45 protein-coding genes (2 of these 45 running past the window's edge) are annotated in these 57,671 nt (G+C 51.0%); 11 read left to right on the forward strand and 34 right to left on the reverse strand.

Features of this window, described 5'->3' with window-relative positions:
* The 3 genes from ahpC to KI362_RS05400 form a co-directional block, all read right to left on the reverse strand.
* Positions 1–268 carry the start of an alkyl hydroperoxide reductase subunit C gene (gene ahpC / locus KI362_RS05390; protein WP_044480542.1) on the reverse strand. 296 nt of this gene lie to the left of the window's left edge, so 268 of the gene's 564 nt are visible here — the first part of the coding sequence; it begins with the start codon at positions 266–268; the stop codon falls past the left edge of the window.
* A gap of 208 nt (positions 269–476) precedes the next feature.
* On the reverse strand, positions 477–1,244 hold the full coding sequence (locus KI362_RS05395) for an SDR family NAD(P)-dependent oxidoreductase (RefSeq protein WP_374705622.1): 768 nt from the start codon (positions 1,242–1,244) through the stop codon (positions 477–479).
* A gap of 136 nt (positions 1,245–1,380) precedes the next feature.
* Positions 1,381–1,809 carry a VOC family protein gene (locus KI362_RS05400; protein ID WP_301625466.1) on the reverse strand — a complete coding sequence of 143 codons (429 nt, stop codon included), beginning with the start codon at positions 1,807–1,809 and terminating at the stop codon, positions 1,381–1,383.
* A gap of 222 nt (positions 1,810–2,031) precedes the next feature.
* Here KI362_RS05400 and KI362_RS05405 point away from each other — a divergent pair, with 222 nt between their 5' ends.
* The 3 genes from KI362_RS05405 to KI362_RS05415 all read left to right on the forward strand — a co-directional run bounded on the left by KI362_RS05405 (position 2,032) and on the right by KI362_RS05415 (position 4,896).
* Positions 2,032–2,913, forward strand: a complete 882-nt coding sequence (locus KI362_RS05405; protein ID WP_301625467.1) for an ROK family protein — start codon at positions 2,032–2,034, stop codon at positions 2,911–2,913.
* Between the two features lie 648 nt (positions 2,914–3,561).
* Positions 3,562–4,419, forward strand: a complete 858-nt coding sequence (locus tag KI362_RS05410; protein WP_301625468.1) for an alpha/beta fold hydrolase — start codon at positions 3,562–3,564, stop codon at positions 4,417–4,419.
* 273 nt (positions 4,420–4,692) lie between these two features.
* Positions 4,693–4,896 carry a hypothetical protein gene (locus tag KI362_RS05415; protein WP_301625470.1) on the forward strand — a complete coding sequence of 68 codons (204 nt, stop codon included), beginning with the start codon at positions 4,693–4,695 and terminating at the stop codon, positions 4,894–4,896.
* Between the two features lie 71 nt (positions 4,897–4,967).
* On the opposite strand, the gene KI362_RS05420 is transcribed toward KI362_RS05415, so the two are convergent.
* The 7 genes from KI362_RS05420 to KI362_RS05450 are packed head-to-tail and all read right to left on the reverse strand — an operon-like array spanning position 4,968 to position 10,768.
* Entirely contained in the window at positions 4,968–5,387 is a 420-nt protein-coding gene (locus tag KI362_RS05420) for a Na+/H+ antiporter subunit G (RefSeq protein ID WP_301625471.1), read from the reverse strand.
* On the reverse strand, positions 5,371–5,652 hold the full coding sequence (locus tag KI362_RS05425) for a Na(+)/H(+) antiporter subunit F1 (protein ID WP_044480551.1): 282 nt from the start codon (positions 5,650–5,652) through the stop codon (positions 5,371–5,373). The genes KI362_RS05420 and KI362_RS05425 overlap by 17 nt, the downstream gene beginning before the upstream one ends.
* The gene (locus KI362_RS05430; protein WP_044480552.1) at positions 5,649–6,128 is read right to left on the reverse strand and encodes a Na+/H+ antiporter subunit E; all 480 of its coding nucleotides are present in this window, start codon (positions 6,126–6,128) and stop codon (positions 5,649–5,651) included. The genes KI362_RS05425 and KI362_RS05430 overlap by 4 nt, the downstream gene beginning before the upstream one ends.
* A 14-nt stretch (positions 6,129–6,142) precedes the next feature.
* Positions 6,143–7,618, reverse strand: coding sequence for a Na+/H+ antiporter subunit D (locus tag KI362_RS05435; protein ID WP_301625473.1), 1,476 nt, complete (start codon positions 7,616–7,618; stop codon positions 6,143–6,145).
* Positions 7,611–7,949 carry a Na(+)/H(+) antiporter subunit C gene (locus KI362_RS05440; RefSeq protein ID WP_044480556.1) on the reverse strand — a complete coding sequence of 113 codons (339 nt, stop codon included), beginning with the start codon at positions 7,947–7,949 and terminating at the stop codon, positions 7,611–7,613. Before KI362_RS05440 ends, KI362_RS05435 begins: the two co-directional genes overlap by 8 nt.
* A 1-nt stretch (position 7,950) precedes the next feature.
* Entirely contained in the window at positions 7,951–8,373 is a 423-nt protein-coding gene (locus tag KI362_RS05445) for a Na(+)/H(+) antiporter subunit B (protein WP_044480557.1), read from the reverse strand.
* The gene (locus KI362_RS05450) at positions 8,360–10,768 is read right to left on the reverse strand and encodes a Na+/H+ antiporter subunit A (RefSeq protein WP_301625475.1); all 2,409 of its coding nucleotides are present in this window, start codon (positions 10,766–10,768) and stop codon (positions 8,360–8,362) included. The genes KI362_RS05445 and KI362_RS05450 overlap by 14 nt, the downstream gene beginning before the upstream one ends.
* 128 nt (positions 10,769–10,896) lie before the next feature.
* Between KI362_RS05450 and KI362_RS05455 the strand changes: the two genes are divergently transcribed.
* Positions 10,897–11,580, forward strand: a complete 684-nt coding sequence (locus KI362_RS05455; RefSeq protein ID WP_301625477.1) for a universal stress protein — start codon at positions 10,897–10,899, stop codon at positions 11,578–11,580.
* Between the two features lie 105 nt (positions 11,581–11,685).
* On the opposite strand, the gene KI362_RS05460 is transcribed toward KI362_RS05455, so the two are convergent.
* Positions 11,686–12,249 carry a tyrosine-type recombinase/integrase gene (locus KI362_RS05460; RefSeq protein ID WP_301625479.1) on the reverse strand — a complete coding sequence of 188 codons (564 nt, stop codon included), beginning with the start codon at positions 12,247–12,249 and terminating at the stop codon, positions 11,686–11,688.
* 952 nt (positions 12,250–13,201) lie between these two features.
* Between KI362_RS05460 and KI362_RS05465 the strand changes: the two genes are divergently transcribed.
* On the forward strand, positions 13,202–13,813 hold the full coding sequence (locus tag KI362_RS05465; protein ID WP_301625480.1) for a DUF6444 domain-containing protein: 612 nt from the start codon (positions 13,202–13,204) through the stop codon (positions 13,811–13,813).
* Between the two features lie 38 nt (positions 13,814–13,851).
* Entirely contained in the window at positions 13,852–14,673 is an 822-nt protein-coding gene (tnpC, locus tag KI362_RS05470) for an IS66 family transposase (RefSeq protein ID WP_301625482.1), read from the forward strand.
* Between the two features lie 696 nt (positions 14,674–15,369).
* On the opposite strand, the gene KI362_RS05475 is transcribed toward tnpC, so the two are convergent.
* Positions 15,370–18,987, reverse strand: coding sequence for an S-layer homology domain-containing protein (locus KI362_RS05475; RefSeq protein WP_301625484.1), 3,618 nt, complete (start codon positions 18,985–18,987; stop codon positions 15,370–15,372).
* A gap of 224 nt (positions 18,988–19,211) precedes the next feature.
* Here KI362_RS05475 and KI362_RS05480 point away from each other — a divergent pair, with 224 nt between their 5' ends.
* Together KI362_RS05480 and KI362_RS05485 are read left to right on the forward strand one after the other, a co-directional pair.
* Positions 19,212–22,172 carry a histidine kinase gene (locus KI362_RS05480; RefSeq protein ID WP_301625485.1) on the forward strand — a complete coding sequence of 987 codons (2,961 nt, stop codon included), beginning with the start codon at positions 19,212–19,214 and terminating at the stop codon, positions 22,170–22,172.
* On the forward strand, positions 22,144–22,908 hold the full coding sequence (locus KI362_RS05485) for a response regulator (protein WP_301625486.1): 765 nt from the start codon (positions 22,144–22,146) through the stop codon (positions 22,906–22,908). Before KI362_RS05480 ends, KI362_RS05485 begins: the two co-directional genes overlap by 29 nt.
* Positions 22,909–23,083: 175 nt before the next feature.
* Here the strand turns inward: KI362_RS05485 and KI362_RS05490 are convergent, their stop codons facing one another.
* Genes KI362_RS05490 through KI362_RS05505 form a run of 4 tightly spaced genes read right to left on the reverse strand, consistent with a single transcriptional unit; the run spans position 23,084 to position 28,092 of the window.
* The gene (locus KI362_RS05490) at positions 23,084–23,842 is read right to left on the reverse strand and encodes an ABC transporter ATP-binding protein (protein ID WP_301625488.1); all 759 of its coding nucleotides are present in this window, start codon (positions 23,840–23,842) and stop codon (positions 23,084–23,086) included.
* Between the two features lie 4 nt (positions 23,843–23,846).
* Positions 23,847–26,165, reverse strand: a complete 2,319-nt coding sequence (locus KI362_RS05495) for an ABC transporter permease (RefSeq protein ID WP_301625490.1) — start codon at positions 26,163–26,165, stop codon at positions 23,847–23,849.
* Positions 26,166–26,168: 3 nt separating this feature from the next.
* Complete coding sequence (locus KI362_RS05500; RefSeq protein ID WP_301625492.1) at positions 26,169–27,449, reverse strand: MFS transporter; 1,281 nt, start codon at positions 27,447–27,449, stop codon at positions 26,169–26,171.
* Entirely contained in the window at positions 27,442–28,092 is a 651-nt protein-coding gene (locus tag KI362_RS05505) for a TetR/AcrR family transcriptional regulator (RefSeq protein WP_212941582.1), read from the reverse strand. Before KI362_RS05505 ends, KI362_RS05500 begins: the two co-directional genes overlap by 8 nt.
* Before the next feature lie 203 nt (positions 28,093–28,295).
* Between KI362_RS05505 and KI362_RS05510 the strand changes: the two genes are divergently transcribed.
* A complete protein-coding gene (locus KI362_RS05510) occupies positions 28,296–28,442 on the forward strand; it encodes a hypothetical protein (RefSeq protein ID WP_301625495.1) in 147 nt (48 codons plus the stop codon).
* A gap of 131 nt (positions 28,443–28,573) precedes the next feature.
* Here KI362_RS05510 and KI362_RS05515 read toward each other — a convergent pair whose 3' ends face one another.
* From KI362_RS05515 to KI362_RS05530, 4 genes are all read right to left on the reverse strand, one after another.
* Complete coding sequence (locus KI362_RS05515) at positions 28,574–29,917, reverse strand: enhanced serine sensitivity protein SseB (protein WP_301625497.1); 1,344 nt, start codon at positions 29,915–29,917, stop codon at positions 28,574–28,576.
* A gap of 193 nt (positions 29,918–30,110) precedes the next feature.
* Complete coding sequence (locus KI362_RS05520) at positions 30,111–30,329, reverse strand: hypothetical protein (RefSeq protein WP_301625499.1); 219 nt, start codon at positions 30,327–30,329, stop codon at positions 30,111–30,113.
* Positions 30,305–31,372 carry a LacI family DNA-binding transcriptional regulator gene (locus KI362_RS05525; protein ID WP_306432821.1) on the reverse strand — a complete coding sequence of 356 codons (1,068 nt, stop codon included), beginning with the start codon at positions 31,370–31,372 and terminating at the stop codon, positions 30,305–30,307. Before KI362_RS05525 ends, KI362_RS05520 begins: the two co-directional genes overlap by 25 nt.
* Position 31,373: 1 nt before the next feature.
* Positions 31,374–32,123, reverse strand: a complete 750-nt coding sequence (locus tag KI362_RS05530) for a glycerophosphodiester phosphodiesterase (RefSeq protein ID WP_301625504.1) — start codon at positions 32,121–32,123, stop codon at positions 31,374–31,376.
* Positions 32,124–32,336: 213 nt separating this feature from the next.
* Between KI362_RS05530 and KI362_RS05535 the strand changes: the two genes are divergently transcribed.
* Positions 32,337–33,521: a hypothetical protein gene (locus KI362_RS05535; protein WP_301625506.1), complete on the forward strand. Its 1,185-nt coding sequence runs from the start codon at positions 32,337–32,339 to the stop codon at positions 33,519–33,521.
* A gap of 123 nt (positions 33,522–33,644) precedes the next feature.
* On the opposite strand, the gene KI362_RS05540 is transcribed toward KI362_RS05535, so the two are convergent.
* From KI362_RS05540 to KI362_RS05575, 8 genes are all read right to left on the reverse strand, one after another.
* A complete protein-coding gene (locus KI362_RS05540) occupies positions 33,645–34,256 on the reverse strand; it encodes an SGNH/GDSL hydrolase family protein (protein WP_301625507.1) in 612 nt (203 codons plus the stop codon).
* Positions 34,253–35,647, reverse strand: a complete 1,395-nt coding sequence (locus tag KI362_RS05545) for an FAD-dependent oxidoreductase (protein ID WP_301625509.1) — start codon at positions 35,645–35,647, stop codon at positions 34,253–34,255. Before KI362_RS05545 ends, KI362_RS05540 begins: the two co-directional genes overlap by 4 nt.
* 16 nt (positions 35,648–35,663) lie before the next feature.
* Positions 35,664–36,674 carry a glycoside hydrolase family 130 protein gene (locus KI362_RS05550; protein ID WP_301625510.1) on the reverse strand — a complete coding sequence of 337 codons (1,011 nt, stop codon included), beginning with the start codon at positions 36,672–36,674 and terminating at the stop codon, positions 35,664–35,666.
* 88 nt (positions 36,675–36,762) lie between these two features.
* Positions 36,763–37,656: a carbohydrate ABC transporter permease gene (locus KI362_RS05555; protein WP_374705623.1), complete on the reverse strand. Its 894-nt coding sequence runs from the start codon at positions 37,654–37,656 to the stop codon at positions 36,763–36,765.
* A 13-nt stretch (positions 37,657–37,669) separates the two neighbouring features.
* Positions 37,670–38,569 carry a carbohydrate ABC transporter permease gene (locus KI362_RS05560; protein WP_044480575.1) on the reverse strand — a complete coding sequence of 300 codons (900 nt, stop codon included), beginning with the start codon at positions 38,567–38,569 and terminating at the stop codon, positions 37,670–37,672.
* Between the two features lie 71 nt (positions 38,570–38,640).
* Positions 38,641–40,059, reverse strand: coding sequence for an ABC transporter substrate-binding protein (locus KI362_RS05565; protein ID WP_301625513.1), 1,419 nt, complete (start codon positions 40,057–40,059; stop codon positions 38,641–38,643).
* 105 nt (positions 40,060–40,164) lie between these two features.
* Positions 40,165–41,805, reverse strand: a complete 1,641-nt coding sequence (locus KI362_RS05570) for a response regulator (RefSeq protein ID WP_301625515.1) — start codon at positions 41,803–41,805, stop codon at positions 40,165–40,167.
* Positions 41,795–43,489, reverse strand: a complete 1,695-nt coding sequence (locus tag KI362_RS05575) for a sensor histidine kinase (protein WP_301625517.1) — start codon at positions 43,487–43,489, stop codon at positions 41,795–41,797. Before KI362_RS05575 ends, KI362_RS05570 begins: the two co-directional genes overlap by 11 nt.
* A gap of 504 nt (positions 43,490–43,993) precedes the next feature.
* Between KI362_RS05575 and KI362_RS05580 the strand changes: the two genes are divergently transcribed.
* Positions 43,994–50,413, forward strand: coding sequence for a polysaccharide lyase family 8 super-sandwich domain-containing protein (locus KI362_RS05580; RefSeq protein WP_301625518.1), 6,420 nt, complete (start codon positions 43,994–43,996; stop codon positions 50,411–50,413).
* 71 nt (positions 50,414–50,484) lie between these two features.
* On the opposite strand, the gene KI362_RS05585 is transcribed toward KI362_RS05580, so the two are convergent.
* From KI362_RS05585 to KI362_RS05610, 6 genes are all read right to left on the reverse strand, one after another.
* Positions 50,485–51,321 (reverse strand): YitT family protein, encoded by an 837-nt coding sequence (locus KI362_RS05585; RefSeq protein WP_301625520.1) that lies wholly within the window; start codon positions 51,319–51,321, stop codon positions 50,485–50,487.
* A gap of 240 nt (positions 51,322–51,561) precedes the next feature.
* Positions 51,562–52,452, reverse strand: a complete 891-nt coding sequence (locus KI362_RS05590; RefSeq protein ID WP_233500769.1) for a glycoside hydrolase family 43 protein — start codon at positions 52,450–52,452, stop codon at positions 51,562–51,564.
* A gap of 272 nt (positions 52,453–52,724) precedes the next feature.
* Positions 52,725–54,569, reverse strand: coding sequence for a glycoside hydrolase family 127 protein (locus KI362_RS05595; RefSeq protein WP_301625522.1), 1,845 nt, complete (start codon positions 54,567–54,569; stop codon positions 52,725–52,727).
* Positions 54,570–54,590: 21 nt separating this feature from the next.
* On the reverse strand, positions 54,591–55,421 hold the full coding sequence (locus KI362_RS05600; protein WP_044480585.1) for a carbohydrate ABC transporter permease: 831 nt from the start codon (positions 55,419–55,421) through the stop codon (positions 54,591–54,593).
* Positions 55,418–56,305: a carbohydrate ABC transporter permease gene (locus tag KI362_RS05605; protein WP_301625524.1), complete on the reverse strand. Its 888-nt coding sequence runs from the start codon at positions 56,303–56,305 to the stop codon at positions 55,418–55,420. Before KI362_RS05605 ends, KI362_RS05600 begins: the two co-directional genes overlap by 4 nt.
* A gap of 100 nt (positions 56,306–56,405) precedes the next feature.
* Positions 56,406–57,671 carry the 3' portion of an ABC transporter substrate-binding protein gene (locus KI362_RS05610; protein ID WP_301625526.1) on the reverse strand. 141 nt of this gene lie beyond the right edge of the window, so the window shows 1,266 of its 1,407 coding nt (coding positions 142–1,407); its start codon lies beyond the right edge, outside the window; its stop codon occupies positions 56,406–56,408.

Raw genomic sequence — 57,671 nt, forward strand, 5'->3', positions numbered from 1 at the left:
CGATTGCTTCGGAGCTGTCATGCCAAGCTTTGTGTACGAAATGGGAGTCTGTCGATACCGAGTATACTTCAACCCCGAGATCCTTCAAGGTTGCGTACTGGTCTTGCAGGTCTTCCAACTCAGTTGGGCATACAAATGTAAAGTCTGCAGGATAGAAGCATACTACGCTCCATTTTCCTTTGAAGTCAGCGTCGCTAACCTCTATGAAATTTCCGTTGTGATATGCAGATGCCTTAAAAGGTAGAATTTCTTTTCCAATCAATGCCATATTATCTTCTCCTCCTGAAAGTGGTTTTCGCAACTGCCTGAACAGTTATTTATATTAATTATTATATGCGAACCATTCTCAACGTCAATGTTATTCACGAAGTCTTCATAATTTTAGTATATCCATTACCATTGAGCGCGAAACTCTCTGCATCCGCACAGAATGAAGCTATTATTATACATTTTCCCTGGAGCTATGCTCGGTAAGACTAAATGGCAGGCATCACATTCCCGCCGCATACCGGGATGAAGGCCCCCGTAGTGAAGGAAGCAAGATCACTTGCCAGGAAGACCACTGTATTGGCAATCTCTTGATCGGTTCCCCGGCGCTTTAAGGGGACGGACGATTCATACTGCGCCTGCAGCTCTGAGCCTTCCTCGCGATCCCTGTCACTAATCGTCCAGCCGGGAGCCACCTGATTCACGGTAATGCCATGCTCTCCTACCTCTTTCGCAAGCACCCGGTAGAGGCCATCCATTCCCCGTTTGCCAGCCGTATACGCGGATTGACCCGGAAAGTTCTGCATGGAACACTCCGTGTTGATCCCGATCAATCGGCCAGCCCCGCGCTCGATCATAGCCGGCAGAAAGGCTTTGGCCAGATACACATTTTGCAGGACACAAGACTCAAATTGGCTGATATAATCCTCAGGACTCTGCTCCAAGACGGAGGTCCATTCATACTGCACCACAGCATTTGCAACCACGATATGAGGCAATTCCCCATAGAAGCCGGAAATTTCATCACGCATCCGACCGATCTCGGCCTGTGAGGTAATATCCGCCTGCACCAGCAGAGCCCGCCGCCCGAGCTCTTCTACCTGCTGCTTCAATTCCTCAGCCTTGCCGCGGCTGCTGCGATAGTGAATGATCACATCGGCCCCCGCTTCAGCCAGCGTGCGGACCATTACCCTTCCAAGCTGTCCGCCTGCACCCGTAACGAGTGCAATTTTTCCGGTTAGATCAATAGGTATCATGTCGGGATCTCCTTTTCTAGAAAATAGGGATAGATTCAAATCTATCATACCTTATTCTGGAACAGATACGCGAAAATAATCCGGAAATAAATGCAGCCCCTTCCCTTGCCGGGAGGAGGCTGCTTGAGTATTTATGCTACGGTTTCTCTGGAACATTAATCTGAAAAGTAATGCCAAACTTGTCCCGTACAATTCCGTACAGAGGACTCCAATCTGTCTTTTGCAATGGCATAAGAACTTGTCCACCTTCTTCTAGTGCGCTGAATATTTCTTTAGCTCTGGATTCCTCCTGCGGATGAAGCGCGATCTGAACAGCGTCTCCTCCTGCCTGATACGGCATCCCGGGAAAGGTGTCGGAAAACATAATATCCGAGTCTCCTACCTTCAAATGAGCGTGCATGACCCGATCCTTGATATCATCCGTTACAGGATGCTCCGGATCCTCCGGCATATCGCCGAACAGCATAATACCAACAACTTGTCCGCCTAGAGCCTTCTCGTAAAAATAAACAGCTTCCTTGGTGGTGCCATCAAAATTCAGGTACGGATTTAAATGAATGGACATGTTTTGCACAGCTCCTTTACGGAAATTTTAGATCATCATCAGTATATAACATATCCGTACTGTTGTTATTCATCCATAGGCAGACTTTCTATTGCGGTAAGAGGAATCAGACGGCCACAATCACTGTGGAGGCTCCTCGGTCTATGGTATAATCCTTTTTAACAATCGATGTAAAGATTAGTTATCATATTGCGACTCTTCTCAATGGAGGTTTTGATTATTTTGAAAACTTTAGGAGCAATAGAAGCCGGGGGAACCAAATTCGTATGCGGGATTGGAACTGCAGACGGCCGCGTTCTGGACCGGGCAAGCTTTCCAACGACAACTCCTGATGAGACCATGCGAAAGGTATTTGACTACTTTGCAGATAAGCGCATTGATGCGATGGGGATTGGCTCCTTCGGTCCGATCGATCCGATTCCCGGCAGCCCAACCTATGGCTATATTACAACTACTCCCAAGCCGTATTGGACCAACTTCAATCTGGTAGGTGCCGTTAAGGATCAGTTGAATGTTCCAATCGGCTTCGATACGGACGTCAATGGCGCTGCGCTCGGCGAATCCCGCTGGGGTGCTGCGCAAGGGCTGGATAGCTGCCTCTATATTACGGTGGGCACAGGCATCGGTGCAGGCGCCGTTGTTGGCGGCAAGCTGATTCACGGACTGTCTCATCCGGAGATGGGACATATCCTAGTCCCCCGCCATCCAGGGGATCCGTACGAAGGAACATGCCCGTACCATAAAGACTGCTTGGAAGGACTAGCCGCAGGTCCTGCGATCGTGAAGCGCTGGAACGTGCAGCATGGCACGGACCTCCCGGCAGACCACCCCGCATGGGAGATGGAAGCCTACTATCTAGCACAGGCTCTAATGAATTATGTATTAATTCTCTCTCCGGAGAAAATAGTGATGGGCGGCGGCGTAATGAAGCAAACGCAGTTATTTCCATTAATCGCTGAGAAGCTTCAGCAGCTTCTCAGCGGCTATGTCCAGCATCCGAGTCTTAATCAGAATATCGGAAGCTACATCGTTCCCCCAGGACTGGGTGACAATGCAGGCCTTGCCGGTGCGTTGGCGCTTGCGGATGCTGCTGTCAATTCCTGACCAGTCTCTATATGACCGAGATTACAAGAAAAGGGGCTGGCCAAAAAGTCCCTGAACACAAAAAGCCGGAAGGAAAAGGTGATCTTTCCTATCCGGCTTTTTGGTGTTTGTAGGAAGCAGACGCGGCGAGAATACTTTTTGTACGAATTTTCATATATAACTGCTCCTTGATGCCATCGACTGGAAGAGTTTGAACGATATTTCATACAAATTGCTCTCGTCCCCTCGCTTCGCGGGCGCTTTTATATGATATTTCGTACAAAACTCCTGGATTCAGGCGGTGCGGAGGGATGTTATGTGACCTTTCGTACAAACTCCGACACGGAACCGTCCACCAAGCGGTGGTGGCTGATATTTCGTACAAAACTCCGGCAACGCTGGGCATTTGATTTGGCGAATTTCCGGGAGAACTCCTTTTCTATATTGAATATTCACCGTTACTTGATCCCCGATCCCCTTGCCGAGCTCCTTGGAAATTGCCCCCGGAGATTCGGATCTCATTCGCATACTTCGGATAGCGTCCTTTATAAAACGTATCATTATCCAATCGGCTAAAATCCTCAGTTTTCACTTTTTTAGTACAACTTTCATAGCAAATTCAATACAATAGAGCTATCCATGAAGAACTGAAATGAGGGATTCTCTTTCATGAACGCAGAGCATTCATTCGGAACAAGTCATTATGTGACACTTGAAAACGGCCGCAAGCTCCACTATATGTGCAAAGGAAGCGGGGATACGACCGTGGTATTTGAGTCCGGTATGGGCTCCTCCCGCTCTACCTGGGGCTTGGTCCAGCCTGCCGCCAGTCAGCATGCAAGGGCCGTCGTCTATGACCGGGCAGGCTATGGAAAGAGTGATCCTCCCCCCGCTCCAAGAACGCTGCACCAGATGGCGCTGGACCTGAACCGCCTGCTCGACGAACTGGGCGAAGGCCCGTTTCTCCTGGTCGGACATAGCTGGGGCGGCCCTATCGTTCGTACAGCAGCCGCGCTCAAACCGGACAGAATCAAAGGGCTTCTATTAATCGATCCGTCAGACGAGCACTGCGATCTGTATTTCTCCAGGCTGTCGCGAATAAACTTTGCAGTACAGCGCTCTCTTCTTCCTTTCATGGCGAGAACCGGGCTATACCGCAAACTCGGCAGCAAGACCGGAAATGTCCAGCCGAAGGATATCGCAGCAGACTATGCCCGTGAAGACTTCACGATTGAAGCGGCAAGAACAGTCAATGAGGAATCCAGGCAAATGTTGGCTGAGCTGACGAAGCTCAAGCAGGATCCGCCCAATTTGGGTGAACTCGCCGTCCGCATTCTATCCGGCACCCTGGCTGCAGGTGCTGAGCGCCATATCCGTCCAGCCATTGTGAAGGCTCATCAGCAGAGCGTTGCTTCCTTGTCCAACGGGCGCTGGGTAGAAGCCCCTAACTCGGGCCACATGATTATCTATAGCGAGCCGGAGCTCATTGTGCAGGAGATTGCAGACATGCTGGGAACGGATGCTTAGTCTGAAGTACCGGATCATTTTTTAGCTCCTACTCATCAAACTGTACCCATTCTCATTTGCAAAAGGAACCGGAGACGAAGGCCTCTGGTTCGAGGGTGAACGCAAGACGAAGGCCTCTGGTTCGAGGGTGAACGCAAGATTCGATCGCTTGCCCGAATTTTACGGACATTACGTCCTCTTAGAACTAATTTTTGATGTTGATCGAAATGTAACGGACATTTTGTACACTTAGCTAGTAGTTTTGAAGAGGAAAGGGTTGATCGAGCGTCCTAAGTGGCGAAAATGTCCGTTAGCGATCAAAATAGGCTGAAAAGGCTAGCTAACAATCCAAAATGTCCGTTAGAGAACACGAAAGTCGATGTAAGCTGTGAGGCTGTGCTGCCGCTGAGACCTGTAGGAACGAAGCAGTTGCACGAAGGAGGCCCTACTTACTACTACGCGCTACTTGGCGGAGTCTCCCGTTCCTTCACCGCCTAGTTATCGCCCATGCCGAGCGCACCAAAAAGGGCATCCAATCCTTCATCTCGGATCGGATGCCCTTCACTATTTTAGTCCACAGCCAGAGGCTTGATGCTTCCTTCAACCCTCTCCACTTGCTCCTCATCCTCAGAGTCCGGATTCTCATTCTCCATATAATAGTCCTTGAGCTCATCCTGAACCGTGCTCTCCGTTAACGGCACATGATGGCGGTAGGCTGACCTACAGATCATATGCGCGGCTACCGGCGCGGTCAGGAAGACGAAGAAGATTCCCAAAATCAGACGAATGCTGAAAAAACCGTCTAGAATCAGGAAATACAGCAATGTCCCTATAAGCGTGGACAATACGCCGAGCGTAGAACTTTTAGATGCAGCATGAGACCTTGTATATACATCCGGGAGCCGGACATTTCCAATCGCACTGACCACACTGAAGATGGCGCCAACCAGGATGAATACGGCCCCAATCACCTCACCGCTTCCGCTCAATGACAACACCCCTTTCGAGGAATTTGGCGAAGGCCGCCGTACCTATGAAAGACAGGATGCCGATAAGCAGGATAAGATCAAAGAACGCATGGGTATGCAGGAAGACTGAGAATACCGCAATACCGGCAATAATATTGATGCCGACAGAGTCGAGCGCCTGAACACGGTCCGCACTGGACGGTCCCTTCACGATCCGGTACAGATTGCACATAATCGCCACGACCAGCAGACATAAAGCAATGATCATAAGGGTCTCGAATATCATTTTCTTGTCACATCCTTTATGGCTTTTTCAAATATCGTCTTGGACTTGATGACGGACTCTTTCGAGTCAGGCATATTCAAGCCGTGAATATACAGCACCTTCGAATCCCCGGATATCTCCATCACGACCGATCCGGGCGTCAGGCAGATTAGCAGGGATAACAGGGTAATCTCCAAATCACCCTCTAAATCCGTCTCTACCTTGAAGATGCCCGGCTTCACATGCAGCTTGGGGTGAAGCACATACTTCATCACCATCATGGAAGAAGTAATCAGCTCATGAATAAAGATTACAAAGAGCTTGCCCACAGCGGCTAAGGTGAACAAATAATAAGGCTTCTTGAAAAAGCGCCTCATGAAAAACAAAATGATCAAACCGACAATATAGCCGCTGATGAAATTTAATACGCTTGTTTCATCCTGCAGGAACATCCATAAGTAAGCAATAAACATATTGAGCAACACTTGAACGGGCATAGCATTCTCCCCCTTTAGTCAAACACGGCCTGAATATAGAGACTCGGGTTCAGCAGTTCCTCCGCTGCCTGGGTCACATAGCCCGCAATTCCTTCCGCTCCGATGCCAAGAGCCAGACTGACAACCGTCAAGAGCAGGATCGGAACAAGCAGACCCTTCGTTGTGCCAACTTCCTCCTCCTCACTCAGAAGCATCTCGCCCCAGAAGGCGTTCATGAAGAGCTTCATCATGGAGAATAAAATGAACAGGCTCGCGACAAGGCCAATGCCTCCCAGCCAGAAATAACCGGCTTCAAAGGTGCCCTGAGTAATGAAGACCTTTCCGAGAAAGCCGCTCAATGGCGGAATTCCAACCATTGACAATGCGGCGATGAAGAACATCCAGCCCAGTTGAGGATGACGGCGGATCAGGCCGCTGATCTCCTTCAGATTGCTGGTCCCGGTTAGATGAACGACTGTACCCCCGATCAGGAATATCAGTGCTTTGATAATCATGTCATGCAGCAAATAGTAGATAGCGCCAGAAATTCCCGCCGTAGTAGAAGATACTAACCCCGCTATGATGAACCCGACACTGATGATCACGTTGTAGGTTAATATTTTTTTCAAATCCCAGAAGCCAACCGCTCCGATCCCGCCCAGAATCATCGTGACCGCCGCCAATATCCCGATAAATAAGTGGGTGATCTGCGGCTCGTGATAAAAGATCAGCGTAAACATCCGGAAGATGGCATAAATTCCCACCTTGGTAAGCAAGGCCGCAAATATGGCAGCAATCGCAGTCGGCGGCGCGCTATAGGAGCCTGGAAGCCAGAAGAACAGCAGCAGTCCGGCCTTTAAGGCAAAGACGATCAGGAACAAAAATGCAACGGTTGTGATCATTCCGTCCTGACCTGCTTCCGCAATCCGAAGCGACAAATGCGCGAGGTTCAACGTGCCGGTAATGGAGTAGAGATAGGCTACTCCCATCAGGAAGAAGGACGAAGAGATGATGTTCGTGAAAATGTATTTCAAGGATTCCCGAAGCTGTCTTTTTTCACCGCCAAGGGTGATAAGTACATAAGAAGCTACCAAGAACAGTTCGAAGAAGACATATAAATTAAATAAATCCCCGGTCAAAAAGGAGCCGTTAACGCCTGTGATCAAAAATAAAAACAAGGGGTAGAAGTATAGCTTCTGCTGCTTCCTCCCGATGGTCGGGAACGCGTAGATCAAACAGCATATGGCGACAATGGAGGTGACCAGCAGCAGCAAGGCACTGAACATATCGCCGACAAAGCTAATCCCGTAAGGCGCTTCCCATCCGCCCAATTGAAGAGTCTGAATTCCATCAAGCCGGATTTGATTTATTAACAGCCCAGAGACGGCAGCCGTAGCCAATAAGGCGATGAGGCTAAGCACCCGCTGAAGGTGAATATTGGTGTGAAAGATGATTAGCACCATCCCTATCAACAACGGAATGACCACTGGTGCAATTAATAGATTATTCATTCGCCTCCCCCCTTAGCTGTTCCATGTCGTCGGTCTCAAAGCTCTGATAAGCCCGGTAGCAAAGCACCAGTACCAGCGCCGTCACGGCAAAGTTGATCACGATCGCCGTCAGAACCAGAGCTTGAGGAACCGCATCCGTGAACACCTTATTACGCTCCCCTAACAGGGGCGGTCCGCCTGTCTTCAAGCCTCCGGAAGCAACGATCAATAAATTTACGGCATGGCCGATGATGGATGTGCCTAAGACGATCCGCAGCAAATGCCTGGATAAGATTAAATAAGTGCCGATGGATACCAGGATACCGACCAGAATAATAATGAGTGTGTCCATATTACCGATCCTCGCTTATGCTCAAAATAATGTTGACCGCTGTGCCAATAACCGCCAGGGCCACCCCTGTATCAAAGATCAGTGCGGATGCAAGCTCGGTATCTCCAAAGATCGGTAAATCAAAATGATCAAAGGCCTGGGTCAAGAAAGGCCTGCCGAAGATAACAGCGGTCATGCCCGTTCCAACAGCGATCAATACGCCAATCGCCGCCAGCTTCTTGAAGTCCATCCGGATATTTTCTCTAACCTTCTCGATCCCGAAGGAAAGATACATCAGAATGATCGCCGTAGCCGTACTTAAGCCCCCGACAAATCCGCCGCCGGGAAAATGATGACCATTCATGAACAAGTAGATCGAAAAGGTCAAGATGATTACGACCGCCACACGGGTCACGCTTTGCAAAATCACATCATTCTGCTTCATGCTCTTTCCCCCTCTTGGAACGTTGACGAATCAGAACGTACACTCCCAGTCCTGCTATCGTCAGTACGGATATTTCCAGCATGGTATCGAAGCCGCGGAAATCAACCAGAATGGCATTTACGATATTTTTGGCGCCGGCCAGCTCATAGGAATTTTCAAAAAATGAAGTGATCGGCTCGAACAATTTATGTCCTTTGGCAGACAAGGCCATGACCGTCACGGTTAGTCCGACAGCGATGGAAATGATCAGGTTCGTCCATTTGAAGGAAATGCGTTCCACAGTCTTCTTTAACTTAGGTAAATGATAGAAGCACAGCAGGAACAACACGGTTGTTACCGTCTCAACCACCATCTGGGTCAGCGCCAAATCCGGCGCCCGGAAGATGACGAAGAACATGGAGATCACATATCCCATTACGCCAAGCGCTACAATCGCGACAATTCGATTCGATGCCAGCAACACGGTAAGCGCCGAAATAATCATACAAATGACGAGCCCCGCATCAAAGACATTGATCATTGCATCGTTGGAGAAATCAAACTGAATTCCATGGAACAACAGTAATGACCCCATTAATAAGAGAACGAAGAAGGCAAAGACATAGATCAGATAATGCCTTAATGAACCTGTCATATAGCGGCTGGTCAAGGAAGCGGATAACCGTTCGGCGCCTTGAAGTCCTTCGTTGAAGAGATGATTCAGGCTCAGACTTTGCGGGAATTTTCGGGCCGCAGGGAGCCATTTCTTCTTGACCACATAGAGCAGGCTGCCCAGAAGAATAACGCCAATAGTCATCAGCAGCTCATAATTCAAGCCATGCCATGCGCTGATCTTCAGATCATAGGAGGACGGCGTCATCATAGGAAGCACCGAGCTCAATGCAGGCGTGAGAACATATTTTCCAAGTACGTTCGGGAAGAAGAAGATCAGCACAACCAAGAGACCAAGCAAAATCGGAGCTAGCAGCATGCCCAAAGGGGCTTCATGCACCTTGCGGTTCAGACGCTCAGGATGATACGGGCCTCCGAAGGTTTTAAATACGAAAATCATGCAGTAAACAAAGGTAAAGATGCTCGCTACCCAGGCAATAATCGGGAAGAGCGCACCAATACTGTCCAGTCCAAAGATACCTGCCTTGGACACATCCAGCACAGCCGCGAAAAACATTTCCTTGCTCAAAAATCCGTTAAACGGCGGCAGTCCCGCCATGGAAAGTCCGCCAATGAGCGCAATCGTGAAGGTGATCGGCATCACCTGCATCAGGCCGCCCAAATAGCGGATGTCCCGCCGGCCGGTCTCATGGTCGATAATACCGACAACCATAAACAAGCTGCCCTTGAAGGTGGAGTGATTAAATAGATGGAAGAGCGCCGCATACGCAGCAACCGTAAACACCGTTCCGCTCTCGCCAGGACCGAAATAGACGGCCAGAGAGCCGATTCCGAGCAGACTCATAATCAGACCAAGCTGGCTAATCGTAGAATAAGCCAATAACGGCTTCAGGTCCGTCTGCCGAAGCGCCGTCAACGAGCCATAGAGCAGTGTAATCACCCCTACGCCGGAGACAAGCCAGAACCAGACCGGACTGCCGCCGAAGATCGGAGTCATACGGGCCACAAGATAAATACCGGCCTTGACCATGGTTGCAGAGTGGAGGTAACTGCTTACCGGGGTAGGCGCCTCCATCGCTTCCGGCAGCCAGATGCCGAATGGAAACTGCGCCGATTTCGTAAAGGCTCCCAGTAGCACGCACAGCATGGCAGGAATAAAGAGCACATGACTCTGAATCGTCTCCATATTCGCGATCAATTCACGGATACTGTAAGTATCCCCCATCATGATCAGCATAATGAAGCCGGCCAGCATGCCAAAGCCGCCAAACACGGTAATGAGCATGGATTTCAAAGCTCCTTGACGGGAGCTCTTCCGCTCATACCAGTAGGAGATTAATAAGAAGGAAGACACGCTGGTCAGCTCCCAGAAGCCGTAAAATACCAGCAAATGATCAGAGAAGACGACACCCAGCATAGCCCCCATAAACATCAACAGATAGATATAGAAGTTATGAAGTGCCTCTCTTTTGGACATATAGAAGATAGAGTACAGAATGACCAGCGTCCCTACTCCAGTGATCAGAAGACCGAATAATAGTGCAAGACCGTCCACATAAGCCGTAAACTCGATACCAAGGGACGGAATCCAGGAAAGGGTGTATTCGTAGGTCATACCGGATGCGACATCAGGTATGAATTGCAGCAAATAGATCAGGATGGCCAAGGGGACAATCATCACGAACCAGCCTGTATGTACCTGACGGTTCAAGTATTTAAACAGAAACGGGACAATACATGCAAAAATAAACGGCAGAAAAATAAAGAGATATAATGTAATCAACCGCACTCCTCCTCACTAACCAATCAAATCATGATAAATACCGTTTGACTCTTGCGGTAACTTCCACTATAGTCTTACGTAGTTTAAAAAAAGTGCTTCATTATTAACCTTGAGGTGAATTGTTTAAAATGAATAATCTGTTCAATGAGAGCATACTTGTCTGCGTTTATTATGGGCCGAACGGAGAGAGATTACTCAAGCGCGGCTGTAAAATTGCCAATATGCTCCAGGCTCCGCTCTATGTACTGACTATTGACCCTAAGCCGTTTGATGAATTGGATGCCGATAAAGTACATTACATTGAAAAATGGAAAGAATTTGCTCAAGCTCATCCTACAGCTCAGTTCATTATGAAGGATAATGAGCAGCGCCCGGTTTCCAAGGTCATTGCCGAGGTTGCCAGAGAACATCAAGTTACTCAAATTATTTTGGGACAGACCGCACATAGCCGTTGGGAGCAAATTACAAAGGGATCGATTATTAACTCTCTGGTTCGCGATATCCCGTTTGTGGATCTGCATATCGTCTCTGTCGCCCGTTATATCCGGGATGAAGAAGGGCTCTATGAGAAGGGTGTTCGAGCCTATTTATTTCAGGATGGCGAGCAATATCAGCTCAGTTTCAATCATGATAAGGACACGCTGTATGAGGGCATCTTCTTCAAGGAAGCCGATACGGACTTCGATAACGGAATCTTCCGTTTTATGAAGGATGCAGAAACCCTGCAGGTTCTGGTTAGAGACGGGGTTGTTACTGAATTGATGAATGTGGATATGCACACGACCGTGAGTCTGAATGACATAGAATCATAAGCTATAAGCTGGCTATATTGTATCAAAAGCTCTCTACATCTTATGTGGGGAGCTTCTTTATGATTTAGAACAGCAGATTGCCCATATAAGCGCCGTTCCCACCCTCTACAAGTTCACATCCACTTTAATAGGAAGAGGCTCAGCCTTGCTCACACCCAAATATTTAAGGGTCTCCGCCGTAGACTGATGGTTCAAAATGGACTTGATGATAGAGATGGCGATGCCTTTCTGGTAGGCGTGATAACCGAAGGTCTTACGCAGCGTATGGGTGCCGATATTCTCGGATATCCCGATCTCCCTTGCAGATTGGTTAATAATTCGATAAGCCTGCTGACGGGTAATTGGCCGGCAGTCCCGCTTGGACTTGAATAAATAGTCCTCGGGCTTACAGTCCTTCCCGGATAAATACTCCGTAACGATTTCCCGAATCTTGCTGTTCAAATAGTACCATTTATCCTCTCCGGTCCGCTCTTCCTTGATCACCAGAAATTCCTTCGTATTCTGTCCGTCCCAGACGTCCTGAACCTTAAGGTTCAACATATCAAGCAAGCTTAAGCCCGTATTGATTCCAATAACGAACAGCAGCAGGTCTCTAATGGAATTCTTCCTCAACTCCTCTTTCATAGCTTGAATAGTCTCATTGTCTCGAATCGGATTGACGAATTGCACCGATAATCCCCCCGAATTGATGTTACTTAATTAAAGCTTACCATACATTAAGTAACATCACAAACAAGAATTTGTTCATTTTTTAATCAAATTTTGGCTGTCTGCGGTTGTATAAGATCAGTTGAGCCGTCCCAGAAGTTCGTGGCAGCGCTCTATTTGCTGCAGTTTGCTGCGACTGTGCAGCAGTATAAAGCAGGGAAAAGATTCTGCGTTCCGGGGGTAACGTGTGAAGGTTGCTTTCGATCGCTGTTGCTCGCGGATTTCTTTAATTGGACAAGTTCTGAAAAGGAAGAAATCCGCTCACAAAGGCGAACACTCCGAGCATATGCTCCCGATGCAGCTTTCTTTCAGAAAGCTTTTACTGCACCAACCTTCACACTTATACCCTTTTAACGCAGATTCTTTAGTTAGGCTTTATAGTGCTATGCACCGCACTCTGCAAATGCATTCAAACAGTAAGCAGACAACACCGTATCATTATTGGGGATACGCCCATTTCAATCAGCCTGCAGGGCAAGGCCATTCCAGTAGATTCTGCAAAATACCGACCAAATACGCATGCGTAACATGCGTAAATCTCGCACCGAGCGCAGCTCCATTGGCGCGGTGTTTTCGCAGCATGACGGTGATCGGTTGTCCGCATGAAAATATGGATCTTACGTGTGCAGTGAAAAAAGTTACCTTAAAATTCCGGGAAATGATGGATATGCGGATATAGTGAAATTTTTGTACTTAAAGTTGGCTAAAATGCGGATTTGGCTAATTACTGGCGATCTAAGGTAAGTTTTTTCACTAAATGTGGGTTCGAGCGTCGAATGAAGATTTTAAGGTAAGTAATTGTTACTACTTAGGTACTCTCCGACGAGGGTATCTTTTTTCTTTGCTACAAGGTAATTTGCAGCACGGTATCGAATCTACTATATACACCGTTTCTTTTGGAAGGAGCTAAGTTATGAAGATGGATCCAAGTCCGCAAGAAGTTTTGCAAATTGCTAAAGGAGATACTGAAATAGCAACCTTCATCACCGCTTTGCTCGACCAAAACCGACGGCTTACCGAATTAGTCGAAAGACAAGCAGCAAGGATTGAACAGTTGGAACTCCGCGTAAAGGATCTTGAACGTCAGTTAGGTCAAAACTCTAACAATAGCAGCAAACCGCCATCCACCGATGGTTTTCGGAAACCAACAAATTTGCGCACTCCTGGCGGTAAAAAGGGGGCTCCCAAAGGTCATAAAGGACATACGCTGAAGTTCAGTGAATGTCCGGACGAAGTGATCGAACATTCTTTATCCAGGTGTTCTGTCTGCTCTACGTCTCTTCAGAAAGAGGATTCTATGGGGTATGAGCGACGTCAGGTTTTTGACCTGCCTGAGCCACGTATGCTAGTTACAGAGCATCGGGCAGAAAAGAAATATTGTCCCTGTTGCCAGCGGATCCAACAAGCCGCTTTTCCTCAAGAAGTGAGTGCCCCGGTGCAGTATGGGCACAGCCTCACGGCCTGGACTGTCTACTTGGTATCCTATCAGATGCTCCCCTTGGACCGAGCGTGTTTGCAGATCTGACCGGTCATCGCCCGAGTGAGGCCACCCTGCTATCCCGATTGAAGCAAGGATATGAGCAGTTAGCGCCGTATGAACAGACGATTCGCGACCACTTGGCCACCGCAGCTGTTATCCATGCTGATGAAACGGGGGCTCGCATTGAAGGCGCCAGACAGTGGTTACATAACATCTCAACACCACATTGGACCTTCCAGGCGTTTCACGACAAACGTGGTAGCCAGGCCTTCGATGACATCGGTTTCTTGCCCGATTATAACGGCATTGTGATGCATGACTGCAACATGCCATATTTTAAAGAGAAGTATCGTTTCGAGCATGCTTTATGTGGCGCTCATTTGATCCGGGAATGTCAGGGGATTGCCGAATACGACCGTCATCACTGGGCTTCTCAGATGAAGGCGTTGCTACAAATGGGTTTGAAACTCTTTCAGTCTGCTCGAAGAGCTAACCGCCCGCTTGCCGCCAACACGATCCGTTACATCGAAGAGCGATATGATGCGATTCTTCGCTGGGGTGAATTGGAATGGGAGCAGGGACGAAAACGGGAAAAGACAGGCCCACGTGGACGAAAAAGTAAGAGCAAGGCCGCTAATCTGGGCGAGCGCTTTCGAGTTTACAAAGAAGCGATTCTCCGGTTTCTTCATGATGTCCGTGTTCCCTTCGATAATAATCAAGCAGAGCGCGATATTCGTATGGTTAAAGTGAAGCAGAAAATCTCTGGGACCTTTCGCACTTGGGAAGGGGCTGCGTATTTTGCCCGCGCTCGCAGCTTCATTTCAACTCTCCGTAAGCAGGATCTCCCCATCTTATCTTCCCTCATGTCTGCTCTTCAGCATCAATTTCATTTTGCTATTCAATGACGACCTAAGTAGTAACAAGTAATTTCACTAAATCGCCGAATGAGGAATACTGGAATACTTAGTCGGATAATGAAGTTCTGTGTTTCGCACAAGGCCGAAGCAACGTGCGACTGGGCGTAACTCCAGGCGCCCAGTGTTCCATTGGGCTGTGCATAAAGTGATTCGCGCAGGCTTCCATTCGCCGCGTGCCTAGCCTAAGGCTTGCCTGCCAGGAAGGTGAAGTTGGGAGGAGGCTTGGCTTGCGCACAGTATCCTGCTTGTATGCCGCAGGGAGACAAGTTAATAGCAGAGCAGTTATTGCTATGCTGCTTAGGAATGGCCATGTGCAACGGTATATCAGTTAAACTGCAAAGGCGAAGTGCCCGGGCATAAGTATGAGGTATGCTGAAGAAGCGTCAGCGTTCGCCTTTGTGAGCAGATTTCTTCCTTGTCAGAACTTAGTCTAATCAAAGAAATCCGCGAACAACAGCGATCGTAAGCATACCTCATACGTTGCCCCGTCCAACTCGCCATCTAATGTTCAACTCTTTTCTGCTATTGCACATTTTGCCGCTATTGCACACTTCCCTGCTTCGCTCACTTAAGCCCTCGCCAGTCAAGCAGCTATCTGCCGTACCAGCCTATTAACACAAATAGGGCCTCCCGCCAGATCAAGTCTGTTGGGAAGCCCCTGCTTTATTTCCTATTTCCTATTCCCTATTTCCAGCTTTCGATTCCTGTCTCGAATTGATCGAAGTTATGCGGAGTCGAAGCTTCCATAATGTCTGAATAATGAGGATGGCTTGCTGGTACATCGGTCCACTTCTGTCCAATCTGGATATCCCATGGATGACGGCCTAGCAACTGATTAAGAATACGAACTACTTCTAATCTTGTAATCGGCTCTCCCGGATCAAAGGTCTCTCCGGTGAAGTCGAACAGCAGTCCTTGCTGTTCAACCGTTGCAATGGCTTTTTCTGCCCAATAACCCTTAATGTCTATATAGGAGCTTTCTGATGCAGCATCCCACTTATACAAATTCATCAGAATCTGAGCAAATTCAGCCCGAGTGATCTGTTGATTCGGCTTAAAGGTATTGTTGCCGAAGCCCACCATCCATTTATTGTTGGTTGCCGTTGTAATTGCATTCGCCGCCCAGTGCTTGGCATTCACATCCGCATAGGAGACTTTACTGGAGCTTGCCGCAGAAGTATACAAACGAGACAAGATTGCTGCAACCTCAGATCGAACAATCCCTTGGTCCGTCTTAAACGTACCGTCAGGATATCCAACCATATACGGCGTGTGATCCCCTGAATCCTTCAGCTTAGGCTGCAACGAGAAGCTGAATTTTACGATTGTATCTCCGACATGGATAATGCCATCCTTGATATAGCTGTCCGTACCGAAGCTCTCTTCCCGGCTATCCTTGCGGCTATCGAATACAGTGTATCCATCCTTCTCGCCAAGGAAGTAGTAATCACCGTCTGCAAATACCATCCAGCCATACTCTCCGCTGTCTGAGCTCACTTGCGGGTTATGATTGTTGTTCGGTGCGAAATCTGCCAGCTCAGGAAGGTTGACAAGCGTGCCAGGCACTCTGCCCTTGGAGCGGTTCAGCTCTGTATCCGCCCAATATAACTGCATGTTTACACCTGCAGCTGGTTGGCCTGTGATTTCATCCAGAATCGTGCCGTATGGGTCTACCAGGTCTACAGATAGCTTGGCGTTTCCGGCATTATCGACAGTCAGCTTGCCTGCAGGACCGGCCAGTTTCTCTCCATTAGGTGCAATTACATTTAGTGACAGGGTGTATTCACCCGGCGCCACCTTCGGAAGCGTGAAGCTTCCATCCTGATTCATAACCACATTAGGCAGGTTCAGTGTCTGACCGTTCGCCGACTTTATTTTCCCCGAAACTCGCAGGTTGTCTCCTACCAGCTTCGTGATCTTCTCTTGAACAACCTTGCCCCCGTTAGCCTGATCGGATACAACCGGCTCGGTCTTCATAGTAGCTGCAGGCTGCTGCACGGACCCTGTACCACTACCGCTTCCGGTAGAAGGAGTCGTTACAGGCTCGGAAGATGCGCCAGGCTTGACGGTTACCACATTGGATACGCCTGCACGCTCGCCCGATTCCACTCTTAGACGGAAATGATAGGTTTCGCGACTGGACAAGTTAGTAATTGTCGCAGTAGTAGAAGCATCATTCAGCGTCTCAACTGCATTGACCGGATAAAAGTTCTCTCCATCCGTCGACTGCTCGATTATAATGCTTGAAGCCCCTGTTAATGGAGGGAAGGTCAGCGTTACTTGCTGCATGCCAGCCACAGCTGCTAAGTTTGTTACCGGCTCCGAAGGGGAGGCTTGAACGATGTTGGACACACCGCGATAAACGCCCGATCCAATCACCAAGCGGTAATGATAAGATTTACCGTTAGTCAGACCCGTGACGGTTGCACTCGTGGATGTGGCATCCAATGTCTCCACCGGAGTAACCGGACTAAAGTTAATACCATCCTCCGATTGCTCGACCACAATATCCGAAGTCCCTAAGGCAGGGAATTTCAAGATGATCTGCTGATCTCCTGTCTCAGCCGATAAGGTAGTCAATGATTCTGAAGGCAGTGCTTCGACTACATTGGACTCGCCTTGATAGAATCCGGAAACAACCTGTAAACGGAAGTAATAGGTTTCGCCATTCACCAAGCCGGTGACTGTCGCACTTGTCGAGGATACATCGAGCGCCTCGAGCAGGGTGGCCGGGCTATAATTGATTTTGTCAGTAGATTGCTCAACAATAATGTCGGTTGCTCCGATTAATTCCGGGAAGCTCAAGGTAGCCTGTCCATTGCCCGCTTCCACGGATAGTGAAGATAACGGGGCCGGATTAGCTGCCAGAACATAGACGGTGAAGGTCTTCTCGCTGGTCAGTCCGTCTTTGGTGATCGTAGCCTTCAGATTCACATAAACTCCCGATTGAGCAGTTACCGGTCCGGTCACTGTCCCATCCGGAGCGATAATCGACGGTTGATCAGTGCTCCAGACTGTCGTAACGCCCGCATCATCCAGCAGCGTAAGATTGTTTCTTACCGAATTTTTGGAATCTCCAGAATTAAACTGAATATCCGTAACATCCTCTGCTTGCTCAATATCCTCAATCGCATCTTTGTAATCCGCAATTAGCTTATCTGCAATGCGGCTGGCGAGCTCTTCAATAATCTCGCTGGTAGGCTTCGTAGATTCAATATGGAATCCGCTCTGGAAAATGTCATCGATAAAGCGCTGATTAACATCCTCATAAGTGGCTTCTGTTACTCCAACATATTGGAGTCCATTTTGATTGAACGAGTCTGTAAGCTTGGCTTGTTTGTCGCCTTCGTCCAAGTCACCGCGCGGGTCATCATTAATATTCACAACATAGCGGAGCGGTGCTGTTCCCCAATGAATATTGTCGACTGCTACATCCAGGCTCTTGCTTGAAGTAGAATACAATTTCATGTTCTCAAAGGAGAAGATAGAAATAATGTCGCAGCTATGACCGATATGGCTAACGATCGGGCCGAATTCATTGCCGTACACATCCGGAAGTGAGAGATTTCGGATAAGCTGATCGCCATTATCCCACATGTTCAGTGTGGTATCGGTAGCAACAATTTTAATAGTATGCTGAGTAGCGCTGCCTTTAGTAAAGCTTCCAACTGAAGTAACGCCCGTCATATTGCTTAAAGCTCGCGATGTTTCATTATGCAGAGCGGATGCATCTATTGAATCGAGCTTATAGACCTTGATCTCGCCTTCTACATATAAAATTGCATATCCGCTCAACTTACCGGCACCGTCGATCTGCGTATTAAACAGAAAGCCGCCGCCCTCCATGCTGTGGTAATCCACCTTGGATTCATCCATATCGAAGGTGATGATCTTCTTGCCCGACGGACTTCCGCTGGTCAGCATGAAATCCTTGTAGCCAGGGACAGTATAGCCATAGAAGGTTAAGGTATTCCCTCCATTTGAAACTTGTACGTGATTGTAGTCGGCCGTCTCAACGGACGGAGTAATAACAAAATTATAATAATCTATATACCAGCTTGCTCTTCCATTATGGACATACTGCATGTCCGATACAGCAGCCGGATCCGCACTAGCATCCATAATGGATACATATTTCGGGTTGACGTCCGCTGCAATCAACTTGGCTTTAACCGCATCATTCAATTCACTCTCAAAATCACTGGCATCATAGACACTCGTTCCTACATTGTAGTACACCTCCGCTACCGGAGAAAGCGCATGTGCCATCGGCATGCTTGTAACGACCAGTAATACTGCCATTACCATTGAAACCACTGTCTTCTTCATCAGCTCACCTATCCTGTAAGTTTAGTAGCAATGCAGTCTATCTCGATGTACCCTCCCATTTCAAAAATATTTAAAAATGATGATATTAAAATAGCAGACGGCTCTCTCAAAAATCTCTCAAGCATTAGTATTTTCGGTTGATAGCTTTTTGAGAGTTCCGTGGCATATGATAGTATCCGTACAGGAGCGTGATAGACATGAAGAGACTACTAGGCTTTATTGGCGCAGCCTGCGCCTTAATCGCCATGTTGTACATGATTTTTAGCGATGAGGACACAGCCAATATCAAGACCAAGGCCGTTGATGGGATCATTGATCTGCGTCAAATTACCGATTCTCCGTTCGTATCTTTGGCTGGGGATTGGAAATTTACACCGGATTCATTTACAGATCCGGCACACCTTGCTGAAGAGGCCGTTTCGCTGCCGGTACCTGGAGCGTGGCCCTCAGATATCCACTGGGGATCGTATCAATTAGTCGTCTATCTGCCTGACCAATGGACCGAGGTCGGATTACGCATTCGCAATATCTGGTCTGCACATGAGCTCTATATCAACGGACTGCTTGTCTCGAAAAAGGGGGCCCCTGCGGACTCCAAGCAAGAGATGATTCCGGATAATCGTTCCTACGAGATTCACTTCAAGCCGGATCAGCGTCAGGTGCTGCTTACCATTCATGTTTCGAATTTCTACAATACCAGAGGGGGGATCGTCCTCCCGATAGACATTGGCGATGCCGCAATGATAGACAAGGATGTGCACCGCGATCTTTCTCTGGAATGGGCCGCCGTGCTTTTCCTGCTGATATGCAGCATGTATCATCTCACGCTCTACTTAATGCGAACGAAGGATGAAGCCTTCCTGTATAGCGGACTCCACTTCGTATTGCTGGCAGCAGCCATTGCTCTTTGGGGAGACCGCATAGTCATCCGGGAATTCCCGGATTTGCCCTTCGAGCTCTATTTTCGGTTACAGGATTCACTCACTTATTTGAGCTCTATTTTACTAATTGTATTTTTCGCAAAGATGATTCCGTTTATGGTGGGCCGCAGGGCTTTGTTCCTGCTTTGTCTGCCCCTGCTGGTCTTCGCGGTCCTGAATGCGATGCTGCCCGCGAGAACCCTATCGTCCGTGCAATATGTGATGTTATATTACATGGACCTGCTCTTCTTGATCCTGCTCTTCCGTACGTTGTACTTAACGATGAAGAACCGGATTTCCATACGGCGAAATGAAGCTGTCATTCTCATATTCATGATGCTCTTTCTTGCTATGTTTGCTATCACTTCCTCTTCGGATACCTTATTCTTCTCCGGACGTAATAGCATGAACCGAGTTGGACTGATCGGATTCATCATGACCATGAACGTATTCTTAGGCATTCGATTGATGAACCGGACAGCGGAGTCAGAGCGATTGACAGCCCGCCTGAAAAATGCAAATGCCGCCAAGGATGCCTTCCTGAAAGTCACTGCCCAGGAATTGCAGCGGCCCTTGCTCGATGTCGTTCATCTCATGCGGTCAATTCCTCAAGAGCAGAATGGCCGGAAGCAAGGCGAACAATTGTATTTGGCCGAGCAGCTCATGGAGAATATGGTCTATTTGCTGAGAGATTTGCATGACTTTACCCGTCTGCGGTTTGAAGATTATGAGATTCAATTGAAATCGACCAATCTAAGAATGGTCATGCTCTACGTCATCCAACTGATGCAGTTTACGTTCAACAAGAAGAATATCCAAGTCAATGAAATGATTGTGGGCCAGCTATATGTGTGGGCCGATGAGCAGCGTTTGACACAGGTTCTGCTGCGTGTAATGAATGAAATCTCCCTTGATTCTGCCGAGGGTGCCTTAACGATTGAGTCCGCACAGGACGGTTCCGATGTGCTACTTATTATCACCGCAACCCGTCAGTCCATCACAGCCAGCAGGAATCTCCAGCATTCCTCCGGCCTGATGATGACACAAGAGCTTATCCAGCAAATGAACGGATCGGTCACGTACGAGCGAACAAACACGGGGACGCGATTCTTGGTCAGGCTGACCTTCAGCGAATTCAAGGAACCGATGGCTCCCTTGGACTACGAATATCTCATCCGGTCTGTTGCCGCTTCGGAGGAGCGGGAGCTGCAAACCGTGCTTATTGTGGATGATGATGTGATGCATGCAGAAGTCATGAAAAGTATGCTGAGTGATACCTACAAAATACAAACCGTCTACACCATTCAAGAGGCGCTGGATTATTACCGCACACACCCGGAAGTCGCGTTAGTCATCATCGACGATCTTATCCCGGGTGAGATGAATAGCCTGGATCTGCTGAGACAGATTCGTATCCAGGCCTCGCTGATCGAGCTTCCGGTTCTCATGATGATTTCTTCAGAATATCCGGGATATATCGAGACGATCTTTACGGCCGGGGCAAATGATTATTTATTGAAGCCCATCTCCAAGGAAACCTTGATGGCCAGACTCAATGCAGCAGAGCAGACGAAGCAGTCGACGTTAAAAGCAATCGAGTATGAAATGGCTTTTCTGCAAACTCAGATTAAACCCCATTTCCTGTACAACGCGCTTAGCAACATCATTTCCTTCTGCTATACAGACGGCGAACGGGCGGCCTACTTACTGACGATGCTAAGTTCATTCCTGCGCTATATATTCGAATCCAGCAGAGAGGGGCAGACCTCCTCATTACAAAAGGAACTTGAAATTATTGAAGCTTATGTTGAGGTAGAAAAGGCCCGGTTTGGTGAACGCTTGAGCTTTGCCTATGAGCTGGATCCCGTTATTGACGCGGATAAGACGCGCATTCCCAGCCTGCTTCTGCAGCCCCTGGTCGAAAATGCGATTCGTCATGGAATCTTTAACAAGGATGGCCCGGGTCATGTTCAAGTGACGATTACCCTTCGTAATCATCTCCTTCACGTCATCATTACCGATGACGGTGTGGGGATGACGGCTTCACAATGCAAGGAATTACTGGAGGGAGCCCCCGCGAACGGAATCGGCTTTACGAACGTGCGCCGGCGCGTGCATGATTTTACCCAAGGCAAAGTGGAGATTCATTCGTCACCAGGAACCGGGACGACTATTGTATTAACGATTCCCATGAAGGGAGAGCAAATGAATGTGGAAAATAATGATCGTAGAGGATGAGAGGCCAATTCTGGACTTACATGCCCGATTGCTTGAGTCCTACGGACCCTTTCTAATTGTCGGTCGCTTTGAGTCTCCCTTCGACGCCCTGCAGGAAATTCCCAAGCTGGATCTCGATGCCATTCTGCTCGACGTTGAAATGCCGCGTATGACCGGATTGCAATTGGCTCAGAGCTTGGTTGAAAACGGGATTGATGTGCCCGTAATCTTCACAACCGCTTATCAGCAGTACGCTGTACAGGCTTTTCGCGTCCAGGCGCTGGATTATATTTTGAAACCGATGACTCCTAACATGGTCAAGCAGTTGGACGAACGGCTTCAGAAATATTATGGACAGCGGCCGAAGCAGGTTCCGAAGAACCGGCTCAATGTGCAGCTTTACGGAGACGCATTTGTCAAAGCCGGCGGACAGCTTGTGAAATGGCCTACCCGTATAACAGAAGAGCTGTTTTATTATTTTCTATTACATGAAAATAAGCTGTGCCACAAATTGAGAATTATAGATGATCTCTGGATGAATGTAGAGGAGAAGCGGGCCTTCTCCAATCTTTACAATACGATTTATCGAATGCGGCAGCTGTTCATGGAGCTTGATGTTCCGATCGTGATCGACCGGGTGAACCACGGGTATATCATGCATACCAACAACAACATTACTTTCGAGCCCAAGGAAAAGGAGGACGACCTGCTGCTGGAATCGAAGGGATATCTGTGGGCCTACCGGTGGGGGGAGTAAGGCGAGTGGGGTTGGGCAACGTGAAAAGTGTGTCTTCGATCGCTGTTGTTCCCGGATTTCTATAATTGGAATTAAGCCCTTGCCACTTCGCCTTTAAAGTTCAACTTATATTTACATACCCCTGGGTTGCAGAATCATTAACTAGGGGCTTATGGGGCAGCCCCTTCTTCATACGCTATACTCCGATCTCTCTCATCTTTAAGGTTACTTGCCCGATCCGGCCATCCAGGCCCTGTCCGTCGAACTTCGGAAGCTTCAGCTCACTCACGATATTCCCGTCCCGCATGAACAAGGTGCGCTCGGCTCTTGCGGCCACCTTGGCATCATGAGTAACAAGCATTACTGTTGTTCCTTCCGCATGAATTTCGGACAGCAGGTCCATAATTTCCTCGGCGGCCCGGGAGTTGAGTGCGCCCGTAGGCTCATCGCCGAAAATCATTTTCGGATTGTTCATCAAGGCGCGGCATATTCCCGCACGCTGAAGCTGTCCCCCCGATACCTGAGCAATATCTCGTTCCGCCAGCTCTGCTATACCTACTCTGTCCATCAGCGCTCTCGCACGTGCCGTAATTGCTCCGGCAGCACGTCGGCCGCCCCGCATCGACGGAAGAATGATGTTATCAAAGATATTTAGATTCTTCAGCATCGTCGGCTGTTGAAAGACAAACCCCATTTGGGTTCTGCGCAGCTCCGCAAGCTCGCTCTCTCCAAGCCTTGACAGGTCCTTGCCGTCAAAGGCGACCTGTCCTCCGTCCACGTTATCCGTGCCGCTCAGCGCAAACAGCAGTGTGGATTTTCCTGAACCCGAGGGCCCCATCACGGCTACGAACTCCCCTTCATGTATACTGACGGATACACCGTCGAGCACGTTGCGCTTTTCCTCTCCCGTCCCGAACGACTTCACAACTTCTTCTCCGGTCAGCAGCTTTTTCATTGGCCTACTCCTTTATATGTTCGGAAATTTTGATTGCTCCGGCACCGCTGGTGCCGATGATCGTCGCGATCAGCACAAGACCCGCCATAAGCAGCGGGATAAGCACATACGAGGATACTGGATCCGACGTAAATTGAAATGCTGACGCCCCGAAGGAAGAAATCACAGCACCCGCAAGCTTCTCTCCCGCCGTATTAGCCAGAAGCGTGCCGAGAACAACGCCGGCCACAAGAATGAAGGCTGAACGCGACAAGAACTGAAGCTGGATGTCTCCATTTGTGAAGCCAAACGCCTTCATGACGCTAATCGCATATCTATCCTTGAATACCAGCATGTGCATGAACAGCAGCGTAACTAGCACGGTGATGATCAGCGCAACCGCCATCGCCGCATAAGAGGCCATTTCTATAGAGCTTCTTGTAGACCCGAACGTCTGCGCAATATATTCATCCATATCCGATACCTTGGTTTCCGGAAATCTGTCAGCATATTCGCCGGCTTTGCTGATGGTTTGTGCCGGATCGGCAAGCTCGGCATAGAAAATGCACCACATTTGCTCTGCTGAAGGATCGGTAAATACGGCCTTGGCCGTCTTGCCTCCATTCGTAATGTCCGAGTAAATACCGCTGACCGTCAGCCGTACCGGCTTCCCTTGGAGCTCTACGTTAAGGAAATCGCCGACCTGGACATCCAGCTCCTGAGCGTTGATCGCCGACAAGGCAATTTCATGATCTGCGCCAGGCGCCCCTCCCTCCGCATACTTGATCGGGAATCGGGAATGATCGCCGAGCTCGATCTTCAGCCTCTCCTCCGAGCCGTTCTCCAGCTTGACGGAAAAGCTCTTGGTTGTCAGCATCACATAGCTCAGGATCGCGCTATCGCCCTCCAGCGCATCCGTGATTTCTGCAGCTTGCTCAGATAGATGGCCGGTCTGCCGGAGGTCCATACGAAGATCAGCATCACCGATGCCCATATATTGAGTGAAGTCCTTGGAGGAGATCGTAGCGTGCAGGTTTTGCGGAACAATCATGATGAAGGCCGAGATCACCAGCACGGCAAGCATCGTGGCATAGAGCCTTTTCCTGCTCAGCACATCCTTGATCCCGAGAAATACATTCGTATTCAACCACCCGCTTCTGCTCAAGCGAAGACTCCCCGTACCTGAGACCTTCTGCCGGGCCGTGCCGAACCGGATGGCCTCTGCCGGAGAAATATGCCGGAACCGTCTCAGCACACCGTTCACATAGGCTATAATAGCGAGGAACACAAGCAGGATGCCGATGATTCCGAGGATGGCGCCAAGCGATGCCTGATCGCTCTCTCCCATGTAGAGGCGAATATTTTCGAGCAGCAGGCCTTGAAAGCCCAGGGAGAGTACAAAGCCAAGCAGGCTGCCTGCCGCCGCAACCGCTGCATATTTGGCCAGATATATTCTCTTGATGTCCGCTATACGCAGCCCGATCGCCTTCATCACCCCAATTTCACGGTAGTCGTCCTCGATCTTGGCCAACAGCGTAAAGCGGATACACATCAGGGCAATCGCCACGACAAGCAAGCTCACAAGCAAAATGACTCCAATCATCATGCCGTCGGAAATGGCGTTGATCATCCGGAACAACGGATAGGTGATTGTCGGTCCGTTCGCCTCCAATCCTGCGGCAGCATAGGCCGCCTCGAAGGCGCCAAGCGCCGACAGATTCTTCAATCTGAACTCGATCAGATACTCCACGCTCCCCTGGCTTTGGAGCTCCGCATAATCCTTGGCGCTGACCAGGAACCGTTTGGAGGAGGCAAGCGTGGAATTCATCTGCGAATCGCGGAGAAACCCCGCGACCGTTAAGGTCTTCTCACCGATGACAGCCGTGTCTCCAATCCGGGTCGTACCGTCCTTCATATAAGTCAGCGGGACATAAAGCTCGCCTTCCTCCGCCCGAATGGCATGACCCTTGAGATCCAGCAAATAATCGAAGGCTTCGCTCTGGACGCTAAATCCAATATCCTGAACCTGATCTGCCAGCGATTGACCGCCCAAGGTTACTTTGGCGCTATCCATGTTGAGAAACTCCAACACCTGGTAGTCATCCACCTCACCATTTTGCTCTGCAAATGCCGACAGCCGCTTCATATCCAGTTCTCCTGTATGCATCTGCATAAAATGGGGTGTCTTCGCCTTGACCATCAGCGTATCGATCGCTCCCGACAGATTCACGGTGAGAATCGCCGCCAGCGACACCAGCATCGCCGCTGCCGCTACAAAGATCAAGGTGGTCATCGTGATCAGCTTACTCCTGGACAGGTCATTTCGAATCATTCTGTAATACATGGGTCACCTCCACTCCAACTTCCTAACTGATTTGAGCCGATACAAAAAGACCGAGGTAACGCATAACAGCACGCCTGCAAGAATAATCAGAAGGCCCGTGCCTCTGCCGCTGCCCGTACCGATGATCCTGCCCACGCTGCCGGCAAGTGTTCCGCCCTCCACCAATAGCGGCGTGAACACATAATCCGCCAGTACGCCTGCCAAGGCATAGGCCGCCACGAAGCCAAGCTGGGATAAGACACCGATCATCGCCCACCCCCGTCCTTGCACAGAGGGCTCCATATTTATACGGATCAAATAATCCAGACAAGCATTGGCATAAGGCAGCATAGCGAAAAAGAAAAAGCCGGAGACAGTAATCAGAACAAGGTTCTCCCGAAAGCCGAATGCCGCCATAAACAGGCCGATCCCGAAAAAGGAGAAGGAGAGAATATTGACGTAATTTTTCTTGATCGGAAGAAATCCTAATATCGCACTGGAGACAAGCATGCCTGAAGCCACGACAGTCTCCAGCGTACCTACTACAGCGCTGTCGGTAAAGGCAAGCAGCATCGGAATGAACAAGGTCTCAATAAAGCCGATGAAAAAGGTCAACAAAGAGGTCATTATCACCAGCATCAGCACACCTCTATTCCCGGCTACCGCGCTCCACCCTTCCTTCAATTCCTGAACAAAGGAACGCGTCTGTTCATAGGGCTTCGAGGTAAGCCGGCTGCGTACAACAAGCGTCGTTACGATAGTAACAACAAGCGTGGCAATATCCAGAATCAGCAGCAGCGTAATATCCGATACGGAGAGCAGCAAGCCGGCGATGACCGGCGAGATCAGGAATTTGGCCGAGCCCGCCACCTGAACCAGCCCGCTTGCCTTTGTGTATTGCTCCTCAGTCAGCAGGTCCGTCACGGTGGCCTTATAGGCCGGCTCAAGTAAAGAGGAGAATACCGAGCTGATCGTCACACCTGCGCAAATCTGCCATAGCTGCGCCTCCCCGCCAAGCATGCACAAGAGAATGAACACCAGTCCCAGCGCGGAAAGACCATCGCCTGCGACCATGAGCAGCCGCCGGTCATAACGGTCCGCAAGCACGCCTGCAAAGGCGCTTAGCAGCAGCGACGGAAGAAAGGCAAGCAAGGTCACCAGCGCCATCGCCGAAGCCTGCCCCGTCTGCTGGAACACGTAAATGCCTAATCCAAATGAAGTAAGTCCGCTGCCGACCGATGAGATCAGCTGCCCGAACCAAAGCAGAAGAAATTTTCCGAAGGATGCACCCGGCCGGTTATTCATGACCCTCCGCTTCCCCTCCGCCAAACATCCGCATGACCTCCATCAGACTGCCGCTTTGTGCGCCGAGCATCCGCTCCAGATTCGCGATAAAAGCCAACACCCGTTGCATGCGCTCCTCATCCGTCATCGGTACAAAGTCATCATCAAATACGGTATTGGCATAAATGACCGCCATCTCCATGCATTCGTAGGGAAACGGGGTTTCGAACAGCCCTTGCTCAATACCTTCACGGACGATCTCCGTTAAAATCGGCGTGACACCGGCAATGATGCTCTTCTGGATCTTCTGATGCATCAATGCGTTCTGCGGCTTGTGAATATGCTCCATGATTTCTTCGCTGCTCCCGCCGCTGTTGAGGTTCAACGCCATGACCGTACGAATCACCCGCTCGATGACCGGAATGCCCCGATCCGTTGCGATTTCCTTCGCCGCACCCAGCATCCGGACATTGTACCGTTCAATCAGCGCGTCCATAATATCTTCCTTCGACTTGAAGTGATAATACAGCGTTCCCCGTGCAATACCGACTTTCTCAAGAATATCGTTAGTGCTGGTGCCGTCAAAGCCCTTCTGACCGAAGAGCTCATCCGCCGCATCCAAAATTTCATTTTTGCGTGCTTCCGCTTCTTTTACTACTCGCATACAGATCACCTCACTTAATATAGACCGACTGTCTGTCGGTTAAATCGTATCATATTTCCACCTTTTGTCAAGGGTCACTGACAGTGCTTCACCGCCGTTAAAATAGAACAAATCTACACGGTCCCTTCCTTCCTCTTCCCTCCTCTGCAACAAAACTATGCAATTTCCACCAAGACCTTTGCGGTAAAATTTCTATGCTATAATTGATCGCGGAATCCGGCAATCGCCGGCGAAAGCGGGTTCACCGTCTGGAGGAAGCCGTTCAAGCCAAAGCGCTCCGGCTGACCGTAGAGGAGACAAACGGATCGAAGCATGCGGAGGTTATTGAAATCAGGGCTTATAGGGAGTAATCCGAGACAAGCTGGGACAATAGAATTGGAGCTAAAGAAAACCCAAACTATTATGGAATTCAAAACTGGATTTCCGTAATATGTTTGGGTTTTCTATTCAGCAGGATATTCCATATAAAAGCGGGTCTCTATCAAAACAAGCCCAAACGCTTTCGCTTGTAAAATGGCTTAAGGTTCCCGGTTTCTTTCTCCCAGGTTCCCTCCAGCTTGACCAGGTTGAGCGGCATTCCTTGCAAGTGAGGAGCAGCCGCTGCAAAAATAGACTCAAACACCGTTTCCGGTTCGCCACTCGTATCCACAATCAGCAGGTAGCTTTGTGTCTCACCTTGAATCATCAGCCGCAGGTAAGCCTCGTTGACAGATTTATGCGTCTTGAGACAAGCCTTGACCGCCTCGATCATGACGGCAGGATAGTTGGCCGGCTCGCCAAGCAGAACCTGCGTATCCTTGGGAACGACTACCTTTTCAACAGAGTTGGCTCCAGTCCGTTCTCCGCCGTCACGCGCCTTGCGGTACGCTTCAATCCGCTCCCGGTTGCCGGGATCAATGCGCAGAGCAACGCCCCGACAGTTAATAACAATGCCGCTCATATTATCAGATACCGCGAGCAGGTCCTCATAGGAAGCTATGTTGCTGCTCCAGACCGTTTTATCGTACACCTTTTCAAATTCGGGCCAGTCTGTGAACGCAGGCAACCAGGACGATTCATCCTCTGCGCTAAGGACGCCAAATTGAATGACCGTCCCTTCCTTTAGCGTCTTGCGTCCTTCGGCATCGGCGGTGGAGGGATTGGCCTCCTGTAACTGCATGGGCACCAGATATCTGGCTTGGAGCACCTCATCTAACATCTGTGCCTCCAGACCGTTCAACAGTTGCTCCTTCGCTTCCTGGCTTCCGGATGGCGCATGCAGACTCTGGAAAAACTTCATAAGCGCTCGTTGTAGTCCGGGGTTGGTCACGGGAATGCTGATCTCCGGCGTTCCGCTCCAGTCTGGCGGCGGCAATAGTTCATCCCGTTTCAGTTCGACATGGTATTGTCCATTATCCAGCAAAATTTCGGACAGCCCCCACACATGAAACAGTCCCAGGGTGGGCAGGATCTCTGCTTGTTCAATCTTCTTCATCTCCAGCATGACAAGCTGCTGCATGAAATAATCCTGAGCACTATCGGCAAATTCCTCCTGAGAGAATATCCACACCCGGGATTCACCATCAATGTACGGATACTGCGTGGCTTTGTCGTATGCAACATAAAGAGCTTCGGCTGCTTTAAACTTGGCTTGCAGCGTAGTGATGAAGCTTTGAATGCGCTCGTCAAGGTTAACATGGGGGAACGCCCCTCCCTCCTTGAAGCTCTTGGCACTATGTATCAGAAAATTCAATTCCTGCATGGAGAGCTGATCAAGCTCCTCTACCACAAGCTCCGGTCTCAAAATAAACCTTCTGCCGATTTCATCCTTGCGTTCCTCATTCATCCCCTGATTCCTCCCTGATCTGGTCTTTTGTGTTGGTTTTAGTATAGCTTTGTTGGTTAAGGGGGGGAAAGGGACCATCGATGCTTTAAACTATGCGCCCAGACATATCCCAAGTGGTCTGAACCAGGCTAAATAGTCCACAAGCCCGAGAGAACATCTCAGGTCTGTGTCTGTTTTGAATTCTGCTAGATTTTCACATTCTCTTCCTTAGCCATGGAGCGAATATAGAACGTCCCCAGCACAGAGCAAAGCAAGAAGGTAAAGAAGGCAGCACGGCCGGATAGTTCCACTTCTCGCTGAAGGCGAGCACAAGCAAGTTCACCAAGGGTCCGGCGAAAAAGATCGCAAACACCGTCAGCAGTACGAATTCGACGATTCTCCGCCAGCCTACCGATTTCCAATACCACAGCATGTGGTTCGCTCCTTTCCTTGTGTTAATTGACGAGATGTGGACTGACGAGCAATAACTTCACTTTCATATTCAATCAATCTGGGCAGGCCGGCTTCGCCTTGAATCAGCTTGTCCAGAATCTCGACCGCATCCCGGCCGATCCCGGAGGCATCAACGCTGACCGTCGACAGTCCCGGTGAATACATGCCTCCAAGCTCGATGTTGTCATACCCCATCACCGCCGCTTCCTCGGGAATGCGAACTCCCATATCCAGCAGGAACTTCAACGCTCCAAGCGCCAGCATGTCGTTCGTCATGAACAGCGCCGTATAGCCTCCCTGGCGAAATGCAGTGTAATGCTCGGCCATAAGCCGGACCCCGCAGGCGAAGCTGGACTCAGGCGATGGGACGATGCTCACCTTGTCGGAGCTGCTGCTCACACCCAACTGCTCCAGCCGCTGGGTGAATCCTTGCAGACGAAGCGAATGACTGCGGTGCTCCCCTGGCCCGGCGATGACGAAGAACCTCCGATGGCCTAGTCCGTGCAAATATTCAGCCGCTCGCCCGCCGCCTGCTTCATCATTACTGACGAGATGAATGACATCCGGGTCCTCGGTCGAGCCGTTGACCATGACGTAAGGGATGTTGAACCTTTTCACATATTCAATCACGTTCTTGCGAAGACGGCTGACCAGAATCAGCCCATCCACCCGCTGCTCCAGCATGTAGTCGGTGGATCGCAGCGACATCTCCTTGTCGGTCTTTAGAAAGACGGAGTAGCCCCGCGCTTCCGAGGCCAGCAAAATTTCATCAATAATCGTGCCGTATAGAGGATGCGAGACAATCGGCAGCTTCTCCCGGAACACGATCACCCCGATATTGTTCGTTCGCTTGGTGACCATGGCTCGGGCCACGGCGTTCGGCTTATAGCTCAAGCTCTCCGCCGCTCGCATCACCCTTTCCCTGACCTCGGGACTGGCATAGCCGCTGCCGGAAATGACCCGGGAAGCGGTAGACTTCGAGACGCCTGCCAGTTGGGCCAGCTCCCGTAAACCGTGATTCATTCTACTGGTCAAAAGCCGCTCTCTCCTTCATTGTCAGCATCTCGGCCTTAACGTTCATGAGCCGGGCTACATCCCGGGTTGTGATAGAGTCAACGCCCATTTCGGCTAACCTGCGCATATCTTCCTCCTCCGCCACGGTCCAGACGTAAACCGCCAACTGCTCACGGTGAGCGGCATTCAGCAACTCCGTTCTGACCAGCGGGTAAGGAACATTCAACCCGAAGCAGCGGGCTTCCCGAGCTTCTTCACAAGCCCTGACCACAGCCTGGCTGTAGCTCATCTCCCCGAAGCTTCCGATGTTTACATTGAGCAGCTTGCGGAAGTGTCTCGTTCGCCGTGCAGCCTCCAAAGCCGCCGGATACTCGCAGCCGCTCAAGAACACCTGCTCCACCATATCCAGCTTGGTGACCAAGGCGAGCGCAGCCTCCAAAGCATCCGTTGTTTTCACATCCAGATTTATTCTTTTACCGGAATGCTTGATCCAGGTTAATGCCGCTTCCGGCTGAAGCTGATCCTCATCCAGCTGTTCATTCAGCTCAGAGAATGAATGGGATGAAATGCTTGCCTTTTGGCCATTGGCCAGGATCACCTCATCATCATGCGCAAAGATCAGCCGTCCGTCCCGCGTTACCCGAATATCCTCCTCATAGACATCCGCCCCCAGCGCCAGTGCTGAACGCAGAGAGGCCAAGGAATGATCGGGATGGTTCATGCATCCGGTATGAGCGGTTACGATCGGAAATGAATTCATGCTGAACACCTTCCTTATTCTGAGCGAAATAAAATATATAGCTGGGAACGGTCCCACATGTCACCCATGTTACAAGTCAATCATCAAGGCGGTGTCATAAGCATGTTAATCTTCTGTAAAGGGGGTGTAATTTCCCATTTCACCCCAATCTTCCCTCTGATACAATGGGAAAAGATGTAAAGCTAATACAGGAAACATGCGGAGGAAATAATCATGAGGAATCGTTATGCGGCTCTGTTCTGGCTATGTCTTATCCCCTTTTTGTTAACGGCTTGTACGCAGCACTACAAGTCCGATTACATTCGAAAATTTGATTCATATCTTGATTATTCGTTAGGCGAGTATGAGGTCGTCGAAAAGGAAAAGATCCAGTGGAGAGCAGACCCTCTGCCTACAAAAGGAACCGGATACTGGTGGCTGCTCACGTTCAAGGATGATCGGAGCATTGAAAGAGAGTTCGAATTCAGGAATTACGGATATTCGAGCGGGGGGGATGCGGCCAACTTCGGTTACGCAGTCATGGATTATGCTGTCGACCTAGGTCAAGAGCAGATTGTCTCGGATGTGTTGCTTGCCCATTTTCAACCCGAGGAAATAGGATGGGATGCCTACCAAACAAATTCATCACATCTATCTGCCGTCGTACATCAAGAGCATATTCCGAGAGATAGCGAATATTATGCCAGCTTTGTCGATGCTAAAAAGGGGCTGCAGTTGAAGTCCATTCGCCCTGAGCAGCTCGTTAATGATTGGGGCGTTCTCTACAAATTTGAATTTTTCACCTCCATCGAAAATGAAGAGAAAATGAAACAACTTATAGCGAAGGCCGAAGCCGTATTAAGAGACTATGCCCAATACGTAGATAACTACGATCTCCTTCCGGTGGAGCTAAGCGGCGAAGAGACAGGCGATGGCTACTATGGGACCTATGATCGGGAGACGGATTCTTTTACCTGGATCACCATGGCTGAATACCTGGAATCGTTACGATACATCGATGGCCATTTGAAGGAAGTCGGAAAAGTGATCGTCAATGGCAAGGAATATCTCGTGAGGGAAAATTACAAGGACGAGGACATCTATGTCTTTGCCAACAATATAAGTTACTCCGCGGACACCGGGCAGTATCATATTGATCATTTCGAGGACATTCTGACTTTGCTTGGTTATGAGGTATCTTTTCTCGGCAAGGGAACTTATGAGTGGAAGTCGGGAGCGGATACATACCGTGTTCAAAAATATGGAGACTGGACGCTCAAAAAGAACGGAGGGGATAACCTTCTGCAGTACTCTGCCCATAAAAGCGGCGGCCTGTCCCAGTCTGACCTTGAAATGGTGAGCAATGCCGCCGTGCATATGGATGAAGAGCAAGAGGCGCTTATCGTTACAGGGAATTGATCGCGGGCCTATCCAATCTTTTGATCGGCATAGCAAACCTTAATTTCAATGAAAGACTGGAGATTAGGGAGTAGACTCACGATAAAAAAAGGGGCCGTAGAATCGGCCCCTAAGGGACCTTGTCTACAGCCGCTCCAGAAAGGAAACCGCCATGGAGGCGATCCGCGCATGGCCCTGCAGGTTAGGATGAAGACCATCCTCCGTGAAGGCCGGAAGCGTCAGTCTGTTCAGTCCGCTCTCCGCGTACAAATCCAGCACCGGCAACGCATAGCTGCGGCCCAAGCGGCGTACCGCCTCCGCATAGTCGTCCAGACGATGGCCCAGACCATTGGGACGATCGACGTCATATCCATCCTTATCTCGCTGCAGCGGGGTCCACAAATTCAGGCGGCAGGCGGGATTCTGAGACAGAATATGCTCGATCAGCGTCCTGTAGGCTCCGGTAAAGGTTAGCGAGCCGGGGTCCTTAGCATCCCATTCCCCGAGCGGCTTATCCAGGCGGTAGTCATTCGTGCCGGCAAAAATCGTAATGCAGTCCAGCACGTCATGAATGCCGCGCCCGATATTCACCGTAGCCCCATCGTCCGTGGGGCCGCCTGCGGTCATCGGACATCCTCCCCGGCCGTAATTGCGCACTGCACTAAAGCCCAGCGCAGCACTGACCAGCGGCTGATAGCCGTTCGCCGCAGTAATGCTGTCGCCCAGGGTCCCCCAGCTTCGTCCCTGCCATTTCATCGCATCTTCTCCTCCGCGGCGGCATCCGTGCCGGAGCTTGCTTCGTTATGGGCTTCGCCAAGCCAGGCGCCCTGTTCAACCAGGATGCTCTGCAGCTCCGCTACTGAAATGCTCCGCGAATCGGCGCCCGGAGAGCGAAGGGCCAATGCCGCGGCTGTACCCGCAGCCTGACCCATGGCGAAGCAGTTCGGCATGACCCGGAGCGAGCCTTGCACTGCGCGGTCCGAGGAAGCGGCTCTTCCAGGCACCCACAGGTTATCGATGCCAAGCGGAAGCAGAACACAGTAAGGCACGCCGTGAGACTCTCCCGGTTTCAAATGCGTGAAGGTCATATTGCTCTTGCTGGTAGCCAGGTGGATATCGATATAATAGGCGTTTCGGGCAATATCATCAGGGAACGAGCGGGCGTTCACAAAATCCTCGACCGTCAGCACATAGTCTCCCTGAATGCGCCGGGTCTCCCGAATTCCAAGCTGCTCGCCGCTTGCCACAAGATGAGCCCGCTCAAATCCCGGTACCGACCGCCGGAAGAACTCCAGCTGCCGCTGGATCAGCCTGCGCCCTTCGATCGCGCCGTGCGTCAAATCCTCGGCCCGGGTGCCGTCGACGCCGAATACATGGCCGAAATTGACGCCGACCAATTCGTCGTCAATCCAGGCAAACCCCGATACGGAAGCACGGCCCTCGGGCAGCAGGCCCTCGGCAATTCCCTGTTTCACCGTCTTATGCAGCTGCCCGGTATCCCCCGACTCCTCTAAGTACCGGAGAAATTTCGGCCGGTTCACCTTGGACAGCAAATAGCACATGCTTCCCGGTTGAAGCTCGCCGGCATCTCCGCCTTTCTGAAATGGAACTCCCGCCATCGCGGCTACGTCGGCATCTCCCGTGGCATCGATAACGTATTTGCACCGCACCAGCGAACGGCCCGATTTATTGACGATGACAACTCCCTCGATACGCCGTCCATCCTCAGACCGCAGCACATCATAGATAAAGGTATGGAAGAGCGGCTTCACCCCCGCCTCCAGAACGGCGTCGTCATAGACCCGTTTCAGCACCTCGGGATCGATAGGAACCCAATCCAGCGTCTGCTCATATTCCTTGCGGAAATCCTCGCTGCATGACTGCTTCATCCGTTCCATCAGCCGGAGACCGATGCCGCGAATGATCGGCTTTTCCTTATCCGTAAACGGGCAGAAGGCAGGGACAAGCGCTACGGTCCCCATCCCGCCCAGGAACCCTCTCTGTTCGATCAACAACGTGCTCGCCCCGTTCGATGCTGCGCTAATGGCAGCTCCGATACCGGACGGGCCTCCGCCGACGACAACGACATCCACATCATACGAGACCGGGATACGCGATTCCGGCAGCATTACTTCTCCAATACTCATATCCGACTCCTCCTGTCTATTTCCCGTTATTCTCCAGACAAAGTCTAACCAAATCATCTACATGGGCCGTTGCCAGGCACTCCCACGTGTCTGCGGCGCCGTAATAAATTTTGACTTCCCCCGAAGCCTCCAGAATCATTCCGCCCGGAAAAATCACATTATTGCGGAAGCCGCCGGTAGTCTCATAAGATGCCTCCGGGGCGATGAGCGGCGAATGGGACATACCGACGATTTTGCCGGGATCCTCCAGATCCAGCAGCATAATGCCTGCGGTATAGCGCTTCTTCCAGTTCTCCTCCCACCCGTTCTTGCCGCGGGAAGGATCCAGGTCCACGGCGTGGAAGGTGGTTAGCCAGCCTTTGTCCGTCTTGACGGGCGGCGCCCCTGGCCCTACCTTGTCATTGGCAAAAGGAACCTGCTCCACGCCCAGCACCAATCGGGATCCTCCCCAGTATTTCAGGTCCGGCGAATCGCTCATCCACATGTCGAAGCGGTCTCGCCCGCCCCGGCTGTACACCGGGAAGGGGCGCTCCAGGCGAACGTAGCTGCCGCCGATTTTCTCCGGAAACAGAACCATATTGCGGTTATCCGGAACCGAGAGGCTGAGAACATCGAATTTGCGGAAATCCTCAGTCGCGGCAATACCGCCTCGAAGCCCATGCTTCGTATCGACGGCAAAGCACATATGGCATTTCCCATCGATGACGGTCAACCTGGGGTCATATACCCGGGTCACTTCCTCGTCATGCCAGCTCCAGCAAGGCTCCGGCTGGACTTCCCAGCGGATGCCGTCATCGCTGAAGGCGAGTCCCAGATTGGTCGTGCTGTGCGGCTCGATCGTGCCCTTCTCTTCATTTCCATAGTCATTTCGGAATACCATGACATATTTGCCTTCATATTTTGTCACGCCTGCATTAAATACCATGGCCGGGCCATAAGGCACATCCTTCGGCCCCAGGATCGGATTGGCCGGATGCCGGACAATGACGGGACTGGATGCCAGTGATCCGATAATCGGTTCATTCATAAAGCTTCTACTTCCTCTCTGTAGGTTGCTGTACATACAGGGTAACGTATATACCTTCTCCACGTAACCTTTTTATTCAACGTAATGATCAGCCCTTGATGGAGCCCGCCGTGACCTGCATGAATGATTTGTTCGCAAGCAGATAAACCAGCAGCATCGGCAGCATCGACAAGCAGGCGCCGGCCATCATCAGATTCGTCTGCATGGCTGCCGACGAGCCGTACCTCAGATTGGCCAATCCCACGGTCAGCGTCTGCAGATGAGGATCGGTCAAGGTGAACACCAGGGGCAGGATATATTCATTCCAGGCATGCCGGAAAGCGAACAGCCCCGATACCCCGAGCCCCGGCGCAAGCAGGGGAATAATGATCCGGAAGAAGGTGCGGATAAAGCCCGAGCCGTCCATCATCGCCGCTTCGTCAAGCTCGCGGGGGATCGATTTGTAGAATCCCGACAGAATGAAAAAGGTGCTGGCATGCCCGCTGATCAGGATCAGGATGACGCCCCATAGCGATGAATTCAGACCCAGCAAGACCATCAGGTCAAATTGAGGTCTCAGCACGATGGCTCCCATCGATATGAACATCATTGAAGCCTGGAGCCCGACGAAGAGAGCCTTTCCGGGAAAGCTTCTCCGGTCAACCACATACGCAGCCATAGCTGCTACTAGAAGCGTGCCGACGGTCGAGGTGACGCTCATAAACAAGCTGTTCCAGGTGTAACGGGCGAAATTGCTTTGCTGCCAGGCCTCCGCATAGTTTGCGAACTGCCACTTCGAAGGAATCAGGTTCCCGCCGCTCATCAGTTCCGCATTGGTCATCATGGATCCGGTAAATGTCATTAAAAGCGGGAACAAGGTAAACACGACGACCGCGAGCAGGAATGCCCACATGATCACTCTTCCGGCAAACCTCCCCGGACGGAGCTTATCGCGAGGGCCATGCACCGGCTGTCTGACTGTAGGTACTGCTTCATTCTTCATCGCTGCATGCCTCCTAATACACCTTATTCATTTTTTTGCTCATATAATGATAAATCAAAGTTATTCCTCCAACGATTAGAGCCGTGACAAAGCCTACGGCGCTTCCGTAACCGAATTGCTGCTCCACCGGCGTGCCTGAGGTTGCCATCGGGAACAGAAGCTTGTAAAGATACAGGTACATGACCTCCGTCTTGCCGATCGGGCCGCCCTCCGTCATAACCATGATGCTTTCATAGCCCTTCAATGCCGCAATGATCGCCAGCATGATGATCACCTGCATCACCGGACCCAGCATGGGCAGCGTAATATAACGGAAGCGGCTTACGGGTCCTGCGCCGTCGATCGAAGCACTCTCGTATAGGTCCTTCGGGATGCTCTGCAGTCCGGCCAGGAAGAGCAGCATGTAATTGCCGATAGCCCCCCAGGTTGCAACCAGAATCACGGTGAGCATCGCATGCTTGGGACCAAGCCACTCGAACGGCTGTCCGATGATGTGATACTTCATCAGCAGTTGATTGACCATCCCATTGTAGGAATTAAAAATAAGGTAGAACACCACCGAAATCACAGCCGTACTGATGACGGTCGGCATGAAGAAGACGGCGCGCAGCAGATTTCGGCCGCGCAGCTTGCCGTTCAGGATCACCGCCAACAGGAGCGATAAAGGTACGGTGAGCACAAGCTTGCCTCCCGCAAAGATGAAGGTATTCTTTACGGACGCCCAAAAGGCCTGATCCCTGAACAATCTGGCGAAGTTATCGAGACCTACGAAGACCTCCTGCCCGTAACCCGGATAATCGTAAAACATGTAACGCAGTACCCATACTAGCGGGTACACACCTAGCGCCAAGGTCAATATGACGCTTGGGAGCAGTAGCAGGGAATTCTCCTGCAGCCGTTTCCACTGTGACATCTCCCCATCCCCCGTTCTTGAATAACAAAAGGCTTTCGTTCATTCAACGAAAGCCCTGTTGTATTCCTGTATTATTTGGCTTTCAGCTGCGACGGGTCAAAGGATGGATCCGGGCTGACCTTCACGTCGCCCTTCTCTACAGCCTTGGACAGTGCGTCATTGTAGCGCGCATTCAGATCAGATACCACTGCCTGAAGATCTCCGCCGTCCAGTATATATTTGAAGAATGCATCGCCATAGTTGGCTCCTTCAGGCGTAATGTTCGGCGTTACCGGCCAGAGCGAATCATGCTCGCCTACCAGGAAGCCTTCCATGCCGGGAGTATCCGGGTTTTTAGCCTTTTCCGCAATGGAAGGAACAATCGAAATTCCAAAGCCCTTCTCATGGTAAGCCGTCAGGACGTCATCAGCATACATGTACTCCATGAATTTCCATGCTGCGTCTTTATTGGCCGACTTATCATTGATGCCGATCCAGGTTCCGGCAGACACGATTTCGGATGTACCGACCTGCTTGCCCTCCAGCGTTGGCGCCAGAGCTCCGGCCCAGTTGATGGTCGTAGGGAATTGATCCTTGTATACCCCTGGCTCCGTCGAGAAGGAGAGATACATACCGATCTTGCCTGCGGCAAATTGAGCGCGCAGCGGGTCGATATCGAGCGTTTCCGCCCCTGGAAGGATGCTGCCATCCTCATGCATTTGCTTGAAGTATTCGATCACCTGGCTATACGGACCGAAGTCAAACTGTCCTGTCTTCAGATCAAAGCCCAGGCCTTGATAACCGCTGAGCGACAAAATTTCGCGGACCGAGCGCTCGAAGGCACTTTTCGGATTTTTGAAGTTGAGCGCAAACCCGTAAATGCCTTCCTTCTTGCCGTAATCCGTAATCTTTTTGGCGGCGTCCACCATGTCCTGCAAGGAGGCCGGAGGCCCTGAAATGCCCGCCTTTTCAAACAAGTCTTGATTGTACACCAGGCGAAGCGTCAGGCCGGAGTTGGGAAGGCTGTACACTTTGCCGTCGAAGCGGTTAACGCCATCCATCAGCAAGCCGTCAAACTTGGATTTCATTTCATCCGTTAAATAGCTGTCCAACGGGGCCAAGTAACCCTTTTTCATAAACATTTCCGTGTTGGCGCTCTTGAGTCTGAGAATATCCGGCGCTTTATTGCTGGCGAAGGCAATATCGACGCTCTGGTTATAGTTTTCCGACAAGACGGTTAGCTCGACGGAAATATGATCCTGATTGGTCGAGTTGAAGTTTTCGATCAATTCCTTAATATACTCCTGGTCATGACGATCGTCCGTCCAATAAGTAAGAACCTTCTTCTCACCCGGTTGCTCGGCTCCTTGTGTCTGCTGCTCATTTCCTGTTGCCGGCTTGTTATTGGCGGCCTTGTCCGTGTTTCCGCCGCCAGTTCCGCCGCCGCAGGCTGCCGTACTAAGAGCCAGAACGGCCACCAATCCCAGTCCAAGCACTTTTTTAAAGTTCATATTCATTCCCCCTTCTTTCTTGGCGAAATCTGCTGTTTACGAATTCATTATAAGCCGGCGAAAAAAAAGGAGAGTGCGGCAATTTCACTCTCCAGGGTGGTAATTCTACTGTCCTGATTCGGGGGACACGGCTGACTTCGACTCATAGCTTTCGCGGAATTCCGACGGCGTCTTTCCCGTAAGCTTCTTGAAGGTTTCGCTGAAATACCGCCGGTCCTCGTAGCCCACGGCTAACGCCGCGTCTTGCACGGACATGCCGTCAAGGATCAGCTTCTTGGCCTTGTTGATCCGCTCGCCCGCTAGATATTGGGTCAACGTCATGCCGGTCACCCGTTTGAACAGGCTCGAGTAATAGCTCGGACTCAAGTGCACGTAAGCGGCGCATTCGCTGACAGACAGACTCCGGTCAAGCCGGCTCGTGATGAACTTCAGCGATTTATATATCATTTCCTCTCCCTCCGACAACGAATGGCTCTTGACCAGTTCTGCTCCGCCTTTGCACAGCTTCAGGATTTGTTGCTCCAGAACAGCAAGCTTCGTCCCCGCCATAGTCCGCTCCGCCTTGAACCGGTCTACCAACGGCTGAACCTCCTGCTGCGGCACCAGCTCATACAGCATTCTTATGATGGATGCAACGAGTTCCTCGTACAGACTGAGCGAATAATCCGGGTTCGGCTGGGGGACGACGCTTTGCAGCTTCCCGGACATCTCGGACAAGAGCGATGCCGCCAGTTCCCCGTTGCCTGAACGCAGGACCAACAGCAGCTCCTTCTGATGCTCCAGCAGAATCGGCTCCTGCCGGTCTGTCTTGGGAAGGTTGCCGTAGCCGATGGCTCCATTGCCATCGGTGAATAGATGATAGGCCAGCGCAGTCTCTGCCTGGCGATAGGCATCGGGGAGCTGATGCACCTCATCGACCTCTTCTCCGATGCCTACGGATACCGTAAATTTGGTGAAGCGCTCGATGTTCTGGCAGCAGCGCTCTCCGATCTCCTCCGCCGTAAACAGTGTTGAAGCGTTGAGCACGGCGGCAAACCGCTGATCGCCGTCCCGGAACACCATGCACTTCGAATGCTTGCTGATCGTCTCCTCTACAATATTTTGCAGCGAGAACCGGATCAACTCCACCTCGTGAATCGGCAGATCGGAGATGCTCTTCTCAAAATCGTCGATTTTGAACAGCATGACCGTGAATCCGCACGAAGCGAGCTCGATCTTCAGAAACTCCCAGCGTTTGGCAGCCTGACTCCAGCTTGTCCGATGATGGATCAGCAGGGAGAAGTATTCCTGCCGAAGCAGCGGCATGCTTTCTCGCAGCTTTCGCTCCATCTCCTTCTGGTTCAAGTACTCCGAGCGCTCTGTCAGGACTTGCTCCTTCGCCCGAAGAACCGCTTGGGTAATCTCCGTCTCCGAGAAGGGCTTCAATATGAAATCGAAGGCTCCCAGCTTGACGGCCTTCTGCGCATAATCAAAGTCCGAATAACCGGTCATCAGAATCACCTTGCAAGCCAGCTGCAGCTCCTGGAGCGACTGCATCATCATCAGGCCATCCATCCGGGGCATTCGAATGTCGGTAAGGACAATATCCGGCTTGCTGCATTTAATAAGCTCCAGGCCCTCCGCCCCGTTCGACGACGCGCCTGCCAGCGTGATGCCGCAGGCGTCCCAATCGATTGCCGTCAAGCCGTCAACCACACTTTTGATATCATCAATAATGACCAAATTGATCCGTTGTTCAAAATTCATCGGGATTCTCTCCTTTCCACGGGAACACGATGTTAACCGCGGTGCCTTCACCCGGCTTGCTGACAACCTCAAGGCGAGCCTCTGCTCCGTAGCCGAGGCTTAGCCGGCTAATCAGATTGCCGATCGCATATCCCTGGTCCATACTTTGGCTGCACAGCTGCCTGACTGTGTCTTCCTCCATGCCGCACCCGTTGTCGCTGACCCGAAGGCTCCAGGTGCAGGAAAGGGGATCGGCCTCTGCTTCAATCCAGATTCGGCCGCCGGATTCCATGCTTTCGAATCCGTGAAGAATGCTGTTCTCCACAAGCGGTTGCAGCAATATGCGCGGCACCGGCTGCTGGAGAAGTCCGGGTTCGGCAATCCGGAGCTCATATTCAAACAGGTTCTCATAACAGCTGCTCTGCAATTTCAAATACTGGACGACATGCTGAATTTCCTTCTCCAGCGTCGTCATTTCCTGCCCCTTATTCAGGCCGAGCTGAAACAGTCTCGACAACGACATCACCATCTCCTGGGATTCCTCCACCCGCTTCAGATTCAGCTTCCAATAGATCGTATTCAAGGTGTTATAGAGGAAATGGGGATCCATCTGGGCGGACAACGATTTGATCTCGGCCGATCGCTTGCTGGCTTCCGCCAGCTTCACCTCCTCGATCAGAAGAACGATTTGGTCGAGCATCCGGTTGAACCGAAAGCCGACCTGGGCCAGCTCGTCCTCATTCCGGCTGTGGAACCGGGCGGACAGATCATTGATCTCCACCCTTTTCATCACCAGCAGAAGCCCCTGCAAGGGGATAAGCAAATAGCGGGTAAACCATCCCGAGATGATCAGGGTCACGATAAAGCTGATCGCCGTTATGAGCAGAATGGTCCATTTAACACTTCTTAGTTCTCTGAGTACGTTGGCCTTCGATTGAATGGCGACTACCGTCCAGTCATTAATCTGCAGCCCCGCATAATTGAGCAGGTAATCGTTCCCGCCTAGCTTGAAGGTCGTATATCCCGAGGGCTCGCTTTCCAGCAGACTGGATGTCAGGCCCGTTGCCGCCGTTTGCTGAATGAGCGGGTTCGCTTCGTCATACACCAGACTCTCGTCCGCATTCAGAAGAAAGCGAAGGGAACCGCCCTCTGCGGTCGGACCGACCACCTTTCGCAGACCATTTTCCCGAATATTGACGACGACATAGACATCACGGACCGGATACTCCGCAATCGGCTGGAGGACCAATGAAATCACGCGCTGACTCCCCGAAAATATCGGATCCTCATGCCCTTCGATCCAAATATTTCGTTTCTCCTTGATAATCTGCTGGTAGAGCTGCGTCTCCGTAAACACGGTCGAGTGGTTCCGGTTCATGGGGAGGGGGTAAAACTCCCCGATCGGGGTGGAAATGTAAATGGACTGAATTAAGGGCTCCGCAATGCGTGCCTGAGAAAATACGTTGTCCATATTCGTCATATGTGTAAAGTAGGCCTGATCATTCCCCGTGGAGGCATCCTTGAGCATGCTTTGAAACGAATCGCTGATCATAAAGGTCATCATGACCAGCATCAGCTGATTCAGTCTTTCATCTACAATCTGCGCAGATTTTACGACCGTATCCTGCGTCAGCTTCAACGCCTTGTCCTCCAGAATGCCCGCGGTTGTCCTGTACGAGAAGAGGCCGGTTATCAGGATCGACACCACGGACACCATAAGAAAGGTTATCTTCAGCTTGCTTCGAAAAGAGAGCCTATGCATGCTTAACACGGAGTTCACCTTCACTTTGTATAAATAATATCTTTCTATGATACCTTCTCTCTTCTGTAAGTGAAAGCGTTTTCTCCACTTATATAGCATACAGGACATGATCGTCTGCAAAATAGTTTATTTTTGAAATAGTGTTGTTTTCGGGAAGTTCGTAAATCTGTGCTTGCAGGAAAAATTGGTGTTTATCGGAATTGTCGTTATAACGTGGGATTGATAAGGTATCGGCAGATATAACGGGACATTAAAGCGAATGCCGGTCTCGATGAAAGGGGGACGCGCAGGGGGGCAGCTTGAGCTGTCTTTTTTAATCCCTGGACGAGAAAGCGCTCTCAAAAGCCCTTTAAGTCCAGATTAACAGAGGGGGCATGCGAATGGTTAACCAAGTGCGAAGCTTTGCAAAGAGGCGGATATATCTTTCTATTCGAGGGGGAAATACGCATGAGTAAACTGTTGAAATCGTTGATGGCATTCGTGCTCTTGGTTGGATCATGGGGCAGTCTGTCTGCGAATGTTGTTCGTGCTGCAGACCGCAGCGCGCTGAGCATGGATCAAACGGTTGTTGAACACGGGCAGCCGTTAACCATCCATTACACAGGAGCTCAGGGCCAAAAGGATTGGATCGGTCTTTACCGCAAAGACGAAACGCCGAAAAAGGGAACCAACGCTTGGAAGTGGGCCTATGTGAATGACCTGCCTGACGGGACGATAACACTTACAGACGACAGTGAGGGACGAAAAGAGTATCCAAGTCTCAAAGACTTGTCGCCAGGCGAGTATTACATCGCATATTTGCTAAATGACGGGTATACGGAAAATGCCGACCGCTTTTACTTTCAGATTGCCGACAAGGAAGTCGCGCAGCTGAAGGCGGCTCCCGAATCGGTGGCGTTAAAGCTGAATCCGCAAGAGGACAGCGCCCAGCTGCAGGTTGAAGCCACGTATCGTACAAATGAAACCGAGGATGTAACAGCGGCCAATGACATCCAATATGTCAGCAGCCTGCCGCAAGTGGCAACGGTGACCTCAGCCGGATTGGTCAAGGCCGTATCCGCGGGGACCGCCATGATCGACATTACGTTCAAAGGGAAATCGACGGCGGTTGAAGTCACGGTAGCTTCGGCGACGCCGGGCCCCGATCCGAAACCGGAAATCGAGCTGACCGTGATGAGCTTGAACCTTTGGGCGGGGGATGCCATCAAGAAGAACGGCAAGGATCGTGTCGTCCATTTCCTGGAGAACTTGATCCGGACGGCGGACGCAGATGTGATCGGAATCCAGGAATCCAACGATGATGTCATAACTCAGGCGGCTGCATCGTTAGGATATAATGTCAGCATGAAGGCAAGCCCAAATGTTAGTCTCCTGAGCAGATATCCGATACTCGATGTGGATAAGGAGAAGGATTACTACCTGATCGAAGTCGATCCGGGCAGAGCTGTGGCGATCAGCAATGTGCATCTGTCATCTTCCCCCTACGGTCCTTACAGCATCGCAGATGGCAAGACCGTCGAGAGCGTCCTTGCCGATGAAAACCTCAAGCATATGGCCGAGATGCGCAACCCGTTCAGCAAGCTTCCTGCGCTCGCCGGGCAAGGGATGCCCGTCTTTCTGACAGGAGACTTCAATGTGCCGTCGCACCTGGATTGGACGGAGGCGACGAAAGACCGCTATTTCGGCAAGGCAGTAGAATGGCCGGTATCGAAGAAACTCCAGGAATTGGGCATGGTCGATTCCTATCGGTCCATGCATCCTGATCCGGCCTCAACGCCAGGCATTACTTGGGCCGTCGAAGGCACCGAGTGGCGAACGCCGGAGGTATACGATCGGATTGATTACGTGTATGCCGGAGGTCCCGCGACAACGCTGGAAAGCAAATTGATCGGAGAAAAGACGGTCAATGGCGGACCGATATCCTATGCGGACATCCAATTGGATCCTTATTTATCCGACCACCGCGCCGTTGTATCCAAATTCAATGTGATGCCGCGCAGTTACGCGGACCTGAATCTGCCATCGGCCCCTAAGCCCGACTACAGCAGCACGCTGAGCATGGATCAAACGGTCGTAGAACGCGGACAGCCGTTAACCATTCATTACACGGGAGCTCAAGGCCAAAAAGATTGGATCGGTCTTTACCTCAAAAGCGAAACGCCGAAAAAAGGAACCAATGCATGGAAGTGGGCCTATGTGAATGACCTTCCCGACGGGACGGTAACCCTGACAGACAACAGCGAGGGGCGAAAAGAATATCCAAGCCTAAAGGATTTGCCCCCGGGCGAATATTACCTCGCTTATTTACTTAATGATGGTTATACGGAAAATGCCGGCCGCTTCTACTTCCAAATCGTTGACAAAGTCAGCACTCCTGAAGAGATCGCGGATATGAAATTGATGAAACAGCGTATAGTTGATTATTACATCTCTAGGGACATTATCAACGACGGAACGAACGGCCGGGTCGAATGGACCTTCAAATCCAAGGCGGGCACTTACTTATCCAGTCAAAACCCGGATGGCAGCTGGGGAGATGTCGATTACAAGAGCACAACTTCCGCCGCCAACGGGAGAGGCTGGTCGCCTTACCTTGCTTTAGACCGGATGCAGTCGATGGCCCAGGCGTTTGCCGACCCGAATGATCCGTACTACCATAGCCCGGCAATGCTGGAAGGTATTCAAAAGGCACTGGACCATTGGTTTACAGTGAAGCCGACTTCAACCAACTGGTGGGAAACCGGAATCGGCAAACAATTAAGATTAGGGAAAATTGCGCTCTTATGCGAAGGCTATTTAACTGAAACGCAAGCCTCCAATATTATAGCCACGTTAGACAGCAAGGCTCATACTGGCGACGGAGCCAACTCGTCCTGGTATAACCAAAATTATATGTACCGCGGCTTATTGCTCGAGAATGCGGATAGCGTTCGGGACGCCGTAAATGCATTTAACATCCTGGCGAATGTGACGACGACCGTGACGGGAATCCAGTCTGACATGTCTTTCTTCATGCATGGCAAGACGAATTATACGACGGGCTACGGAAGAAGCTTCGCCAGAGATATGTCATTCTGGGCGTACATTACCTCCGGTACCGTGTTCCCGTACAGCAAGGTTGCAATTGATTCGTTATCGTCATACATTCTGGACGGCACAAGATATCTCGTGAGAGGCGATGTCGCCGATCTGGGCATGGGAATGAACGGACCCGACTGGCCGAGTTATTCAAGCGCGGCCTTGACCTTCTATGAAGATCCGCTCGAATGGATGATGACGGCCAACCCGGCGAGGGCAGCGGAGTTTGCGAGTTTCCTGGACAATATTCGCAGGGTCGGCACAAGCACAAGCAACGGACTGGACGCCAACAATATGACGCAGTGGCAGACGCTGGTCTCCTCCCATATGCGGGATGACTATGGAATTACGGTCAAGATGTCATCCAGCACGGTCAAGGGCGGCGAATGGAGAACGATAAATCCTAGCGGGTATAACCTGTTGTACTGGACCCCGCAAGGAGCCACAGCCATTCAAAGAACCGGCGACGAATACAGGCCCGTCTACCAGTTGATGGATTGGGCCCACGTTCCCGGCACGACGGCTCCTTACGTGCTCACGAAAGACGGGAATTTCAATAATCCCAAAACCTTTGTAGGCGGCGTAACAGATGAGCGTTACGGAGCCACCGCATTTGATTTCAACAAGCTGAGTACAAGCGGAAAGAAGGGTTACTTCTTCTTCGATGATGAAATGGTGGCGCTTGGTGCGGGAATCACCTCGACGAACGCGGCTCCTGTTCACACGACATTGAACCAAAGTCAAGCGGTAGGCGAAGTTCTCGTCGATGGCAATCCCCTTGCAGAGGGAACGAAGCAAATCAACGGACGTTGGGCATATAACGACCATATCGGTTATGTATTCCCGAATTCGACGGCCTTTCAGGTAAACCTGGAGACGAAGACCGGAAGCTGGAGCGATGTGGTTACGGGAAGTTCGACGGATCCGATCACCAAACCGATTTTTTCCGTATGGCTTGATCATGGCGTAAAGCCCGCAAATGCCTCCTACCAGTACATTGTATTGCCAAACAAAAATTCTGATGAAGTCAGCAACTACGCAAACAACATCCCGGTAACCATTCTTTCGAATACATCCTCTGTCCAGGCGGTCAGGCATAATACGCTCGAAATTTCGGAGTTGCTGTTCTATAAGCCTGGGACAGTGAAGCTGAGAGACGGCTTGACGGTCACCGTAGACCAACCGGCCATGGTGATCGTCGACGAATCCGCAGCGCCTGTCCGCATTTCCGTCTCCAATCCCGAAACACCGGGGATTAGTGTGAACGTGACGCTGGATCGAAACGGAGAGAGAACTACGACAAGCTATAAGCTTGGCAAGGATACGTTCACGGGCCGAAGCATGACTTTGGATGAGAAAGCCTCCATCGATGACAGAGGGTTCGACCTCGCTTACGACAAAGGTGCGATCGCTTCATCCAGCAAAAATAATCATGCTTCCTCGAATGCTACGGATATATACAGAACCTCGTATTGGAATTCAGCCAATTCGGATAATGAATGGATTTATGTGGATTTGCAAAGTCAATATTTGATCAATAAAGTTAGGCTAAATTGGGGAAAAGCTTACGGGAAAAGCTACAAAATTCAAGTATCGAACGATGCAAATACCTGGACGGATGTTTACTCAACGACGGCAGGTAAAGGAGGCATCGAAGACGTTTCTTTCAATCCGGTCAGTGCCCGGTACGTTCGGATGCAGGGCGTTCTACAGGGCACCGGAGACGGCTACTCGCTTTATGAATTTAAAGTGTATGAGGATTTACCGCTCAATCTTGCAGAAGGCAAGTCGGTAGTGGCAAGCTCGTCCAGAGCTACGGACGTGGCCTCCGGCTATGCAGTCGACGGGATATTAAGTACCCGTTGGGGTTCTAACTACTCCGACTCGGAGTGGATCTATGTTGACCTTGGCTCCAGCCAATCCATCGAAAAAGTGGATCTGCATTGGGAAGCGGCATATGGCAAGGAGTACCAAATTCGGGTGTCCGACGACGCCAAGAATTGGACCACCGTGTATAGCACCACCACCGGAGCAGGCGGCATCGATAAAATCTCCTTCGCGCCGGTAAATGCAAGATATGTTCAGATGTACGGCATCAAAAGAGGGAGCACCTACGGCTACTCACTCTGGGAATTCAAGGTGTATCCTTCTCTTGTTGCCCCTCCGGAAGCACCTGCCGATGTGTATGCCGTCGGTCATGACGGGTCCGCCGAGGTGAGCTTTACCGCGCCGATTCATCATGGCGGAAGCGAAATTACCGGCTATAAAGTAACTGCGTGGGCACACGGAGAAGCTGTTACGACGGCGGAAGGCTCAGACAGCCCTATTATCGTCACGGGTCTGACAAACGGTATAACGTATACCTTTACGGTGATCGCAAGGAACGCCAAATGGGAGTCGGTTTCATCCGCACCGTCGAACAGCGTGATTCCGTCGCCGAATGAAGCAACTGTTCCGGCAGCGCCTGCGAATTTGAAGGCAACGGCCGGCGACCAATCCGTAACCTTAAGATGGAACGCTTCAGCAGAAAGCGTCACCTATTCCGTGTACCAATATGAAGGCATAGCGGCGCCTGCCAATCCGGACAACTGGCAGCTGGTTCAAGCCAGCGTAACGGAAGCCACGTATACGGTAACCGGATTGACGAACGGAAAAAGCTATACCTTTGCGGTGAAGGCCGTAGATGCGAGGGGCGAGAGCGATTTCTCCAATACCGTGACGGCGACGCCGATGGTTCCGCAACCGGAAACGCCGAATAACCCCTATCCGGGGGCACCGGCTGGCGGCAGCACCACAGGTAATGGCAATCATACTTCCATCATCAAATCGGCTAACGGCACCATTATTATCCCGAACGGACGGGCCGGCGAGGTCAGTCTCGGTGAAGAAGTTATCCTTACGATAGGCGCAGGGGCAGTGGAGCAAGAGCTGCGCATCGTGATCGAGAAGCTGCTCAGTACGGCAGGCCTCGTATTCGATAAGGAGACGCTTGTCAGCAACGTCTTTGAATTGACGAAAAATGTGACCGGCAACTTCAAAAAGCCGATCGTCCTCTCGCTAAAGTTCGATCCGTCTCTCGTAGGAGACCATCAGAGAGCCGCTATCTTCTACTATGACGAGGAAAGAAAGGTATGGATCGAAATCGGCGGCATCGTGAACGGCGATCGAATTACAGCCGAGGTGGATCACTTCACCAAGTTCGCAGTCATGGCTGTAGGCGAGAAGAAGGACGAAAGCGGCGAACCGGACACGCCGGCGCCATCTTTCACAGACATCGCGGAACATTGGGCGCAGAACGCCATCCTGAGCGCTGCGGGTATGAAGCTTGTCATCGGCTATCCGGATGGAACCTTCAAGCCGGATGCCGCCATTACCCGCGCCGAATTTACGGTCATGCTGGCCAAGGCGCTTAAGCTGGAAGCAGCAGGTTCAGCGGCTGCATTTACGGACGAGGCCACAATCGGCGGATGGGCGAAGCAAGAAATCGCGAACGCGGTTGAAGCAGGCATTGTGAGCGGGTACGCAGACGGCAGCTTCCGGCCGGATGCGCGCATCACCCGTGCGGAAATGGCCGCGATGATCGCCAGAGCGCTTAAGCTGTCTGTTGAAGAAAGCGCAACGACCGGCTTCGCGGACGATAAGGACATTCCGCAGTGGGCGAAGAGTGCAATTGAGGCAGTTCGCAGGCTGGGCATCGTGAGCGGCCGAGGCGACAATAAATTTGTCCCGAGCGGTACTGCGACCCGGGCGGAAGCCGTAACCCTATTGGTTCGGACACTGGAACAATAGAGCTTAGTTAACGACAGGCACAGCGCAGGAGCCATTTCGTTCCTCGTGCTGTGCCTGTCCTATTTTTCCTTTTACTTTGAAATATCCAAAAATCCTTCCCCAAATACATCCCGCACATCATGAATGGTGAGAAACGCAGCGGTATCGATGGATCTGACAATTTTCTTCAGTGCGGATACCTCCTGCTTACTGATGACGATGTACAATACTTCCTTCGGCTTTTTCGTATAGTAGCCACGACCGGACAGGACCGTAACGCCGCGGTCCATCTGTGTAATGACCATCTCTGCGATAAGATCCTGCTTCTCCGAGATGATTGTTACTGCCTTTTTGGGATTCAGTCCTTCGATCATGAAGTCCATCACCTTCGTGCCCACATACAAAATAATGATCGTCAGCATCAGCTTCTCCGCACCAATGATAAAGTAGGAGGAAAAGGCCACGATCAGATCAAAGAACAACAACGCGTAGCTGATCTTCCAATCGAGGTATTTATTCGCGATCCGGGCCAGAATCACCGTTCCCGCCGTCGTTCCGCCTACTCGCACAATCAAGCCAATGCCCACCCCGACCATCACGCCGGCAAAAATGGCATTGACCATCGGCTCCTGGGAATTGATTGTCCAGCTCTCCGTGATATGCAGGAACAACGAGTTGAACGCCACAGCAATCACCGTATAAATCGTCGTTTGCCGATCCAGGAATCTATATCCCACAATCAGCAGCAAGCCGTTAAGCACGATGTTAACGATGGAAGGCGACCATTGGAACAGGTAGTACAGAATAATCGTAACCCCTGTTACGCCTCCTTCCCCGAACTCGTTCGGAATGATAAACAGGTTGACGGCCAGTGCGAACAAGAAGGCACCCAATATAATGAACGCGATATCCGCGATTCTCTTCTTCATCTTGAACCTATTCCTTTCTTCAGCAAAATCACAACCAGCTTATCGTATCTATTTCCCTCTATAAATGTCAATATGACTTTAACACTTTACTTCGCTATCCTATTCACTAGGAAAAGTGCTTGCGTGTCCTACTTCGATAAGACTCTGGCTCGGCTTCACCAGTAAATAAGTCTTTGCATTCAAAAAGCGGCCCAAATGGGCCGCCTGATAGGTCGCTTTTAAACCTAATTTAGTTCTCACTCAGGTCATGGTGACTCGTTCGATCTTGCCGTTACCGATCACCATGCGATCCATACACAATTGGCGATGACCCGGCTCCGTATCCCCAATAATTCTGCGGTGATACACAATAAGCCATTCGTCTTCCTCTTGCAGATGCAAGTAACCATGATGACCCGGGCCATCCGCAATCGGCTCCTGGCGCTCCAGAATCGTGCCCTGATTCTCAAATGGGCCCAGCGGGTTATCGCTTACTCCATACGCTACGCGATAGGTTCCGTTCGTCCAGCCGCCCATGGACCACATCAAGTAATAGAGTCCGTCCTTCTTGATCATGCAAGGACCTTCCACATACCCCTCCGGTGTGATGGAGCGAAGAATCTCATTGCCATCGTCCGTCAATGGTACGAATCCGGTCATCTCGTCATTCATCCGACCCACGTTGCAGTGTCCCCATCCGCCGTAATACAGATAGACCGTTCCGTCCTCGTCTTTGAACAGATGCGCATCAATCGGCTGGGCCTTGTGAATGAACTTATCTACAAGCGGCTTGCCCAGGTAGCCTCGGTACGGCCCTTCCGGGCGGTCCGCAACCGCGATCTCCAGACCACCGATCTCCTCGTCCGATTGAATATCGTTCGAGGCGAATACGAGATAGTATTTTCCCCCGTGCTCGATATGGGTCGGCGCCCAGACGGCTCTCCAAATCCAAGGGAAGTCCGCCATTTCGATAATGCCTTCATGCTTCTCCCAATCGGTCAGGTTATCGGAACTGAAGGCGTCCAGATTCATCTGCATCGTATATTCCGTGAAGGAACGGGTCGCGTAAATCCAGTGCTTCCCTTCATATGTTCTGGCTTCGGGGTCCGCATACCAGCCGGGGATGATCGGATTCTTAATGTTCAATGGCATGACAATTGCTCCTTCCTGTGCTGCTGTGCTGTAAAGCTAATCAATAGGTATTATAATTGCACTTTATCCATTTATTGCGGGAAAATCGGGAGATACATGATTAAATAACTGCATTTCTGACAATTATTCACCTCCTATTCCTGGAAAACGACTATCCGCAAGGAGGAATAAACGCCTTTTGTACAACTATAATTATAAATTCGTCCCTTTTATCTGGCTTAATTGCAGTTACTACAACTAACTACAATTAAATTCCGTCCGGCTTAGCGAAGCTAGTACTTATACAACTGCCCCTCTTCCTTCTCCCGGATCCAGACCTGCATAAAGCCCGGCTCCCGGTTGTCCCAGGCATAGTAAGGAACGAACCGGCACGGCTTGCCGTTTCCATCCGTGCCTTGCAGCGCAGTCACGCCGCCCAGCAGATCCTCCCGATGCTCGACACGAAGCTTCCCATAGGCTGAAAACGTCATTTCATCGTAGCTCAGTCCGGGATGATCCACCTGCTCGATACAGTACACAACCGGTCCACGCTGCAAGGCGATCCGGCCAACGTTCGCTTGTACTTCCTCCCGTGCGCGAATCAGCTCGACAGGCATATCAAGCTCAAGAAGAATCGTGTCACCCTTGGACCAGTGCCGCTCAATCGAGAGATATCCGCGTTCCTCTAATGCTTCTACGCCGGATAGCCATTCTCCTCCCGCCTGAACGCGATAGCCCCTGCACCAGCCGGGCACGCGCATTTGAACGGTAAACACACCGCTCGTCTCCGGAGATACCTCCAGCTCGACCGTCCCGCTCCATGGAAAGGAAGTACGCTGCTCCAATTGGACGGCGGTTCCGTTCTCCAGCGTAAGCTCCGCCTCGCCTTGAATATATTGATTGACCGCGATCCCTTTAGCTGTACGGGCATACACATATTGTCCGATTGAAGGGAGAAAGCGGGCCAGATTCGTCGGGCAGCAGGAGGTATCGAACCAAGGCACGCGATGATGATCCCCCTTCGAGGCGAGCGGGTTCACGTAGAAGAACCGGTCCCCCTTCAGGGAAATCCCAGCCAGTGCGCCGTTATACATTTCGCGCTCGACCACATCCGCGTATTTACCGTCCCCGAACAGCAGGTTCATGCGATGGTTCCAGAATACCATGGCGATGGCCGCACAGGTCTCGCAATAAGCCGACTCGTTCGGCAGATCAAAATCTTCCGTGAACCCTTCATTGTGATGGGACGGTCCGATTCCTCCAGTCACATACATATTGCGCTCCACCGTATGGGACCAGACGCGCTGCAAGGCGTCCAGATAGGCGGTATCCCCCGAGACATGCACGGCGTCGGCCATACCGGAATACAGATACATGGCGCGAACGGCATGCCCTGTCACTTGCTCGATTTTCCGGACCGGAACATCGTCCTGGCAGTAGGCAGGCCCCCACTCCGGCTTATCCCAGATGGCCCCGACACCATGCCCATGACCCCGTTCTTCCATCAGCCAGTAAGCAAGCTTCCAATAGCGCTCCTCCCCCGTCGCCCGGTAGAGCTTGATCAGCGCCAGCTCGATCTCCTCGTGTCCTTCTACCCAATGCCGCTTGCCCGGGCCGAAGGTACGGTCGTAATGATCAGCCAGCCGGCATGCAACGTCCAGCAGCTGACGTTTGCCGGTCGCTTCGTAGTAAGCCACCGCCGCTTCGATCAGATGCCCGCCGTTGTACATTTCATGCTTCTCCATATCACTCCACTTGCTCTCCGGAGCCACCAGCGTATAGTACGTGGTGAGATAACCATCTGGCTCCTGCGCCGCCGCGATCAGCTCGATGATCCGGTCGGCTTCCCCTTCCAGCGCTGCATCCCGCTCCAGCATCAGTGAATAAGCCACCCCTTCAAGCACCTTATACACATCGGAATCGTTGAAATAGATGCCTTCGAACTCACCCTCAAGCAAGCCGCCGGCCTTGGCAAAATTATCGATCCGGCCCGTCTCCTCACATTTCGCCAAGCAGGCTGGCAGCGTCACCTTCTTCAAGACCTCCAGCCGCGGCCGCCAGAACATATCCGTCATTTTCACCTTCGTAAAAGGCACTTCCTGCCAGTTGCGCAGCTCCGATTGCTGTGCCGTCGTCATTGTGCGTTCCCCTCGCTTTCCTTATCCCTTCAGTCCCGTCAGCGTAATGCCCTCCAGGAAGTAGCGTTGCCCGATCAAAAATACAACTACACATGGCAATACGACCACCGCCGAGGCTGCCATAAGCAAATCCCATTGCGCATTATAGGTGCCCTGAAACATTTGCAGACCTAAAGCCAGCGTAAACAGCCGATCGCTCTTCAAGTAAATCAAAGGCCCCATAAAGTCATTCCAGGAGCCCAAAAAGCTGAACAAGGCAACAACAATAAGCGCCGAACGGCTGAGCGGAAAAATAATTTTCAAATAAATCTTGAAATAGGAGGCCCCGTCCACGAAGGCTGCCTCGTCGAAATCGCGCGGAATCGTTAAATAGAACTGTCTGAGCAGGAAGATATTAAAGATTCCCCCGCCGAAGTATGCCGGCACGATCAGCGGATAGAGGGTGTCATAGAAGCCAAGCTCCTTCCAGCCAAGAAAGCTCGGGATCATCGTGACCGCGAACGGCAGCATCATGCTGGTCATCAGAATCGCAAAGACGGTATCCCTGCCCTTCCACCGGATCCGCGAGAAGCCAAAGGCGGCAATGCTGCTTGTCGCGACCGTCCCGATCAGCACGCCGAAGACGATAATGATCGTATTCTTAAAGAACACGTCAAACGGCAGGACGGTGAGCGCCTTATGGAAATTGTCCCAATGAAACGGCTTCGGAATCCATTCGGGCGGCATCGTGAAGATTTGCGACAGGTCCATCAGCGAGCTGCGGATAAGCCAGATAAATGGAACAACAAACAGGATCGAAATCAGTACAAGCGCAGTATAACCTGCGGCCATCGCAAGCTTCGAGGTTCTCATGGGCGCTCCCCTCCTTCATAGTACACCCAGGACTTGGAGGTTTTAAAGATGATATAAGTAAACACCATAATAATGATGAATAAAATCCATGCCAGTGCAGAAGCATAGCCCATCTCGGTATCCCTGAAGCCGGTTCTCCAAAGGTAGAACACATAGAACAGGCTTCGGTTGTTCGGTCCGCCCTGGGTCAGAATATAGGCTTCATTAAAGACCTGGAAGGAGCCGATGATCGTCATGATCGTATTGAAGAAAAGCGTAGGCGTCACCATGGGGATCGTGATTTGGCGCAGCTTGCTATACCAGCCTCCTCCATCCACTTCAATCGCTTCATAATAGGACTGGGGAATGCCTGACAGACCCGCCAGAAAAATAATGACCGTGCTCCCGATCCCCCACAGCGTAGTCAGCACCACGGAAGGAATGACGCTGCCCTCCGCATATAGCCAGTTGCTTGTCGGCAGATGCAGCCAGCTCAGCATGGAGTTCAATAATCCGAGATCCGGATTCATCAGCCACATCCAGATCATCGCCGATGCGATGGCCGGCACGATGCTCGGAAGGTAGATAATCGTCCGAAACATCGCTCTTCCCTTCATGTTCATATTAAGCAATAAGGCTATGGCAAAAGATATAATGATAACCGCAGGCACCCGAAGAATTACAAAATAGAAGGTAATCCCTAAGGATTGATAGAACAGCTCATCCTCCCCGGAGAACAGCCTCGCATAGTTGCTGAACCCGACAAAGGACGTTTGATCTTTGAATACGTTGAAATCCGTTAAGCTCAGGACCAAGCTTGCAATCATCGGTCCCAGGGTAAAAATGACAAACCCGAGTATAGCCGGCGCCGTGAATAACAGTCCGTACCATAGTCCCTTTCGCATCTCTGCCTCCCATCCCGAAGCTGCTGACTAAGAAGACGACGGTCCGCAAGCAGAACGTCGCCTTCCCGTCACAGCATTCGTTGCATCCACAGCGGATTGACTACTTGATGTCCCGACGCCCTTGAACCTGCTCTTGTGCCTTGGCGGCGATTGAATCCATCGCTTCCTGCGCCGTCTGCTGGCCAAGCCACACTTTATCCAAGGCAGGATTGACGATATCCATGATCTTGTTGAAGTTCTTCACATAGCCGGTAGGCGTCTGATGACCCTTTGTCAGGATGACTTCAACGATGGCGTCATTATAGCCCGAAGGCCGGGCATCCAGATTCTCGGTCCATTTAGCAAGCAAATCCGGCTCGGTGTACCAATTCTTGTATGACGGCATCCAGGTGCCGCTCGTAATCATCTCGATCGAGGCCTCCGGATCGATCAAGGCCTTCATCAGCTCCCAGGCTTCTTCCGGGTGCTTCGTGGACTTGAACATCGAGAACATACCGCAGACGACGGTCGTTACCGGTTCCTTCAGAACAGGCATAACCCCTACGTTAAAGTTGAAATTCGATTGCGCCAGGCCAGCGGTAGCCCATTGCCCGTCAATCGCCATAGCGACCTTCTTCGTCTGGAGCGCAACGTTGGTTGCCGGAATATTCTTTGCCTGCACAGGCGAAGGCGACACATGATGCACATTCATCATGTCCGATATTTTCTGCAGCGCTTCTACCGCAGCCGGCTGATTTAATGCAAAGCTCTTGCCGTCCTCGGAGACGAAATCTCCCCCGTTCGAGTAAATGAAATTGCTGTACACGCCCCACCAGGTCGAGACACTGACCCCGTATTGCTTAATATTCTTAGGGTCAAAGTCGGGGTCATCAGCTGTTCTGCCCTTCGAATCGACAGTCAGCTTCTTGGCCACCTCGATGAACTCATCCCAGGTCCAGGCTTCAGACAGCTTGCTAGGCGGGGGCTCGATTCCGGCGTCCTTGAAAATGTCTTCATTGTAGAATAAGCCAAAGGATTCCGGTCCAGGTCCGATGCCGATCACATTGCCGGGCTCCAGCGAATAAATAATGTTCGGGACGAGACTGTCCACGTTGATAAATTCATCTTTATCGAGGAACTCTTGGAGATTGTAAAACTTCCCTTGCTCTGCGAGCGGAAAAGCAATACTGGCCGATTCCATCATCGCGATATCCGGCACGTCGTTACCCGCTACCATCGTCGTTAATTTCGTATCGTAATCAGCGGCGATATGCTGCAGATCAACCTTGATATTCGGAAATTTTTCTTCAAAGCGCTTAATGCCGAATTTGTAGGCCGCAACTTCTTCCGGCGAGCCCCATACGGTCATGCGCAGTGTGATGCTCTC

Origin of the sequence: Paenibacillus apis, from assembly GCF_018333295.1 — a bacterium.
Lineage (GTDB): Bacteria > Bacillota > Bacilli > Paenibacillales > Paenibacillaceae > Fontibacillus > Fontibacillus antibioticophila.

Bases quoted from the DNA above. Each gene is read 5' to 3' on its own strand.
- KI362_RS05395 (WP_374705622.1), bottom strand. From the start codon at position 1,244: ATGATACCTATTGATCTAACCGGAAAAATTGCACTCGTTACGGGTGCA.
- KI362_RS05400 (WP_301625466.1), bottom strand. From the start codon at position 1,809: ATGTCCATTCATTTAAATCCGTACCTGAATTTTGATGGCACCACCAAG.
- KI362_RS05410 (WP_301625468.1), top strand. From the start codon at position 3,562: ATGAACGCAGAGCATTCATTCGGAACAAGTCATTATGTGACACTTGAA.
- KI362_RS05425 (WP_044480551.1), bottom strand. From the start codon at position 5,652: ATGATATTCGAGACCCTTATGATCATTGCTTTATGTCTGCTGGTCGTG.
- KI362_RS05430 (WP_044480552.1), bottom strand. From the start codon at position 6,128: ATGCCCGTTCAAGTGTTGCTCAATATGTTTATTGCTTACTTATGGATG.
- KI362_RS05435 (WP_301625473.1), bottom strand. From the start codon at position 7,618: ATGAATAATCTATTAATTGCACCAGTGGTCATTCCGTTGTTGATAGGG.
- KI362_RS05440 (WP_044480556.1), bottom strand. From the start codon at position 7,949: ATGGACACACTCATTATTATTCTGGTCGGTATCCTGGTATCCATCGGC.
- KI362_RS05445 (WP_044480557.1), bottom strand. From the start codon at position 8,373: ATGAAGCAGAATGATGTGATTTTGCAAAGCGTGACCCGTGTGGCGGTC.
- KI362_RS05455 (WP_301625477.1), top strand. From the start codon at position 10,897: ATGAATAATCTGTTCAATGAGAGCATACTTGTCTGCGTTTATTATGGG.
- KI362_RS05465 (WP_301625480.1), top strand. From the start codon at position 13,202: ATGAAGATGGATCCAAGTCCGCAAGAAGTTTTGCAAATTGCTAAAGGA.
- KI362_RS05475 (WP_301625484.1), bottom strand. From the start codon at position 18,987: ATGGCAGTATTACTGGTCGTTACAAGCATGCCGATGGCACATGCGCTT.
- KI362_RS05480 (WP_301625485.1), top strand. From the start codon at position 19,212: ATGAAGAGACTACTAGGCTTTATTGGCGCAGCCTGCGCCTTAATCGCC.
- KI362_RS05485 (WP_301625486.1), top strand. From the start codon at position 22,144: ATGTGGAAAATAATGATCGTAGAGGATGAGAGGCCAATTCTGGACTTA.
- KI362_RS05490 (WP_301625488.1), bottom strand. From the start codon at position 23,842: ATGAAAAAGCTGCTGACCGGAGAAGAAGTTGTGAAGTCGTTCGGGACG.
- KI362_RS05495 (WP_301625490.1), bottom strand. From the start codon at position 26,165: ATGTATTACAGAATGATTCGAAATGACCTGTCCAGGAGTAAGCTGATC.
- KI362_RS05500 (WP_301625492.1), bottom strand. From the start codon at position 27,449: ATGAATAACCGGCCGGGTGCATCCTTCGGAAAATTTCTTCTGCTTTGG.
- KI362_RS05505 (WP_212941582.1), bottom strand. From the start codon at position 28,092: ATGCGAGTAGTAAAAGAAGCGGAAGCACGCAAAAATGAAATTTTGGAT.
- KI362_RS05515 (WP_301625497.1), bottom strand. From the start codon at position 29,917: ATGAATGAGGAACGCAAGGATGAAATCGGCAGAAGGTTTATTTTGAGA.
- KI362_RS05520 (WP_301625499.1), bottom strand. From the start codon at position 30,329: ATGCTGTGGTATTGGAAATCGGTAGGCTGGCGGAGAATCGTCGAATTC.
- KI362_RS05525 (WP_306432821.1), bottom strand. From the start codon at position 31,372: ATGAATCACGGTTTACGGGAGCTGGCCCAACTGGCAGGCGTCTCGAAG.
- KI362_RS05530 (WP_301625504.1), bottom strand. From the start codon at position 32,123: ATGAATTCATTTCCGATCGTAACCGCTCATACCGGATGCATGAACCAT.
- KI362_RS05535 (WP_301625506.1), top strand. From the start codon at position 32,337: ATGAGGAATCGTTATGCGGCTCTGTTCTGGCTATGTCTTATCCCCTTT.
- KI362_RS05540 (WP_301625507.1), bottom strand. From the start codon at position 34,256: ATGAAATGGCAGGGACGAAGCTGGGGGACCCTGGGCGACAGCATTACT.
- KI362_RS05545 (WP_301625509.1), bottom strand. From the start codon at position 35,647: ATGAGTATTGGAGAAGTAATGCTGCCGGAATCGCGTATCCCGGTCTCG.
- KI362_RS05550 (WP_301625510.1), bottom strand. From the start codon at position 36,674: ATGAATGAACCGATTATCGGATCACTGGCATCCAGTCCCGTCATTGTC.
- KI362_RS05555 (WP_374705623.1), bottom strand. From the start codon at position 37,656: ATGAAGAATGAAGCAGTACCTACAGTCAGACAGCCGGTGCATGGCCCT.
- KI362_RS05560 (WP_044480575.1), bottom strand. From the start codon at position 38,569: ATGTCACAGTGGAAACGGCTGCAGGAGAATTCCCTGCTACTGCTCCCA.
- KI362_RS05565 (WP_301625513.1), bottom strand. From the start codon at position 40,059: ATGAACTTTAAAAAAGTGCTTGGACTGGGATTGGTGGCCGTTCTGGCT.
- KI362_RS05570 (WP_301625515.1), bottom strand. From the start codon at position 41,805: ATGAATTTTGAACAACGGATCAATTTGGTCATTATTGATGATATCAAA.
- KI362_RS05580 (WP_301625518.1), top strand. From the start codon at position 43,994: ATGAGTAAACTGTTGAAATCGTTGATGGCATTCGTGCTCTTGGTTGGA.
- KI362_RS05585 (WP_301625520.1), bottom strand. From the start codon at position 51,321: ATGAAGAAGAGAATCGCGGATATCGCGTTCATTATATTGGGTGCCTTC.
- KI362_RS05590 (WP_233500769.1), bottom strand. From the start codon at position 52,452: ATGCCATTGAACATTAAGAATCCGATCATCCCCGGCTGGTATGCGGAC.
- KI362_RS05595 (WP_301625522.1), bottom strand. From the start codon at position 54,569: ATGACGACGGCACAGCAATCGGAGCTGCGCAACTGGCAGGAAGTGCCT.
- KI362_RS05600 (WP_044480585.1), bottom strand. From the start codon at position 55,421: ATGAGAACCTCGAAGCTTGCGATGGCCGCAGGTTATACTGCGCTTGTA.
- KI362_RS05605 (WP_301625524.1), bottom strand. From the start codon at position 56,305: ATGCGAAAGGGACTATGGTACGGACTGTTATTCACGGCGCCGGCTATA.